Genomic DNA, 50193 nt, shown 5'->3' on the forward strand with positions numbered 1-50193 from the left:
CGGGGGCCGGACGGGCCGCCGCCAGGATCAGCGGCGGCCCGAAAGCTCAGCCCTGTCGCTTGGCGGGCCGGCTGCCCTTCTTCGGGTTGACCGGCTTGGCGCCGGGCTTCGGGCCGGCCACCTTCGGAGCGGCCGCCGGGGCCTTCGCGGCCGGCTGGGCGGTCTTGCGGCCGAGCAGGCCGCCGCTCTTGGCCGGCTGGCCGGTGGTCCGCGCCGGGGCACCGGTCTTGGCGGGCACCAACGGGGGGAACTTGCGCAGTACCCACTGCTGCTGGCCGAGAGTGAACAGGTTGTTGGTCACCCAGTAGATGATCACACCGATCGGGAAGATCGAGCCGGAGACCAGCAGGGAGACCGGGATGCCGTAGAGCATCAGGCGCTGGACCATGCGCTGCTGCGGGTCCTCCGCCCAGCCGGTCTTCAGAATCATCTGGCGGCTGGTCAGGTACGTCGTGGCGATCATGATGAGCACCAGCACGCCGGCGACGAGCTTGACCGTCCCGCTGTTCGCCCCCAGCGCCGCCAGTTCCTGGGCCGTCGAGCCGAATCGGCCGGAGAGCGGGGCGGTGAAGAGCTTGGCGTGTGAGGCGCTGTTGAACTGGTCGACCGTCCAGCCGTAAAGGGTCTTCTGGGTGTTGTTCGGGTTGAGCCGCTTCAGGGTGTGGAACAGGCCGAGGAAGACGGGGATCTGGAGGAACATCGGAAGGCAGCCCATCAGCGGGTTGGCCTTTTCCTTCCGGTAGAGCTCCATCATCTCCTTCTGGAGCGTCTCCCGGTCACCCTTGTGCTTCTCCTGGAGCTCCTTGACCTTGGGCTGGAGCGCCTGCATCGCCCGCTGCGACTTGATCTGCTTGACGAAGACCGGGAAGAGGATCACCCGGACCGTCACCACCAGGAAGACGATGGCGAGGATCCACGACCAGCTCGTCCCGATCACCGCTTCGGCCGACACGATGGCGTCCCAAGCCGAGTGCCAGGTCAGCAGGATCCACGAGATCGCGTAGTAGATCCAGTCAAGACTCAATTTCTCAGGCTCCAGTCACGTCGGCGCGGCGGCGCTCGCCCGGCTCCGGCACCGGGTCGTGTCCACCTGGGTGAAAGGGGTGGCAGCGCGACAGCCGCCGGACCGTCAGCCACGCTCCCCGAAGCGCGCCGTGCCGGGAGACCGCCTCCACGGCGTAGGCACTGCACGACGGGTAGAAGCGGCAGCGGGCCGGCAGTGCCGGGCTTATCCACCGACGGTACGCGACGATGGGTACCAGCAGCATGCGGGCACCGGTAGTCGTCGGCCGCGGCGCGGCGGTCGCCCTGTTCACCGGGGCCGCCGCCCACGGGGAGCCCGTGCGGCGGCTACTGCGGCGTCCAGGTCGGCCCCCAGTCGAGCGTACGACGCCTCGGCGGCCTGCGGCAGCGCCCGGACGACCAGGGTGCTGCCGGCCGGCAGCTCGCCCAGACGCTCGCGGACCAGGTGCCGGAGCCGGCGGCGGACCTTGTTCCGGACCACGGCGTTGCCGACCGCCTTGGACACGACGAAGCCGGCGCGGCTCGGTGCGGAGGTCTCCGCACCACTGGCCCGCGCCGGCTCCGACGAGATTGTCGCGGTGGGTCCGATCTGCTCGGGAAGGGTCAGGTGCACGACGACGGCACCACGGCCGACGCGCCGGCCACCCCGGACCGCTGCGGCGAAGTCGCTACTGCGCCGCAGTCGCTGCGCGGCCGCCAGCACGACTGCCCAAGTCCCCGGACCGGACCGGTCGGCCTCAGGCCGACAGGCGGGCGCGGCCCTTGGTGCGACGGGTCGAGATGATGGCGCGGCCGGCACGGGTGCGCATGCGCAGCCGGAAGCCGTGGGTCTTCGCGCGCCGGCGGTTGTTCGGCTGGTAGGTGCGCTTGCTCACGTCAGGCTCTCCGTTGTCGTACGCCCCGCGCGGGGGATCGCCCGGGGTCGTGTGGTGGTCCAGGCCACCTCGCCGGTGACCTCCGATCGGTGCTGCCCGACGACGCGGCACCTCGGCGATGCGGGGCAGCGACGGGGACAGCAAGCACCCATCACCCTAGCAGAGGGCGACAGAGCAGCCGCTCAAGCCTACGCAGGGGGGCAATGGCCGTCAAACATCACACCCGGAGGCCCGACCGTGCCGGAAACCAGACTGAAGGGGCGGTTTTCACTGATGTTGAGAAGGCTGCCACGGTGTCGACGGTTGATGGCCCGGGGTCCGCACTGTTAGCGTGCGCGATTGCGGTCAGCGTCGGGGGTCCGGATTGTCGTGGCCGACAAGACCGGACAAGGTAGTGGATCTTTTCGGCACGGTGAACCCGCTTCAACGCCTCCGGAAACCAGGGGGGCAGGTCCGACCCGCGTCCGGTGAGCGGCCACAATCGGTCGGTACACACAGGCTGTGGATAACTTGTGGATGACGACCGATCAGCCGTCCGGGCGGGCGTGAGTAGGGGCGAGGGGGTGGCACGACGGTGACCGGGACGACCGACCTGGCCGCGGTGTGGACGGCGACCACTGAAGAGCTCGCCGACGAGATCATCTCGGCCCAGCAGCGGGCGTACCTCCGGCTCACCCGGCTACGGGCGATCGTCGAGGACACCGCCCTGCTCTCGGTGCCGGACGCCTTCACCCGGGACGTGATCGAGTCGCGGCTCCGTCCGGCCATCACCGAGGCCCTGAGCCGCCGGCTCGGCCGGCCCATCCAGGTCGCCGTCACCGTACGCGTCGCCGAGGACGCCGGCCGTCCCGCCGGCACCGTCTACCGGGTCAGCCCGGAACCGACGGACCGGGATTCGCCGGACCTGCTCGCCGGCCTCGGCCAGCCCGGCCCGGCCGAGGCACCCGGCTTCCATGAGTTCGGCTACCCGGCCCGGTCCGAGACCCCGGCGTACGCCGACGACCGCCCGCCACCGGAGGAGGAGCCGGCCCCCCGGCAGCGCACCCCCGAGAGCAGCCGGCCACCACTCATCCCCGGCAGCCGGGACGGCCAGGAGACGCTGTTCAGCGCCGCGTTCGGCGAGCCGATGCCGGCCCGGGACGAGCGCCGCCCCTTCGACGACCGGATCGACCCGCGGCCGGACACCGGCGGGTACGAGGCCCGTTACCGCGACGTGGCCGGTCCGCCCGACGGCCCGCCGCTGCGCGGCCTGCCCCGGGACGGCGTAACGGACAGCGGCCCGGGCCGGAGCGGTCCCGACCTCCGCCCCGGTGGCCCGGCCGACCGGCGGCTGCCCGGGGCGGACACCGGCGGCAACCGACTCAACCCGAAGTACATGTTCGAGACGTTCGTCATCGGCTCCTCGAACCGCTTCGCGCACGCGGCGAGCGTCGCGGTGGCCGAGTCGCCGGCGAAGGCGTACAACCCGCTGTTCATCTACGGCAGCTCGGGGCTGGGCAAGACCCACCTGCTGCACGCCATCGGGCACTACGCCACCACGCTGGGCAACGCCCGCTCGGTCCGGTACGTCTCGACCGAGGAGTTCACCAACGACTTCATCAACTCGCTGCGCGACGACAAGACCAGCGCGTTCCAGCGCCGCTACCGGGACGTGGACATCCTCCTGATCGACGACATCCAGTTCCTGGAGAACCGGGAGCGGACCCAGGAGGAGTTCTTCCACACGTTCAACACCCTGCACAACGCCAACAAGCAGATCGTCATCACCTCCGACCGGTCGCCGAAGCAGTTGGCGACGCTGGAGGACCGGCTGCGTACCCGCTTCGAGTGGGGGCTGCTCGCCGACATCCAGCCGCCGGACCTGGAGACCCGGATCGCGATCCTGCAGAAGAAGGCGGCGCAGGAGCGGCTGTTCGCCCCGCCGGACGTGCTGGAGTTCATCGCCTCCCGGGTGTCGAACTCGATCCGGGAACTGGAGGGCGCGCTGATCCGGGTCACCGCGTTCGCCAGCCTCACCCGGTCGTCGGTGGAGCTGTCGCTGGCCGAGGAGGTGCTGCGGGACTTCATCCCCGACGGCGCCGGCCCGGAGATCACCGCCGACCAGATCATGGTCTCCACCGCCGACTACTTCGGGGTGAGCCTGGAGGACCTGCGCGGCCACTCCCGGTCCCGGGTCCTGGTCAACGCCCGCCAGGTCGCCATGTACCTGTGCCGGGAGCTGACCGACCTGTCGCTGCCCCGGATCGGGCAGGCCTTCGGCGGGCGCGACCACACCACCGTCATGCACGCCGACCGGAAGATCCGCCAGCAGATGGCGGAACGCCGCTCGCTCTACAACCAGATCGCCGAGCTGACCAACCGGATCAAGCAGACCACCTGAGCGACGACCTCAGGTCGCGGCGTCAGGCCGGCCTTCATTCGGTCCGGAGCGCCGTGCGGCGGCGCGGAGGCCGAACTATGGCCGCCAGCCGAGCTGAAGTCGTCGCTCGCACGCCGCCGCGGGACGGCGGCGCGACGCCCGGCCGGGGCCTTCCGGCCGGGCTTTTTCGTGCCTGCGGACGCCCGCGCTTGACCCTCGACCCCGTCGAGGGCGCACGATCGACGTCGTGCCCGTCCACAGCTCGCCCCGGTTGTCCACAGCCCCTGTGCCACAGGCGGTGGACAACCACGCTGAGTCCAGACCCGGTTACCCACAGACTGTGGACAAACCCTGGGGAAGAGGCTGTGGACGCCTGGGGACAACCGGGCGGTTGTCCACCGAAGCCGGTCGGCCTGTGGGTGGCCTGTTGAAGGTTCTGGGGATGGCGTCGATCGACGCTGCCCGACTCGTCCACAGCGCTGGGGAGAAACCCGGTGGATTACCGGTGGACAACCGGTGGACAACGGTGGACAACCTGGGAGTCGGCGGGGGCTGTGGACCAGAACACGGGTTGTACCCCGGGTTCTCCACAGCCAAACCACCGGTGGATAACCTGTCTGGCCTGCGCAGACGCCGGTTCTCCACAGTTTGCACAGGTGCGATGAAGACGATGAGTTATCTCTTCTAAACAACAAAAACCAATCATCACCGTTGGACTTCCTGTGGATCGGGCCGGAACACCGCCGTCGGCGGGCACCGGGCACCTGGATCCACGGGGCCGGGCGCACAGCCGATGCCCGCGCGCCCTAAGGTGCGATGGGTACCCGCACGGTTGGGCGGGACGGGTGGCAGCGGTCGGCATGAGAGAGTTGTCGCTGACGTCGACGCGGAGGCATTGATGAAGTTCCGAGTGGAGCGCGACGCGCTCGCCGAGGCGGTCGCCTGGACCGCCAAGAGCCTGCCCAACCGACCCTCCGTACCGGTGCTGGCCGGAGTGATGCTGCGGATGACCGACAGCAACCTCCAGGTCTCCGGTTTCGACTACGAGGTCTCCAGCCAGGTGACCGTCGAGGTGCAGGGCGACGCGGACGGCGCCGCGCTCGTCTCCGGCCGCCTGCTTGCCGAGATCACCAAGGCGCTCCCGGCCAAGCCGGTGGACATCGCCGCCGTCGGCGCCCACCTGGAACTGGTCTGCGGCAGCGCCCGCTTCACGCTGCCGACCATGCCGGTCGAGGACTACCCGTCCCTGCCGGAGATGCCGGAGAGCGCCGGCACCGTCGACGCAGCCGCCTTCGCCGCCGCCGTGGCCCAGGTGGCGGTCGCCGCCGGCCGGGACGAGACGCTGCCGATGATGACCGGCGTACGCATCGAGTTGTCCGGCAGCACCCTGGCGATGCTCGCCACCGACCGCTACCGGCTCGCGCTGCGCGAGATGGAGTGGAACCCGGACGACCCCGAGGTCAGCCTCAACGCGTTGGTGCCGGCCCGGACCCTGCATGACACCGCCAAGGCACTCGGCCCGCTCGGCGGCCAGGTGACCATGGCGCTCTCCCAGGGCGGCGCCGGCGAGGGCATGATCGGCTTCTCCGGCGGCACCCGGCGGACCACCAGCCGGCTGCTCGACGGCGCCAACTACCCGCCGGTCCGCTCGCTCTTCCCGGCCACCCACAACGCGGAGGCCCGGGTTCCGGTCAGCACGCTGATCGAGGTGGTCAAGCGCGTCGCCCTGGTTGCCGAACGGACCACGCCGGTGCTGCTGAGCTTCAGCTCGGACGGTCTGGTCGTCGAGGCCGGCGGCACCGAGGAGGCCCGGGCCAGCGAGGCCATGGAGGCCGACTTCACCGGCGAGCCGCTGACCATCGGCTTCAACCCGCAGTACCTCATCGACGGCCTGGCCAACCTGGGCGCCCAGCATGCGGTGCTGAGGTTCGTCGACGCCTTCAAGCCCGCGGTGATTTCGCCCTCCGGCGAGGATGGCGAGGTCATCCCGGGGTACCGGTACCTCATCATGCCGATCCGCGTGTCCCGCTGATCGCGCCAAGCAAGACCCGGACGTACGGAGGTAGGAGCAGATGCAGCTCGGCCTGGTAGGGCTCGGCCGGATGGGCGGCAACATGCGCGAGCGGTTGCGCGCCGCCGGCCACGAGGTGGTCGGCTACGACCGCAACGCGGAGCTGAGCGACGTCGCGAGCCTTGCGGAGCTGGCCGAGAAGCTGGAATCCCCGCGCGCGGTCTGGGTGATGGTCCCGGCCGGCGTCACCGACGCCACCATTGACGAGCTTGCCGGCGTGCTCGGCGAGGGCGACATCATCATCGACGGCGGCAACTCGCGGTTCAGCGACGACGCCCCGCGGGCCGAGCGCCTGAACGAGCAGGGCATCGGCTACATCGACGTCGGGGTCTCCGGCGGCGTCTGGGGCAAGCAGAACGGGTACGCCCTGATGGTCGGCGGCGCGCAGGAGCACGTCGAACGGCTCATGCCGATCTTCGAGGCGCTCAAGCCGGCGGGTGAGTTCGGCTTCGTGCACGCCGGCCCGGTCGGCGCCGGCCACTACGCCAAGATGGTGCACAACGGCATCGAGTACGGCCTGATGCACGCGTACGCCGAGGGCTACGAGCTGCTGGCCAAGTCGGAACTGGTGACCAACGTGCCGGGCGTGTTCAAGTCCTGGCGCGGGGGCACGGTGGTCCGGTCCTGGCTGCTCGACCTGCTCGACCGCGCGCTCGACGAGGACCCGGAGCTGGCGGAGCTGAGCGGCTACACCGAGGACACCGGCGAGGGGCGGTGGACCGTCGACGAGGCGGTCCGGCTCGCCGTGCCGCTGAACGTCATCACCGCCTCGCTCTTCGCCCGGTTCGCGTCCCGGCAGGACGACTCGCCCGCGATGAAGGCCGTCGCCGCGCTGCGCCAGCAGTTCGGCGGCCACGCCGTCCGCAAGCGCTGACCGGTATCCACAGCCTGTGTACGTCCGCCGGCTCGACCTGGTCGACTTCCGCTCGTACGAGCGGGTCGGCGTCGACCTGGAGCCGGGCCCGAACGTGCTGATCGGCGCCAACGGCGTCGGCAAGACCAACCTGGTCGAGGCGCTGGGCTACGTGGCGACCCTGGGCTCGCACCGGGTCGCCACGGACGCCCCGCTGGTCCGGATGGGCGCCTCCGCCGCGGTGATCCGCTGCGTCGTGGTGCACGAGGGCCGGGAACTCCTCGTCGAGCTGGAGATCGTTCCCGGCAAGGCCAACCGGGCCCGGCTGGGCCGTTCCCCGGCCCGCCGCGCCCGGGACGTGCTCGGCGCGCTGCGGCTGGTGCTGTTCGCTCCGGAGGACCTGGAACTGGTCCGCGGGGACCCGGCCGAGCGCCGCCGCTACCTCGACGACCTGCTGGTCACCCGCCAGCCCCGGTACGCCGGGGTGCGCGCCGACTACGAGCGGGTGGTCAAGCAGCGCAACGCCCTGCTCCGGACGGCGTACCTGGCCCGCAAGACGGGCGGGTCGCGGGGCGGGGACCTGTCCACCCTCGCGGTCTGGGACACCCACCTCGCGCACCACGGAGCCGAGCTGCTCGCCGGCCGGCTGGAACTGGTCGCCGCGCTCGCCCCGCACGTCGCCAAGGCGTACGACGCGGTGGCGGCGGGCCGGGGAGCGGCGGGGATCGCGTACCGGCCGTCGGTGGAGCTGGCCGAGCCGACCACCGACCGGGCGGTGCTGGCCGAGACGCTGCTCGCCGCGCTGACCGAGCACCGGTCGGCCGAGATCGATCGGGGTACCACCCTGGTCGGTCCGCACCGCGACGACCTCGCTCTCACCCTCGGCCCGCTCCCCGCCAAGGGGTACGCCAGCCACGGCGAGTCCTGGTCGTACGCGTTGGCCCTGCGGCTGGCCGCGTACGACCTGCTGCGCGCCGACGGCATCGAGCCGGTGCTGGTCCTCGACGACGTCTTCGCCGAGCTGGACGCCGGCCGCCGGGAGCGGCTGGCCGAGCTGGTCGGCGGTGCCAGCCAGCTCCTGGTGACCTGCGCGGTCGACGACGACGTGCCGTCGACTCTGCGCGGCGCCCGGTACGAGGTGGGCGAGGGGACGGTGCGCCGTGTCGGATGAGGTCCAGTTGCCGCCGGCCCGGCTCGGGCCGGCACGCGGCGCGCGTACCCCTGAGGACGGCCGCGCTGTCGCGGCGCCGGCGGACGGCCGGGCCCGCGGGGACGGTACGGACGCTCGGGTTCGGCAGCCCGGCTCCGACGCCGCGGGCGGGCCCGAGGCGAGCGCCACGGCCCAACTGCCCCCCGGGGCGTCCGGGCCGGAGCTGGCCCGGGCGGTGCTGGACGCGGCGAAGGCCCGCCGGCAGGCGGCCGGCACCCGTCGCAGCGCGGTGCGCGGGGACGGCGAGCGGCGGCTGCGCGGCTACTCCGGTCCCGGGCCGGATCCGCGCGACCCGCAGCCGCTCGGTGCGGTGCTGGAAAAGCTGATCAAGGCACGCGGCTGGCAGCAGCCGGCGGCCGAGGCGACGGTCTTCGGCGCCTGGGAACGGGTGGTCGGGCCGGAGGTGGCGGAGCACAGCCGCCCGGTCAAGCTGGAGGACGGCGAGCTGACCGTGGAGGCCCGCTCGACGGCGTGGGCGACCCAGCTCCGGCTGCTCGCCGGCTCACTGCTTCAGCAGATTGCCCGCGAGGTGGGCCACAACGTGGTCCGTAAACTTCACATCCACGGTCCGGCCGCGCCGTCCTGGTCGCGTGGCCCGCGCCGGGTTCGCGGTCGCGGCCCCCGCGACACCTACGGCTGACCAGCTCGCCCGCCCGAGCGCTGTGCCCGTACCGAAGCCGGTCAAGGCTCAGGCGTCCGCGTAGACGGCGAAGCCCCGATCTGCGCAGCGCCGATAGAAGGCGGCCAGCACGCCCAGCTCGGCGCAGGTGAAGGTCCACTGCGGCGGATCGCCGTTCTCGTCGCGCAGCTTGTCCAGCCGGCCGTCCAGCCAGCGCAGTTGCTGCTCGGCCAGCCGGCCGTCGCCGAGCAGCGACCGCAGCACCTCGCTGACCGACTCGAAGGTCACCGCCTCGCCGATCGGCCGGTGCCGGGCGACGAACTTCTCCAGCCCGTCGGCGATCCACGAGCAGCCGTCGGGGTCGATCACCGGATCCTCGTCCTCGGCCGCGTTCTCCGTGGCGTAGAGCACATTTTCCAGGCCGAGGATCAGATCGACCAGCTCGGTGTACGCGGTCGCGCGGACCGTGCCGGTCTTGGCGATCAGCTCGGCGAGCGCCGCGGTGGGTGCGGAGATCCGTGGCAGGTCCACGATCTCCCCGAAGTCGACGAACTCGGCCGGCGCGACCGGGTCGTAGAAGCGGCCGGTCCGCGGCCAGTGCACCGCGACGTTGTCCAGCCCCATCTGGCGTCACCTCTTACCAAGCGCGTTGTCAGACCGATCGGGTCGATCGTCCCGGTTCCGTCCGTCAAGATCAAGACCGCTGAGGCGGCGCCGCAAAGGTACGGCACGGCCGGCCCCGCCGCGACCCCCGGTCGGTTACGCGCCGGTACCGTTCTGGTGGCCGGGGACTGCTCCGGGTCGCGGCGTGGCGTCAGAGCGCCGAGCCGGAGCGGCCGGAAGCGCTCTCGATCAGGACTCCGAGCGCTTCACTCCTGGCGCGCCTGACGTCGCGCCGCGCCCTGGAGCCGTCCATGGTGTGTAGGGGGAGTCGCGGACGGCACGATTCGGCCGGCTACGGAGTTCTCAGCCGCCGCGCAGCGGTGCCGAGTGGCGGTTTGGTCGGCTGCGCAGAGTAAGATTGACGGCGAGACGAAAGACCCGACACGGAGCGACGGACAGGGGCCCCAGGGCCCTTGATCATTGTCCCGGATCGGGTCGAGCCGATCGCGATCCGCGGGCGACCGCGGCGACCGGCGTACGCGATCCGCGACCTGGCGATCCGGGGACCGGCCCGTGCGCGCCGACGTCGCGTGATGTCCGCCGAACCCGCGCCCCGCGCCTTGGCGCGGCCGGTGCGAGAAAGTGGCCGAGGGTGGCAGCGGAGGACAACAAGAAGTACGGCGCCGAGTCGATCACCGTTCTCGAGGGGCTGGAGGCGGTCCGGAAGCGGCCCGGTATGTACATCGGGTCCACCGGTGAACGCGGTCTGCACCACCTCGTGTGGGAGGTCGTCGACAACGCGGTGGACGAGGCGCTCGCCGGGTTCTGCGACACCATCGACGTGGTGCTGCTGGCCGACGGCGGCGTACGGGTCACCGACAACGGGCGTGGCTTCCCGGTCGACCTGCACCCCAAGCTCAAGAAGCCGGGTGTCGAGGTCGCGCTGACCGTGCTGCACGCGGGCGGCAAGTTCGACGGCAAGGCGTACGCCGTCTCCGGCGGTCTGCACGGTGTCGGGGTCTCCGTCGTGAACGCCCTCTCCACGAAGATGGCGGTGGAGATCCACAAGGACGGCTTCGTCTGGCGGCAGCAGTACCACCACTCCAAGCCGACCTCGCTGGAGAAGGGCGAACCGACCGACCGGACGGGCTCGGCGGTCTCCTTCTGGCCCGACCCGGACGTCTTCGAGACGGTCGACTTCGACTTCCAGACCATCTACCGGCGCCTGCAGGAGATGGCCTTCCTCACCCGGGGCCTCACCATCCACTTGCTCGACGAGCGGGTCGAGGAGAGCGAGGAGGGCAAGCCGCGCGAGGTGACCTTCCGATACGAGGGCGGCATCGCCGACTTCGTCCGGCACCTCAACGCCTCGAAGAACCCGATCCACAAGACGGTGGTCGAGTTCGGTGCCGAGGAGGAGGGCATGTCGGTCGAGATCGCCATGCAGTGGAACGAGTCGTACGGCGAGTCGGTCTACACCTTTGCCAACAACATCAACACCCACGAGGGTGGTACCCACGAAGAGGGCTTCCGGTCCGCGCTGACCAGCGTCATCAACCGCTACGGCGCGGAGAAGAAGCTGCTCAAGGGCGACGAGAAGCTCTCCGGCGAGGACATCCGCGAGGGCCTGGCCGCGATCATCTCGGTCAAGCTGACCAACCCGCAGTTCGAGGGCCAGACCAAGACCAAGCTCGGCAACACGCCGGTGAAGAGCTTCGTGCAGCGGGTCTGCAACGAGTGGCTGGTCGACTGGCTCGACCGGAACCCGGCCGAGGCGAAGACCATCATCACCAAGGCGTCGCAGGCCGCCCGGGCCCGGATCGCCGCGCAGCAGGCGCGGAAGCTGGCCCGGCGCAAGTCGCTGCTGGAGTCCGGCTCGATGCCGGGCAAGCTGGCCGACTGCCAGTCCACCGACCCGCGCGAGTCCGAGGTGTTCATCGTCGAGGGTGACTCGGCGGGCGGCTCGGCCAAGCAGGGCCGGGACCCGCGTACCCAGGCGATCCTCCCGATCCGCGGCAAGATCCTCAACGTGGAGAAGGCCCGGATCGACCGGGTGCTGAAGAACAACGAGGTCCAGGCGTTGATCACCGCGCTGGGCACCGGCATCCACGACGACTTCGACATCGAGAAGCTGCGGTACCACAAGATCGTGCTGATGGCCGACGCGGACGTGGACGGTCAGCACATCCAGACGCTGCTGCTCACGCTGCTGTTCCGGTTCATGCGTCCGCTGGTCGAGTTGGGGCACGTCTACCTGGCCGCCCCGCCGCTCTACAAGATCAAGTGGAACAAGAAGGGCGACGACGCCCAGTACGCGTACTCGGACCGGGAGCGGGACGGGCTGATCGCGCTGCGCCAGCAGAAGAAGCCCAACGCCAGGCCGGACGACATCCAGCGGTTCAAGGGTCTCGGCGAGATGAACTACCCCGAGCTGTGGGAGACCACGATGAACCCGGCCACCCGTACGCTGCGCCAGGTGACGCTCGACGACGCCGCGACCGCCGACGAGCTGTTCAGCGTGCTGATGGGTGAGGACGTGGAGGCGCGCCGCTCGTTCATCCAGCGCAACGCCAAGGACGTGCGGTTCCTGGACATTTGACGGGCCGTGTCGGGCCGGCCGGAGATCCACCGGCCGGCCCGGCGATCCACAGAGTTATCCACAGTCTGGCCGGTATCCACAGCGGTTATCCACAGCACGAATACGACTCTGAGTCTGATAAGGGTTAACAGTGACCGATACTCCCGAGTCCACCCCCAACGAGCCGGAGACCCCGGAGACACTGGCCGCGGTCGTGCAGCACGACCGGATCGAGCCGGTGGGCCTCGAGGTCGAGATGCAGCGCTCGTACCTCGACTACGCGATGAGCGTCATCGTCGGGCGGGCCCTGCCGGACGTCCGGGACGGGCTCAAGCCGGTCCACCGCAAGATCCTCTACGCGATGTTCGACTCCGGCTACCGGCCGGACCGCGGCTACGTGAAGTGCTCCCGCGTCGTCGGCGACGTCATGGGTCAGTTCCACCCGCACGGCGACTCGGCCATCTACGACGCGCTGGTCCGGATGGCGCAGCCCTGGTCGCTGCGCTACCCACTGGTCGACGGCAACGGCAACTTCGGCTCGCCCGGAAATGATCCGGCTGCGGCGATGAGGTACTGCCTTACGGCAGATGTCCGTATTCGTGCCGTTGAGGGCAGCGTCCGGATCGGCGACGTGGTGCCGGGTGCCGCGCCGAGCAGCGAGACCGACATCGAGCTGAAGGTCCGCGACCGCAATGGCGACCTGGTCCGCGCCAGCAAGTTCTTCCACTCCGGCGAGCACCCGACGCTGCGGCTGCGCACCCGCGAGGGGTACGAGCTGACCGGCACCCACAACCACCCGGTGCTCTGCCTGGTGGACGTCGCCGGCGTGCCCACCCTGCTGTGGAAGCTGCTCGCCGAGATCAGCCCGGGCGACCGGGTGGTCATCCAACGCACCGTGCCGGACGAGATCGGCTACCCGATGCTCGAGCACGTCGAGGCGGCGGTCCTCGCGGGTGCCTTCGTGAGCGAGGGCTGGGTATCCGAAGGACGGGCCGGCTTCAACAATGTGGACCGGGAGTTCTTCGTCCGCGTTCTTGCCGCCTACGACCTTGCCGTCGGTGGCCCGCGCTTCGTCAGCCAGCGCACCATCGCCTCCGGCAGCCTGCTGCACGAACTCGATGTGCAGGACCTCTCGGCGCTGCGAAAGAGCCTGCTCGGCGAGTTGGTCGGGGCGCGGAGCGCTGACAAGTTCGTGCCGGAGTTCGTCTGGCAGGGGTCGGCCGCGATCAAGCGAGCCTTCCTCCAGGCGCTCTTCGAGGGCGACGGCTCGTCCTCGCTGCTGCCCCGCAACACCATCCAGATCTCGTACTCGACCCGCAGTGAGCGGCTGGCCCGCGAGGTCCAACAGCTGCTGCTCGAGTTCGGCGTGATCAGCCGGCAGTGCCGGTACGACAACGGCGAGATCGAGGTCGTGGTGACGAACCGCCGCGACGCCCGTGTCTTCGCCGCGCAGGTCGGTTTCCTCGGCCGCAAGCAGGCGAAGCTGGAGTCGGAGCTGGCGGCGGTCCCGGCGAGCAGCACGGCGCTCTCCAGCGATCACGTGCCGCTGGTCGGGGACTTCATCCGTGAGCACGGCGCGACGCGGTGGACCGAGCGGGACTGGCTGCGCCGGCACAACGTCGACCGGATCGAGCGGTGGGAGCGCGACGGCGACGAGATCGCCGCGCGGATCACCAACCGTGAGGTGCTCGACGTGGTCGAGCCGCTGGTCGACGGCCGGTTCTACTACGCCGAGGTGGCCAGCGTCAACGACGCGGGCGTTCAGCCGGTCTACAGCATCCGGGTGGATACCGACGACCACTCGTTCATCTCCGACGGCTTCGTCAGCCACAACACCGAGTGCAAGCTCGACCCGCTGGCCATGGAGATGCTGCGGGACATCGACGAGGACACCGTCGACCTGCAGGACAACTACGACGGCCGGGCCAAGGAGCCCACGATCCTGCCGTCCCGCATCCCCAACCTGCTGATCAACGGCTCCGAGGGCATCGCGGTCGGCATGGCCACCAAGATCCCGCCGCACAACCTGCGCGAGATCGGCGCGGCCGTGCAGTGGTGCCTGGAGAACCCGGACGCCGACGAGGCCACCACCCTCGAGGCGCTGCTGGAGATCGTGAAGGGCCCGGACTTCCCGACCCACGGCCTGATCGTCGGCCAGGCCGGCATTCAGGACGCGTACCGGACCGGGCGCGGCTCGATCCGGATGCGGGCCGTGGTCGAGGTGGAGGAGGACAAGCGGGGCCGCCCGGCGTTGGTGGTCAGCGAACTCCCGTACCAGGTCAACCCGGACAATCTCGCCGAGCGGATCGCCGAGCTGATCAAGGAGGGCAAGCTCGCCGGCATCGCCGACATTCGCGACGAGTCCTCCGGGCGTACCGGCATGCGGATCGTCCTGGTGCTGAAGCGCGACGCGGTCGCCAAGGTGGTGCTGAACAACCTCTACAAGCACACCCAGCTCCAGGAGACCTTCGGCGCCAACATGCTGGCGCTGGTCGACGGCGTGCCCCGCACGCTCAACCTGGCCCAGTTCATCCGCTACTACGTCGAGCACCAGATCGAGGTCATCCGCCGGCGGACCGCGTTCCGGCTGCGCAAGGCGGAGGAGCGGGCGCACATCCTGCGCGGTCTGGCCAAGGCCCTCGACGCGCTGGACGAGGTGATCGCCCTGATCCGGCGCTCGCCCACGGTCGAGGACGCCCGCCAGGGCCTGATCCGGCTGCTGGAGATCGATGAGGTCCAGGCCACCGCGATCCTGGACATGCAGCTGCGCCGCCTGGCCGCCCTGGAGCGGCAGCGGATCCTCGACGACCTGACCAAGCTCGAGGTGGAGATCGCCGACCTCAAGGACATCCTGGCCAAGCCGGAGCGGCAGCGGAAGATCGTCTCCGAGGAGCTGGGCGAGATCGTCGCGAAGTGGGGCGACGACCGGCGTACGAAGATCGTGCCGTTCGACGGCGAGGTCTCGATGGAGGACCTCATCGCCCGCGAGGACGTGGTCGTCACCATCACCCGCACCGGGTACGCCAAGCGCACCAAGGTCGACCTTTACCGCTCCCAGCGACGCGGCGGCAAGGGCGTCAGCGGTGCCACCCTCCGGCAGGACGACATCGTCAGCAATTTCTTCGTATGCTCAACCCACGACTGGATCCTGTTCTTCACCAACAAGGGTCGGGTCTACCGGGCCAAGGCGTACGAGCTTCCGGAAGCCAGTAGGGTGGCCAAGGGCCAGCACGTGGCCAATCTGCTCGCCTTCCAAGCGGACGAGCAGATCGCGCAGATCATCGAAATCCCGAACTACCAGGTGGCGCCCTACCTGGTACTCGCCACGAAGAACGGCCTGGTGAAGAAGACTCGGCTTGAGGAGTTCGACTCCAACCGATCCGGCGGCATCATCGCGATCAACCTGCGCGATGAGGACGAGCTGGTCGGTGCCGCGCTCTGCGGTCCGGAGGACGATCTCCTCCTGGTGTCCAAGAACGCCCAGGCCATCCGCTTCAACGCCACGGACGAGACGCTGCGCCCGATGGGCCGGGCCACCTCCGGTGTTATCGGCATGCGCTTCAGCGAGGACGACGTCCTGCTCGCGATGGAGGTCATCCGTAGCGAGGGCATGGAAGAGATGGACGTGCTGGTCGCGACGAACGGGGGATACGCGAAACGTACCCCGATCGAGGAATACCCGGTCCAGGGCCGGGGAGGTAAGGGCGTGCTGACTGCGAAGATCACTGAGCGACGCGGTGGTCTGGTCGGCGCGGTGGTGATCAGCCCGGAGGACGAACTGTTCGCTATCACCAGCAACGGCGGCGTCATCCGGACTCCGGTGAAGCCTGTACGCCGTACGCGTGACCGGAACACAATGGGGGTCAAGCTGATGGACCTCCCGGACGGCGTGACTATCGTGGCGATTGCTCGCAATGCCGACGAGCCTGACGAACAGGACTAGTTGATGACGGAGACACAGGCGAAGTCGGGGAACAAGGGGACCTCGGCCAACCCGGTCGACGAGGAGGGCGCAAAGGGCGCTGCACCAGCGACCGGCCGGGCGGCCGTGGGCCGGGCCACAGTCCCCGCCGACGCGCCTGCCCCGAAGTTCACCCGGGCCCCCGGCATGACCCCGCCGCCGGACCAGCCCGCGGAGGACTCGGGGGCGAGCGACAAGGCCGACCAGACCAAGGTCGACGCCCCGACGTCCGCCGACGGCCTGGCCGCGCCGGCGGCCACCGCGGCGAAGCCCGCCGCGACCCAGCCGATCAAGACGACGGGCGCGGCCCGGCCGTCGACCGGCACGACCGGTACCCAGCCCCGTGTCGGGGCCGGCGTCGGCGCCGCCGGCAAGCCCTCGACCGACGGCGCCCATGCGGGCATGACCGGCCGACCCGCCAACGGTGGGGGCCTGCCGCCGGGCATCAGCGGGCCGGCCGCCGTCGGCGCCGCCCGGGTGGGTGAGGCGGTACGCGCTGCGCGCACCTCGGTCAGCTCGGCCGCGTCGCGCGGGCCCCGTCGGGCCCGCCTGAACCTCAAGCGGATCGACCCGTGGTCCGTGATGAAGTTCGCGTTCGCGGTCTCGGTGGTGCTCTTCATCGTGGTGGTCGTCGCCACCTCGGTGCTCTACCTGGCGCTGGACGCGATGGGTGTCTTCAAGAGCGTCAACGACAGCCTGCGCGACCTGGTCAACGCGAGCGGCGGCCAGAACGGCGGCTTCCAGGTCACCGCCAAGGGCGTGATCATGAGTTCCGCGCTGGTCGGCCTGGTCAACGTCGTGCTCTTCACCGCGCTCGCCACCCTCGGCGCCTTCGTCTACAACGTCTGTGCTGACCTGGTCGGCGGCATCGAGCTGACGCTCGCCGAGCGGGACTGACCCGACGATGACGCCGGGGCACCGCGTAAAAGCGGTCGCCCCGGCGTCGCGTATCCGGATAGGTTCATCCCCAGGCGAGGGTTGAGAAGTGGCCGCCCACCCCGATTTGGGTACGGCGGCGGCGATGGGTTAACCTTGGCCGTCGCCATGCGGGGCTATAGCTCAGTCGGTTAGAGCGCAGAGCTGATAACTCTGAGGTCGCTGGTTCGATTCCAGCTAGCCCCACCGCACGTCGTCCGACGTAGTCGAGCGTGAGGGGTCGCCCCATGTTCAAGAAGCTCCTGATCCTGGCCGGCATCGTCGGCGTGGCCGCCGTGGTGGCCAGGAAGGTGAAGGCCTCGAACGACGAGCGTGCCCTGTGGCACGAGGCGACGACGGCGCCCGACCTGCGCTGAGCCGTCTCTCCGACTGCCAGCACCGGGCGGGTCCGCCCGACTCGGGGCCCTAGCTCAACTGGCAGAGCACTGCCTTTGCAAGGCAGGGGTTAGGGGTTCAAGTCCCCTGGGCTCCACTCTTACCGCCTCTGAGTAGGCGTTTTGCCAACACAGGATCAAGCGGTGTAGATCCGTATTGATCTTGCCGGCTCTCTGCATCGCGGCACGCTCGCGACAGCTTGCAGGATCGATCCCACCAGCCCGCGTTGGCGCTCCCGCTTCGGCCACCAGTGCGCCACAACCTGGCCAGAGGCGGGCCCGTGGAGACGACGAAGATCCTGCCTCTATGGTGGACCGATGGCGTCGGTCAAGCAGATCCAGGTCACCTTCGACTGTGCAGAACCGGAGCGGGTCGCTCGGTTCTGGTGCGAGGTGTTGGGGTACGTCGTACCGCCGCCACCGGAGGGGTTCGCCACCTGGGACGATTTCGATCGCGCGCTGCCGGCTGAACATCAGGGTTCAGCCTTCGCCTGCGTTGATCCCTCAGGTGTGGGCCCGCGACTGTTCTTCCAGCGCGTTCCCGAAGGCAAGGTCGTCAAGAATCGGCTGCATCTTGACGTGCGGGTCGGCACCGGGCTCGTGGGTGAAGAGCGCCTGGCCGCACTTGAGGCCGAATGCGCACGACTGGTCGCGCTCGGCGCGGTACGCGTGCGACTGCTGCGTGCCGATGGCGTCAACGAGTCGTGCCTCGTGATGCAGGACATCGAGGGCAACGAGTTCTGTCTCGACTGAGGTGAACGGGACGGTGGTCGCGACTGCGCGAGATCACCGAGGCCGACAAGACGGGTTACCGGCCCTGATTTCAGCCTGGGCGGTCCACGACCGCCGACCAAAGATCCGCTGGTCTTCCCGACGAGTGTCGTCGATACTCGCGGCGTGATCAGCAGAATCCCTCACCCGCCGGGGTTGAGTCGTGTGCCGCACCCAGCGGACAGTCCGGCTCTGCCCATCTACATGGTCATCTTCTTCGTCCTGGGCCTCGCCGGGTTCGCCGCGCACGGTCTGGCGGACGGCGCGGAAGCACTCGTCATCGCGAGCCTCGTCTCGAAGGTGTTCTTCGCGTGTTTCCTGATCCTGTTCGCGATCTACTGGATCGGATACCTCCTGAGGGGGCATGCCGTCTGGCTGGCCGAGCGGCAGGCTGAGTCCGATGGGCCGTCCACGGATCAGTAGTCGGCGGTGGCGGGCGCGATCCGCGGGGGCGGGTCGAGCGCGACTACCAGCGAGGTTGCGGCCCAGTCGGAGAGCGGCCCGCCCTCCCGCCAGCCCTGGTACTTCGCGGCCAGCAGGCGCCGGGCCAGCGCGTCCTTGGCCGGGTCGGTCACGAAGCGGGCCGACACGGCGACCGTCCCGGGCAGGTCCGCGCGCAGTTCGCACCGGACGCCGTGGTGCTCCGCGTACCAGATCTCGACGGTGTGGGGTGACCGCTGCGCCGGCCGACGGTGGTCAGGTAGGCGTAGTCGTTGGGCGACACCGGGTGAGCCTATCGGCGGGACGAGGACGCGCCGAAGCCTCACTGCGCCGACCCGGCGGAGCCGGCGTACGGCGGCAGGCTAGCGTCGGGGCGTGAGCTCCGGATCCCCGCGCGTCCTGCCGGCGGCCGGCGGCATCGCCGAGGCGGCCGCCGTCCTGCGTACCGGTGGGCTGGTCGCCTTCCCCACCGAGACGGTCTACGGGCTGGGCGCGAACGCGCTCGACGCCCGGGCGGCGGCCCGGATCTTCGAGGCCAAGGCCCGGCCCAGCTTCGACCCGCTGATCACCCACCTGGCCGACGCCGCCGACCTGCCACCCCTGGTCGGTGCGGTGCCGCCGGCGGTCGCCGCGCTGGTTGAGCGCTTCTGGCCGGGCCCGCTCACGCTGATCGTGGACCGGCCGGCGGCGATCCCACCGATCGTCACCTCGGGCCTGGACACCATGGCCGTCCGGGTGCCGGACGAGCCGTCCGCCCGGGCGCTGATCGCCGCGGCCGGGGTGCCGGTGGCCGCGCCGAGCGCCAACCGGTTCGGGCAGCTCAGCCCGACCCGGGCCGAGCACGTGGTGGCCGGGCTGGGTGACGCGGTGGACGTGGTGCTCGACGGTGGCCCGACCCGGTGCGGCATCGAGTCGACCATCGTGGACGCCCGTGGCGTGCGGCCGGTGGTGCTCCGGCTGGGCGCGCTGCCGGTGGAGGCGCTGGTCGAGGCGGTCGGGCCGGTCGACGTACGGCCGGGCAGCTCGGGCCAGCCGGTGGCGCCCGGCACGCTGGCCGCGCACTACGCCCCGCGTACCCCGTTGCGAGTGGGGGCGGCGGAGCCGGTGCCGGGCGACGGTGGCCGGCGCGGGTTCCTGGCCTTCCGCGAGCGCCCCGCGGCGGGCACCTGGGCGGCCGTGGAGGTGCTCTCGCCCGAGGGCGACCTGACCGCGGCGGCCGCCCGGCTCTTCGACGCGCTGCACCGGCTGGACGCGGCCGGGGTGGCCGAGATCGTCGCCGAGCCGGTCCCGGACGTCGGGGTGGGGCGGGCGATCAACGACCGGCTGCGGCGGGCCGCCGCCACCTGGCACTGACCGTCACAGCTCCAGCTCGGGAGGCTGGCCGCCGCCCGGTGCTCGCATCGAGTCCTTTACCGCCGGTGGACCGTGCTCACAGGTTGCGCTGGAGCACATTCAGGTTGACGTAGCGAGGCTCGCCCCTGGTCAGGCTGCGCATCCGTTCGGCGTACCGGCCGGTCTCGGGTTGGGCGCTGTGCGCCATGGCCTGCTCGTAGTTGTCGAACTCGGCGACCATCACGAAGTGTCCGGGCCGCTCCCGGTCCTCGGAGAGGGTCATCCGGGCGGGGCGGTTCGGCAGCTGCTGCTGGCCCCACTCCTCGCTCAGCGCGCGCACGTCGGCGGGACGGTCCGACTCGTACTCGATGACCTGGACGAAGGGCATGTCCATCACCTCCGGGAGCCGGGTTCCCGCCAGGTCGCCGTCCATGTGTCGGAATGCCCTCCGGACGGCTGGGTAGGAAACCAGCAACAACCCCCCGAGAGTGAGGTGTGATTCCGATGCCGACCGCACGCGACATCATGACCAGGGACGTGAGCTGTGTCCGGGAACAGGACGACGTCCGGACCGCCGCCCGGCGGATGGCCGAGCTGGGTGTGGGCTCGCTGCCGATCTGCGGCGACGACAACCGTCTCAAGGGCGTGCTGACCGACCGCGACATCGTGGTGAAGGTGCTCGCGCAGGGCCGTGACCCGGGCAGCGTGACCGCCGGTGAGCTGGCCCAGGGCGAGGCGGTGACGATCGGCGCGGACGACGACGCGGCCGAGATCCTGCGCACCATGGGCGAGCACAAGGTACGCCGGCTGCCGGTGATCGACGGGCACGACCTCGTCGGCGTGGTGGCCGTCGCCGATGTGGCCCGGTCCCTGCCGGACCGTCCGGTGGGCGACCTCATCGAGGCTATCTCCGAACGCGGCTGAACCCGGATCGTCGCCCCTCCGGTCCCCGGCCGGGGTGGGCGGCGACCGCGTGTCAGGGGGTCAGCGGCACGGTCTCGCCGCAGTGGATGGTGCGTACCTGGCCCCCTGCCATGCCCACCGCCGGCCGCCGAGGCCGGCGGCTGTCGATGGGTGTCAACCGGGCGCCCTTCCTGTCAGCGTTGGGGGAGGCGGTTGACGAGGCGGGTGAGCGCACCGTTGGCGAAGGTCGCGCCGAGCGCGGAGCCGGCGGCGATCGTCCAACCGACCGGGCCGAGGGGGGTGCAGCCGAAGAACTGGCTGAGCCCCGGCGTCTGCACCACCCCGACCAGTACGCCGATCGAGGCGGCGGTGGAGGCGAGGACGGTGGGGCTGGTGCCCCCGGCCAGCACGGTCTGGCCGAGTTGGGTGCCGACCAGGGAGGCGAGCGCGACGGTGCCCGCCCGGCGTTCCCCACCGGTCCACCGGGCCGCCGTCCAGCCGGCGGTCGCGCCCAGCGTGGTGGCACCCGCCCGCAGCGCGATCTCCCGGGTCATCGTCTCGCCGAGCGAGCGGTCCGGCCCCTCCCGCAGCAGGTGGTCGGCCCGGTCGGAGGCGGGCGGACGGACCGCGATGGCCAGCGCCGGCGCCAGGTCGGTGAGCAGGTTGACCAGGAGCAGTTGCCGGCCGTTGAGCGCGGACCGGCCGGTGGCGGAGGCGGTCAGCACGCTGAACGCGATCTCGCCGAGGTTGCCGCCGACCAGGATGCTCAGCGCGTGGCGGACCGACGACCACATCGCCCGTCCCTCCACCAGGGTGGCGATGATCGTCTCCAGCCGGTCGTCGGTGACCACCAGGTCGGCGGCGGCGCGGGCCGCCGGGGTACCCCGCTGGCCCAGCGCGATGCCCACGTCGGCCAGCCGGATCGCCGGGGCGTCGTTGGCGCCGTCGCCGGTCATCGCCACCGTGCGGCCCCGCCGTTGCAGCGCCTGGATGATGCGGACCTTGTGGGCCGGGGTGCAGCGGGCCACCACGTCGGTCGCCATGAGCCGCTCGGCCAGCGCCTCGTCGTCGAGCCGGTCCAGGTCGGTCGCGGTGACCACCCGCTGCTCGCCGTGGTCGGGGCTGATCGTCGCGGCGATCGCCTCGGCGGTGGCCGGGTGGTCCCCGGTGATCATGATGGTGTGCACGCCGGCCTGCCGGATCCGGCGTACGGCGGGCTTGGCGCTCTCCCGTATCCCGTCGGCGAGCGCCAGGAAGCCGACGAAGACCAGCTCGACGACCTGGTCGTCGGTCACCGATTCGTCGTGCACGCGGCGCTCTGCGACGGCGAGGATCCGGTGCCCGGCCCGGGCCCGCTCGGCCAGCATCGCGTGCACCGCCGCGCGGCCCGCCTCGTCGAGCGGCCGATCGTCCCCGCACCGCAGGGTCGTGCAGCGGGGCAGCACCGACTCGGGCGCGCCCTTCACGCTGAGCAGCAGCCCATCGGCGGTGCGCCCGACCGTGGCGTGGTAACCGCGGGAGGGCTCGAACGGCAGCCCGCCCACCGCCACCCAGTCCGCCGCGCCGATCTGCTCGGTCACCTCCGCGGTGTTCGCGCCCCGGCGGACCGCCCGGTCGGTCTGTTGGGGCAGCTCGTCCGGGTCGGCCGCGGCCGGGGTCGCGCGCAGCGCGCTGGCCAGAGCCAGCCGTAGCGGCTCGTCCAGCTGGTCCGGCGTGGCGTACCGGTAGCCCCCGTCGCCCACCCCGGCCAGCAGCAGCTTCCCCTCCGTGAGGGTGCCGGTCTTGTCGAAGCAGAGCACGTCCACGCGGCCCAGCGCCTCGATGGTCCGCGGGTTGCGGACCAGCGCGCCGTGCTCGGCCAGCCGCCGCGCCGCCGCCAGCTGCGCCGCGCTGACCAGGAACGGCAGTCCCTCCGGCACCGAGGCGACGGCCAGGTTCGCGGCGGTCGCCGCCGTCTCCGCCAGGGGTACGCCCCGGAGCAGGCCCACCCCGGCCACCGCGATCGCCGAGCTGGCCGCCAGTGGTACGGCGGAGCTGGTCAGCTTCCCGAGCCGGGCCTCCACGCCGCTGGGCGGCGGAGCCTGCCGGGCCATGGCGAGGCTCCGCCCCGCCTCGGTCTCCTCACCGGTCGCCACCACGACGGCGGTGCCGTGGCCGGCGGCGACCGTGGTGCCCTCGTACAGCATGGAATGCCGTTCGGCGACGGCCGCCGCCACCACCGGTTCGGGGCTCTTGCTCACCGGCAGCGACTCGCCGGTCAGCGACGACTCGTCGGCCTCCAGACCGTCGGAGGTGAGCACCCGACAGTCGGCCGGGATCGCGTCGCCGGGGCCGACCGCGACCACGTCCCCGCTCACCAGATCCTCGGCGGGTACCACCTGCTCGGCACCGTCCCGAAGCACCCGGGCGGTCACCGCCGACCGGGACAGCAGCTCCGCCAGGGACCGCTCGGTGTTGCGCTGGTGCACCGCGCCGACCAGGGCCGAACCGCCCACCACCCCGCCGACCAGGGCCGCGTCGACCAGTGAGCCGAACGCGGCGGAGAGCACGGCCCCGGCGGCGAGCACCGGGGTGAGCGGATTCGCCAGCTCGTCCACGAACACGCGCAGCAGACTCGCCGGTCCGTCGCCGGCACCGGTCGCGGCCCGCCGGCGCCGGCCCGCCTCCGCACTGCTCAACCCGGCCGGGTCGGTGCCGAGCTGGTCCAGCACGGTCTCCACCGGCATCAGGTGCCAGGCGGTCAGCGCGGGCACCGGCGAGCGGGTCGGGTCGGGCAGCCGGCGGGCCCGCCACACACCGTGCGCGAAGGCGAGCGCGCCGGCGCCGTTGATCGCGGCGAGGGTCCGGCCGGGGAGGTGCGCGGGGTCGGCGGTGAACGCGTTCAGCGCCCCCAGGCCGCTGCCGGCCATCGCGATCCGGATGTTCTGCCGGGTCATCCGGCGGGCCACCCCGGCGGCGTCGATGAGCAGGGCGGGAATCCGCAGGTCGTCGCCGACCAGCAGGTGCGCGCCCCAGGGCGGAAGATCGTCCGGACCGGCCACGCCGAGCCCGCAGTCCGCGGCGCCCAGCGCGGCGCGGTCACCGGAGACCACCATGACGACAGCGCCGTCGCGTTGCAGGGCGTGTACCGACTCGGCGAGGCCGGGGCCGCCGGGCACGACGAGGTCGGCGAAGCCGTACCGCTCGTCGTCGTCACCAGCGATCACGAGCCGCAGGCCGGCCTGGCGGGCGGCGGCGGGCAGGAGGTCGACGCCGGGCGCCGGCTCCGGCTCGACCCGGAGCACGGCGGCCAGGGTGGCACCGGAGGCGAGGCCGAGCAGCTGACCGGCGCCCTCTCGGAGGCGGCGGCTGTCCGGCGTGTCCCCGGGGTCGTCGGCCTCGATCCGGTCCAGCGGCCCGAGCCGCCAGCCGTCGGCTTCCCGCACCGTGTCGGGGGCGGCCGGGTCGAAGAGCGCGAAGGCCCGGGCGGCGACCTGCGCGGTGTCCGCCCCGGGCAGGGGCGCCAGGTCGGCCAGCACTCCCCGGTCCGAACCGAGGATCGCGCTGTCCAGCACCACCGTGTCGATCCGGTCCAGCTGCCGCAGCACACCACGGTCCATCGCGATGACGCCGCGCCGGGCCAGCATCCGGCCGAGCTGTGCGGCGTATCCCTCGCGCCCGCTCCCCGGCGCCTTAGGCAGCGAGGAGAGGGCCAGCGCGGCGGCCCGCTTGGGGCCGGCCACCGGCAGCGCCGCCGCCCCGGCCGCCGCCCCGGTGGCGAGCATCCGGGTGACGTACCGCTCCACTGGGCCGGGCGGCACCGGGCACGGGCGCTGCCCCTTCGGCACCCGGGCCACCGCGCGGTCCGGGTCTCCGGTCAGCCGCGGCTCCGCCCTGGTCCAGGCGGAGAGCTGGGCCCGCGCTTCGCCCCACTGCACCACTCGCTGCGCGCCGTCCAGGACGATTCCGGCCCAGCCGCCGGTGAGGCCCTGCACGACCGCCTCGGCGAGCGGGAAGAGTACGTCGGCGCGGGGGTCCGCACGCAGGCCCTTGCCGGCCAGCGCGTGCAGCTTCGGGTGCAGGTCGATCGCGGCGAGGAAGCCGGACACCTCACCGGGGACCGGGGTGAACGGCAGGATCCGGGTGGCTGCCGAGATGGTCAGGCCGAGCGCATCCGAGGCCAGCGCGCCCAGGGTCCGGGGGGTACGCGGGCCCTCCTCGGGCGGGTGCGGCGGGGGGATCTCCGAATCCGGCTCGTACGGGCACACCCGCTCGACGCGGGCGATGGTGGCGATGAGGTCCTGCAGCTTCGGCTTCGGCTCCTCGACCGCCACGACCACCCGGCCGGAGGGCGCGTTGACCCGGGCCCAGGCGACCCCGGGCATCCGTTCCAGCGCCTCCTCTACCTGCCGGGCCAGCAGGTTCCCGCCGTCCTGACAGACGCCGTGCACCTCGATGTGGTGCCGGCCGTCGAGGGTCGAGACCCGGCGTCGGGTCAGCCCGACGAGTCGGGCCAGCCGGGTCGCCGCCGTACCCACGCTCTCCGCGGCGTCCGTGACCCGCTGTGGCACGGCGGCCTGGGCCGCGTTTCCCACGACGGCACCGCCGGCCCGGGCCGCGTCGGGCACGGCGGTGACGACGGTACGGGCGACCCGGGCGACGGCGTCCGGTACGGCCACCGGCGACAGCAGGAGGCCGGCGTACCGGCCCAGCGAGGTCATCGAGGGGTAAGGCCGAGTCGTCGGCCCCGCTCCCCGGTGCTCCGGTCGCCGCCCCCGCCGTACGCCATCTCGCCTCCCGCGCTCGTTCCGGGGGTCGGACTTCCCGGCGTGGCGTCCGTTATGCCCCCAGGGTGGGGGAAGTTTCCCTGCTGACCGGGGCATGGACGGGGTCGCCGGTGGAATGCCGCTCGGACGTCGATGTGCCATCCGGAACCGGGGAGGCGACATGAGCACGCTGACGCGACGACTCAGCGGGGCGCACGAGATGATCAGGACGTACGGCCGGCGGGTGGAGGTCCCGGTGCTGGGCGAGGTGGCGGTGCCGCCGCCGGACAAGCTGGCCTACTACGCGGGCCTGGGTGTGCTCGCCGCCCTCCAGGTGATCGAGTGGCCGCTGGCCCTGGTGATCACCGCCGGGCACCTGCTGGCCGACCAGCACCTGTCCGGGGTGGTCAGGGGCATGGGCGAGGCGCTGGAGTCGGCCTGACGAGACCAGGCTCACGGTTGACTTCAATCCGGGTTGAGGTCCCAAGCTTGAGCCCATGTCGACCGCACGTACGCCGGGTCGCCGGTGACCGCCACCGCCGCGCCGGCCCCACCCGCCAATTTGTACTCGCCGCGCCTGCGTGCGATGACCGTGGGCAGCGTCGCCCTGGTCTCGCTGCTGGCGTTCGAGGCCCTCGCCGTGGGCACCGCGATGCCCACGGTCGCCCGCAGCCTGGACGGGCTGGCCCTGTACGCGCTCGCCTTCGGCGGCCCGTTCGCCGCCGGCGTGGTGGCGATGGTCGTCTCCGGGATCTGGTGCGACGCCCGGGGGCCGCGGTCGCCGATGTGGCACGGGGTCGTCTGGTTCGTGGTGGGGCTGGCCGTCGCGGGGGGCGCCCCGACGATGGGCATGCTGGTCGCCGGCCGGGTGGTGCAGGGCTTCGGTTCGGGGCTGCTCTCCGTCGCGCTGTACGTGATCGTCGCGCAGGCGTACCCGGAGGAGCTGCGGCGGCGGGTCTTCGCCGCGTTCGCGGCGGCCTGGGTCGTACCGTCGCTGGTCGGTCCGGCGCTGGCCGGCCTGATCGTCGAGCACCTGGGCTGGCGGTGGGTCTTCCTGGCGGTGCCGGTGGTCGCGGTGCCGGCGGTGCTGTTGATCCAGCCCGGGCTGCGGGCGTTGGGTGCCGCGGTCCGGACCCGGCCGCCGGCCGGCGCGGTGGCCCGGATCGGCTGGGCCTGCGGGGCGGGGGCGAGCGCCGCACTGCTGCATCACGGGGGGCAGCAGCGCGGCGTGCCGGCCGCCGTGCTGGTGGCGGTGGCGCTGGCCGGTCTGCTGGTCTGCGCCCCGCGCCTGCTACCGGCCGGCTTCCTGCGGGCTGCGCGCGGGCTGCCCACGGTGGTCGGCCTGCGCGGCCTCGCCTCGGCGGCGTTCGCCGGGGCGGAGGTGGTGCTACCGCTGATGCTCTCCCGGGAGCGCGGCTTCTCGCCGACCTCCGCCGGCCTGGTGCTCACGGTCGGCGCGCTCTCCTGGTCGGTGGGCTCCTGGCTGCAGGGCCGGCTGGCCACGCCGCGCTCCGCCGCCACCCTGCCCCGGGCCGGGTTGACGTGCATCGCCGCCGGTACGGCCGGCGCGGCGCTGGCGGTGCTGCCGGGCGTACCGGTGGCGCTGGTGGTGGTTGCCTGGGCCGTGGCCGGCCTGGGCATGGGGTTGCTCTACCCGTCGCTGTCGGTGCTCACCCTGGCCCTCTCCGCACCGGACGAGCAGGGCCGCAACAGCTCGGCGCTGCAACTGGGCGATTCGCTGGCCGCCGCCACCGTGCTGGCGCTGACGGGTGCCGTGCTGGCGGCGGGGCCGGCGCCCGGCCCGGCGAGCTACGCCGTCACCCTGGCCGTGGCGGCCGGCTGCGGCCTGCTCGGCGTGCTGCTCGCCGGCCGGGTGGTGGTACGCCCGGCAGCCGCCTGACCGATCGTGCCGGGACGACGTCCGCACCGGCGAGGGCGGCCGACGCTGTCCCGGCGGGCGACACCCTGCCGTGACGGGCGATGCTGTCACGACGGGCGACGCCCTGTCGTCCTCCTGGTACGACGACACGGGAAGGGGCGGTCGATGAGGGTTCTGGTCACCGGCGCGAGCGGGCGGCTCGGGCGGGAGGTGCTGCCACGACTGCGCGACGGCGGGTTCACCGTGCGGGCGGTGAGCCGGCACCCCCGCGACGATTCCACCGTGGAATGGCTGGCGGCCGACCTCGCCACCGGTGACGGGCTCGCCGCGGCGCTCGACGGGGTCGAGGCGGTGCTGCACCTGGCCTCCTCGCCGGCCCGTCGTACCCACGAGGTCGACGTGCTGGGCACCCGACGGCTGGTGGTCGCGGCCGACCAGGCCGGTGTGGCACACCTGGTGTACGTCTCGATCGTCGGCGTCGACCGGGTGCCGCTCGGCTACTACCGGCACAAGCTCGCCGCCGAGCAGGTGGTGGCGGCCGGCCCGGTGCCATGGAGCGTGTTGCGGGCGACGCAGTTCCCGGAGTTCCTGGAGGAGTTGCTGCGCGGCGCCAGCCGGTTCGGGCCGGTGATCGGGGATCCGGCCGTGCTCGCCCAGCCGGTCGACGCCGGGGAGGTGGCGGACCGCCTGGTCGCGATGCTGGCCGCCGGCCCGTCGTACGCCATCGCGGAGTTCGCCGGTCCGCAGGTGCTCCGCTTCGACGCGGCGGTATGGGCGTGGCGGAACGCCCGCCGGTCCCGCCGCCCGCTGCTGCCGGTACGCATCCCGGGAGGACTCGGCCGGGCGCTGCGGTCCGGCGGACTCACCACCACCGTCACCCCGACCGGCACCCGGACCTGGGCGGATCATCTCGCGGACACGTACGGGGGAATCGGTCGAAGATGAAAGCCGCAGCGGTTCACATTCGCCTTACCGTGACCGCATGCTGGTTTTCGTCACCACGGTGATCCTCTACGTGTTCGGCTTCGTCTTCCTCTACGGCGTGGTCCGGCTCGGCATCCGGCACGGCATCGAGGACGTGGAAGCGCACCGCGCCAAGCTGCTCCGGGCCGAGGAACTCGCGGCCTACCAGGAGCGCACCTTCGTCCGCGAGAACGCCTTCCTCACCGGCAGTTGAGGTTCGGCCGGGCGGTCGGTGGGCGGATCCGGCTGCCGGGTGCGAGGATCGCACCCGTGATGGGGACGCTGAAGACCGAACCTGCCCGTACCCGGCTGGACCTGCTGGCACCGCCGGTCGCCACCGCGATCGAGCAGTGGCCGGACGGGGCACCGGTGAACGTCGAGGACGTGCTGGTCGCGCCGATCGACGCCGAACTGGCCGACACGGCCGCGTTCTGCGACGCGTACGAGGTGGGGCTCGACGAGTCGGCGAACTGCGTGGTCGTGGCCGGCAAGCGGGGTGGCGAGATCCGGTACGCCGCCTGCATCGTGCTCGCCACCACCCGGGCCGACGTGAACGGTGTGGTCCGCCGGATGCTGGACGTACGCAAGGCGAGCTTCGCGCCGATGGCCGACGCGGTCGAGCTGACCGGGATGGAGTACGGCGGGATCACCCCGATCGGCCTGCCGGAGGAGTGGCCCATCCTGGTCGACTCCCGGGTGGTCGCCACCCCGCACGTGATCATCGGCTCTGGTGTGCGGCACAGCAAGATCGCACTGCCCGGGCCGGCGCTCGGTGTGCTGCCCGGGGCGACGGTGGTGGAGGACCTGGCCAGGCCGGCCTAGGTGATCAAGCAGATCGATGCCGTTTCACGTGGAACATGTGGAGCATCGATTCGTGTTCACTCGGCCGACTCCGGCTGTGCCGACTCCCGCGGCGTGGCCTCCCGCGGCGCCGACTCCCGCTGTTCGGCCTCCCGCTGTTCGACCTCACGCAGGGCGGCGAGCAGGGTCTCCGGCTCCTGGGCGCCGGTCACCGCGTACTTCCCGGCCAGCACGAAGGTCGGCACGCTGGAGACGCCGAGCTGGTGCGCCGCGCTCAGGTCGGCGGCCACCTCCCGCCGGCCGAGGTTCGACTCCAGGTACGCCCGGGTCTCGGTCTCGTCCAGCCCGACCTCGGCGGCGACCTTGACCAGCGCGTCCGTCGACCCGACGTCGACGCCGTCGTGGAAGTGCGCCCGGTAGAGCGCCTCGACCACCTCGGTGGCGCGGCCCTGATCGGCGGCGTACCGGACCAGCCGGTGCGCCTCGAACGTGTTGGCCTGCACGGCGCGGTCGAAGCGCAGGTCGAGCCCCACGCCGGCGGCGACCTGGGTCACGTGGGCGAACATGCCCTCGGCCCGCTCCCGGCCGCCGAACTTGGCGGCCATCGCCTCGACCAGCGGCTTCGGCTCGGTCACCGGCGTCGGATCGAGCTGGAACGGGCGGAACCGGACGGTCACCTCGCCGTCGTACGACTCCAACGCCTGCTCCAGCCGGCGCTTGCCGATCCAGCACCAGGGGCAGACGACGTCGGCGTAGATCTCGATCTCCATGATCGAAGACAACCCGTCGATCAGGAAATCTGTTCCCGGACCTGGCGCTTGAGTCGGGCCAGGATCGCGTTGCCGCCGCGTACCCGCAGCGGGCTGATCGCCTGGGCCAACCCCATCCGCTGGTAGAGGTCGTCCGGGACGGCCAGCACCTCCTCGGCGCTCGCCCCCGCCAACCCCTCGGCGAGGATGCCGGCGAAGGCGCGGGTGGTCGGCGCCTCCGGCGGGCAGTCGAAGATCGTGGTCACCGTCCGGTCCGGGTTGACCTCGGCGCGGAGGAAGAAGGCGGTCTGGCACTCGGGGACCTGCTCCAGCTCCGCCCGATCCACCCCGGCCGGCAGGGGCGGCACGACGTCGGCGTACTCGAGGAGCATCTCCAGCACCACGTCGCGGGGCGCGGCGGCGAACTCGTCGACGATCTCGGCCAGCTTGCTCGGCATTTCGGGCATCCCTCGAGGCTATCCCCGCCGCGTCGCGTCCCGCCCGGCCGAGGTGTTGGCAAGGGGCACCTCCCCTGCCGGAGGCGTCAGGAAGGGGTCCCTCCTCTCGTCGAGCTGCATGGCCAGGTCGCCGAGGGAGATGATGCCGACCAGCTTGCGCTCGTTGTCGCAGACCAGCACCCGCCGGATGTTGCGTTCCCGCATCAGGGCGACCGCCTCGCCGGCGGTGCAGTGCTGCTCGATCATCACCACCTCACGGGTGATGACCGAGCCGATCGTGGTGGTGGCCGGATCGGCCCGCTCGGCCACCGCCCGGACGACGATGTCGCGGTCGGTCAGCATGCCGGCGAGAGCCGCCCCGTCGGTGACCACCACGTCGCCGATGTCGGACTCCCTCATCACCCTGGCCGCCTCGTCCAAGGTGGTCTCCACCGGCAGGTAGACCACCTGCTTTGTCATCACGTCGCTGACCCGGTACATGAAAGCCTCCGAAACCCCTCGATCGATCCGACAGCGGTACCCCCTGGCGCGTCCGCTACACCCGTTCGTGGCGCGCCCCGCGTACCTCGGCGAGCAGCCGCTCGACCAGGCCGTCCACCGGCAGTTCGACCCGCTCGCCGGAGGCCCGGTCGCGTAGCTCGACGTACCCCTCGGCGAGCCGGCGGCCGACCACGACGGCGCGCGGGATGCCGACCAGTTCGGCGTCGGTGAACTTCACCCCGGCCGAGACGTGGGTACGGTCGTCGACCAGCACCCGCAGGCCGGCGGCCGACAGGTGCCCGCCGAGCTCCAGCGCCGCGTCGAGCTGCGGCCCCTTCCCGGCCGCAACCAGGTGTACGTCGCACGGCGCGACCGCTGCCGGCCAGACCAGCCCCCGGTCGTCGTGGTGCTGCTCGGCGACCGCCGCGACCGCGCGGGAGATGCCGATGCCGTAGCAGCCCATGGTGGGCCGGACCGGCTTGCCCTCGGGGCCGAGCACGTCGACGGTGAAGGCGTTGGTGTAGCGGCGACCGAGCTGGAAGATGTGCCCCACCTCGATGCCCCGCCGCATGGTCAGCTCGCCGTTCGCGCAGGCCGGGCAGGGGTCGCCGGGGCGCACCTCGGCGGCCTCGATGGTGCCGTCCGGGGTGAAGTCGCGCCCGCAGACCACGTCGACCGCGTGCCGCCCCGGCTCGTTCGCGCCGGTCAACCAGGCGGAGCCGGGCACCACCCGCGGGTCGACCAGGTAGCGGATGCCGTGCTTGGCGAGGATCTGCGGGCCGATGTAGCCGCGGACCAGCTCGCGATGGTCCGCCCAGTCCTCGAACACCGCCACCGTGGCCGGGGCCAGCACCGCCGCCGCCCGCTTGAGGTCCACCTCGCGGTCCCCGGGCAGCCCGATCACCAGCAGTTCCGCCTGCTCCGCGCCCGGCCGGCGTACGGTCAGCACCACGTTCTTCAGGGTGTCGGCGGCGGTCCAGTCCGTCCGGCCGCCCAGGGCACGGGCGTTGGCCAGTTCGACCAGCGAGGCGATGGTGGGCGTCTCCGGGGTGTCGTGCACCGCCATGGCGGGGTGCGCGTCCGGGTCACCGGCGGCCGGCGCGCGGGTCACCACCGCCTCCGTGTTGGCCGCTTAGGCGCAGGCCGTGCAGCCGACGAAGCTGTCCTCCCCGACCGGGGTCGCGGCCAGGAACTCCTCCGACGCCGAGCCACCCATCGCCCCGGACATAGCGCGCACCACGGTGAAGTCCAGCCCGAGCCGCTCGAAGACCTTCGTGTACGCGGCGCGGTGCCGGTCGTAGGCCGCCTGCAGCCCCGCCTCGTCCAGGTCGAACGAGTACGCGTCCTTCATCAGGAACTCGCGCCCGCGTAGCAGGCCGGCCCGGGGCCGGGCCTCGTCGCGGAACTTCGTCTGGATCTGGAACAGCGTCACCGGGAAGTCCCGGTACGAGGTGAAGAGGTCCTTCACCAGCAGCGCGGCCATCTCCTCGTGGGTCGGGGCGAGCAGGTGCTCGGCGCCCTTCCGGTCGGCGAGGGTGAAGATGTCGTCGCCGTACTCCGTCCACCGCCCGCTGGTCCGGTACGGCTCGGCCGGCAGCAGCGCCGGGAAGTGCACCTCCTGGTCGCCGATCGCCGCCATCTCCGACCGGACGATCTCGGTGATCCGGTCCAGCACCAGCTTGCCCAGCGGCAGCCAGGCGTACCCACCCGGGGCGGCGCGGCGGATGTAGCCGGCGCGGAGCAGGAGCCGGTGGCTCGGCACCTCGGCGTCGGCCGGGTCCTCGCGCAGGGTCCGGAGCAGCAGGGTCGACATGCGCAGCAGCATTGTCGCAGCGTACGGCGGTCGAGTCGGCCGGGCGATCCAATTCAGGCCAGGCGATGGTGTGCCCGTCGCCGCCTTTGGAACTGATGGCGCAGACGATTCAAGCGCGACGGGCCATGCTCAGGTTTGGGTGCGTTCCTTGTCCCTCCGACGACAAGAAACGCACCCAATGGCAGCCGTACGCTCACAAAAAAGCTAGGAAAGCTCCAGGCTCAGGTCAGGCGCTGCGACGACGATCTCGCCCCGGTAACCGTCGCCGGCGGCGGCGCGAGCCGCAGCCGGATCGGTGCCGGGCCACAGGTGGGTCAGGATCAGCTTCCCGACGCCGGCCTCCGTGGCCTGCCGGCCCACCTGGCGGGCGCTCGACAGGTAGCGTCGCGAGTCCTCCGGCACCTCGTCCACGTGAGTGGCCTCGGCCAGCAGGAGGTCGGCGTCGCGCGCCAGCGCCACCACGTCGGGGCTCGGCCCGGTGTCACCGGTGTACGCGAGCACCCGGCCGCCGGCCGTCAGCCGCACGCCGGCGTTGGGCACCCAGTGCGGCAGCAGGCGGGTCTCGGCACGGAACGGGCCGATGTCGAATGCGCTGCCGGCGGTGAACTCGTGCAGCACGTAGGCGTCGTCCAGCATCCCGGGGCGGTCCAGCGCCAGCACTGCGTCGAGCGCGCCGGGCAACGCGTACACCGGCAGCGGTGGTGGTGGATCATCGCGCAGTGCGCGCGCCCGGAGCAGCGGGTTCAGGTCGGCACAGTGGTCGGGGTGGCCGTGGCTGATGAACACCGCGTCGACCTGATCCGCGCCGATCTGTTGCAGCAGCCGGGGAAAGGCCGCGTAACCGAGGTCGACGAGCAACCGGAAGCCGTCATGCTCGACCAGGTAGCCGCTGCATGCCTGCCCCGCCTCCGGCCACGCACCGCATCCGCCGAGGACTGTGAGTCGCATTGACGGACCGTATCGGCCGATTCGTCACCCGTGCCACCTTGATTCGCACCGCCCACCACATGGACGGGAGTCGAGGTCGGCGGCCTCGACTACCAGGCCGGTCTCCTCTCGTACCTCATCGATCGCGGCGCTGACGAAGCTTCCTCCCGGCTCGGCTGCCCCTGCCGGTATCTCCCAGAGACCAGAGTCACGACGTTGCTGGAACAAGATTCGCTCGGCCGAGTCGAGGAGGACGACCTGCGCTCCGGGCATGAGCAGCAGTCGAGAGCCGACCAACTGCCGAAGCTGCCAGGTGTAGGAGCCGACATAACCATCCGGTGATCAAACCAGAGAGGCGTGTGGCGCGGCCCAGCCTCAGGCCGCCGCGATCAGGCGAATCTCGCAGCGAACCCCGCTCGCTTTGGCGAGCCGCCCGTCCCCGGTCACGAGCGGGCAGGCGAGCGCTTCCGCCGCAGCGGCGTATGCCGCGTCGTACGCGCTGACGTTGCCTCGCAGTTGCCACATCCTGTTCAGCAACGCGGCCGTGGCGACCTCGTCGATGACCAGCGCCGGCAGCGACTGGATCGCCTCCTGAGCACGTGCGAGAGCGAGTTTGTTGCCGAGAACCTTGCCCCGGATCACCGACATCACCTCGACCAGGAGATGCCCCGGAGCAGCCCAGTGCGGATCCGCGGTCAGTTCCGATCGCGCCGCGTCTCCGACGGGACCGTCATCGACCAGAGCGTCGGCGAGGACGGAGGCGTCCACGATGATCACGCCGCGTCTCCCCACGGTCCGCGCCGCTCCCGCTGGTCGGTCAACTCCGCCGTGCTCTCTCCCGGCAGCGAGCGGGTGCCATCCGACCGGCCGGAGAAGCGATCGAGGATTGCGGTGTTACGCAGCCGGCGGGCCTGCGTCTCGACCAACTCCAGCAGGTACGTTTGGAGCGACTGGCCGCGCGCCTTGGCCTCGGCAGCAAGCGCGTCCCGTACTTCTTCCGGCACGTCGCGGATCTGGAGAGCAACCATGCATTCATTATGCATGCATGCGCCGCTACAAAGGCCCTCACGGTTCACCGCTGCCGGTCGCGATACCGAACGGGTTGTCGATGACGTACCGCCAGTAGCCGTCCGCGCCGCGTCGGGCGACGTCGGTCGCCGTGGCCGAGATGTGTACGTGCTCGCCATCCGGCAGCCGGCCGTCGATAACCCAGTCGACGATCAGCAGCGCAAGGTCGCCCTGGACGTAGATGCGTCGGGGCGTGACCGTGATCGGCAGACCGAGGCGGAGAAACTCATCGTTCGCCGCCCTGCGCGCCTCGCCGCTGACCGGTTCCCCCGAGGGCAGGACGAACAGCGCGTCCGGTTCGTATATCTGGTCGAGGATGGTGCCGTCGCCGGTGTTGAACGCCCGGGCGAACACCGCCGGATGCTCGGTGGGGTCAGTTGTGAGGGCACCATTGACTGCGTGATCGACATCCATGGCGAAAGCCAAGCAAGGCTCGAAGTGGGTCACCAAATGGAAACTCACGGCTGGGACCCAGAGCTGGTGCTGGATTCCTCGGGGCGTACGACGCGACCCGAGCCAGACTGCCCGGTGGAGATGGCTCTCGCCGCTATTGCTGGCCGCTGGACAACGCTGATCCTCCGCGACCTCATGTCCGGCCCATGCTCGTTCGGACAGCTACGCCAACGCCTGCCGTCGCTGAGCGCCAAGGTGCTGGCCGACCGGCTGCGCGAGCTGGAATCCCGCCAGTTGGTGACCCGGGAGCGACTGAGCGGCTTCCCGACTCGCACCCGATACGCCCTGACCACGCGCGGACGAGCGCTACGGCCGCTACTGGTCAGCCTGTACGAGACCGGCACCGCCCTCCGCGACCTTGCGGACCTCCCACGGTGACGTCGGAGCCCGTCCGAGTCAGTGGCGCTTGGCGTACGCGACGAAGGTGCGCCAGGCCGCCGGGTCGAAGGTGAGGACCGGGCCGGTGGCGTCCTTGCTGTCGCGGACGCCGACGACGCCGGGCAGATTGTCGGCCACCTCGACGCAGTCGCCCTGGGTGCCGCTGCGGGTGGACTTGCGCCAGGTGGCGCCGGTCAGCTCCATGACGTCATCACATCCTTCATCAGCTCGATCGACTGCTGGCGAGACAGTGCCTCGCTGCGGACGCTCTCCCACCTCGCCAGCAGGATAGCCAGATCCTCATCTTTGTCGACCACGTCGCCGCCGAGCTGTGTCTCCAGGTGACCGACCCAGCCGCCGTCGGAGCCGCGGGCCAGCGAGAAGGGACCGACCAGCCCGACGTGCAGGGCGACGGTGGCCGGAATGATGTGGACGTGGATGTGCGGACGCTGGGCGCACTCGATCAGATGCGCGATCTGCTCCACCATGAGCCCGCGGAAGCTCTCGTCGGCCCGGCGGAGCACGGCCTCCTCGATCACCGCGACGTACATGGGCGGATCGGGGCTGAAGAGGCTTGACTGCCGGTCCATTCGGCCCGACACCCGCTTCTCCACCTCGCTGCCGATCCCGCGCCTCGGGCCGTACCCCGACCGGCCCCGGCCCTACCCGCCCGGCCACCCACCACACCTGCCGATCCGGCCGCTGTGGGTGTGCCGGGCCTGCGGGCAACCGTGGCCGTGCGCCGAAGCCCGCCTGCTGCTCAAGGTCGAATATGACGACAACCCCGCCGACCTGGCCATCTACCTGTCCGGCCTCTACCACGAGGCCACCCACGACCTGTTCCGCCTCAACCCGCACGACGGCCCCACTCCACGGGACCTGTTCGAGCGGTTCGTCGCCTGGGGTCGGTACCGGAGGGGCCTGGTCGAGCCACCGCGGTCGCCGGACCGGTAGCGGGTCGGTGTGACCGATCCGGTGCCCCAACCAGTCATCACAGGTAGCAGTCCAGCGGACCACGGAGGTGAACCTTGGACCAGAACCTGCGGCTTCTCTTCGACCGTGCTCTGGCTGACGAGCCCGAGCCGCCGCCGGGTGACCTGGCCGGCCGGGCCATGGCCACCGATGCCAGCCGGCGCCGCCGCCGACACCGGCTGGTGGCCGCGGCCGCGGCGGGCGTGGCCACCATCGCGGCCTTGGGGGTGGTGAACGTGGCGACGCCGCCGGGCGGCCCGACGCCACCGGAGACGGTGCCGGCGGCCTTCGCGACGCTGGTGAACCCGGCGTGCGAGTCCCCGGCCCGGAACACCGCGACCGACGTTTCGGTCTTCCTGACCATGGACGTCACGGATCAGCAGCGCAGCGCGGTGAACCGCGAACTGGCGGCGGATCCGGTCGTCCGGACGGTGCGGTTCGTGAGCCGCGAGGAGGCCCTCGCCAGGTTCCGGAAGACCTTCGAGGACAAGCCGGAACTCGTCGCCGCCGTCAAGGCCGAGCAGCTGCCCGAGTCGTTCCGGATCAAGCTGGTCGGGCGGTCGCGGTACGCCGGCCTGGCGGCTCGCGTCGGGCGTATGCCTGGAGTCGACGAAATGGTCGGCAGCGTGTGTCCCGCAGGCGCGAGCGTTTGGGCGGACCGGTGATGGCGGATGCCGGGACCGCCCCCGCCCCAGGATCGCCCGGGGAGGCCGGACGTGGCCTGGTGGCCCGGTGGGGCGCGGCCCGGCGGCGTGCGCAGACCGCCCGGCAGGCGGAGTTCACCGCGTTCGTGGAGGCCACCGCGCCGAAGCTACGGCGCACGGCCTACCTGATGTGCCGGGACTGGCACCTCGCCCAGGACCTGACCCAGATCACCTTCGCGAAGATGTACGCGGCGTGGGGCAGGATCCGGCGTACCACCAACCTCGAGGCGTACAGCCGCCGCGTGCTGATGAACGCCGTCTTCGACCAGAAGAAGCGGCGCAGCGACTCCGAACTCGTGCTCGCCGAGCCACCCGAGGTGCCCCATCACCGGCCCGACGGCGCCGTGGAGTTGCACGTCGCCCTGCTGCGGGCGCTGGCCACCCTGCCCCTCCGTGACCAGGCCATCGTGGTGCTCCGCCACTGGGAGGATCAGAGCGTCGAAACGGTCGCCGGCGTCCTCAACGTGTCCGTGTCGGTGGTCAAGACGCGGAACGCCCGCGCACTGAGCCGGCTGCGGGCGGTGCTGGGCGAGGACTTCGTACGGGCCTGACCGGGCCCTGGCGCGCGCCCGTCAGCCGATGCGGACGCTCCGGCCGCTGCGGTAGGTGAGGTCGAGGGTGACGGGCAGGTCCGGTTTGCCGAGGGCGTACCGGATGCGGGGCAGGGCGAGGGCTTCGAGCCGCTCGCGCAAGGCGGCGATGTCGGCGTCGGGAGCGGCCGTGACGCTCAGTGCCAGGCGAGGAGCGTTCGGGCTGCCCCAGAGCCGGGTGTCGACGTCGTCCACGCCGGGGCAGTCCGCCACTTCCGCCCTGACGGCGGTGGTGAGGGCACCGGCGTCGAGGACGGTCCGCTCCGTGCTGCCGTCGGGACTGACGTTGATGCGCCGCTGGCCGGGCTCGATGCTGACGACGGTGGAGAGCCAGCGCAGGCCGAGCAGCGCGAGGATCGCGGCTGCCAGGGCGGCCACCGGCCAGAACCAGCCGCCGTGGGCACCGATGAAGTGCGCGGGCGGGTTGTCGACCAGGTGCCGCCGGCTGAAGCCCCGGCCGAACGCGTCCGCACCGGCGAGGAGGATCGCGATGCCGGCGGCGAGCAGGATCAGCGCGAGAACGGTGATGAGGATCCGGTGGGTGCGGTCGCCGCGCATCAGTGCTGCTCCCCGTTGCTGATCCGCACCGACAGGGTCGGTGCCGAGGCCAGGCGCAGCGCGTCGAGGCGGTGCTGGGCGGCCGAGGCCACCGCCTGGTGCAGCGAGTCCATCGCCGGTGCGGTGCCGTCGCGGAGTTCGGCACGGACGCGTACGTGGTGCTGGCCGACCACGACGTGGGCATCGTCGATGCCGTCGACCTCGAGGGCCGCGTTCCGCAGCGTACGGGCCAGGCCGCGCCGGGTGACGGCGGCGTCGGTGGCGGGATCGACGGGCTGCAGCCGCAGCCGCTGGGGCCTACGGGGTTTGAGCTGCGCGACGAGCAGGAGCAGCCCGACGACGGCGAGGGCGACACCGATCAGCCGCACGAACCCGCTGCCCCAGGTGGCGCCGGACGCCCAGCGGTAGAGGCCGGGCCAGTCCAGCACGATCGGCCTGGCCCCGACCGCACGGGCGACGATCTCGATCAACACGAGTACGGCGCCGAGGGTCAGCCCCAGGCTCAGCAGGAACGCGAGCAGACGGTTGGTGATTCGCACTGGGGCCTCGATTCAATGCACCCGGCGGCCGGCCGCCGGGTCGGTGACCAGGTCGGTGACGGTGATCCCCACCTCCTGGACCCGTAGCCCGGTCAGGTCCGACACGCGGGCCCGGACGCGCTCGCGGACCTGCGCGGTGACCTCCGGGATGCTGGCCGGCCAGCGGACGCTGATGGACAACTCGATGCGGGTCGCCGACCCCTCGATGTAGGCGGACGCCTTCCCGGCGGCCTCCAGGTCGGCACGGCGGATGCCGAAGCGACCCGCACCGGGCAGGGACCGCCCGAGAACCCGCGGCGTCGCGCTGCCCGCCTCGGCGATCTCCCGCGCCGCCCGTGCGGCGATCTTCTCCACCACCCGGTCGTGGATGTGGAGCCGGCCCAGCTCCTCCTGCGGTGGCTGGCCCGGCCCGCCTGAGACGGCGTCGGTCATCGCGGTCACTGGCTGCTCCGCCGGCCCTGGACGTACGGGGCGAGGTTGACCTCACCGGCGAAGAACTTCGCCACCCCCCAGCCGATCAGCGCGAACAGCCCGACGATCACCATCTGACCGAAGCTGCCGAACGCCACGGCGAAACCCAGCGCCAGGCCGGTGCCGACACCTATCAACTTGATCATGTTGTCGCTCTTCCCATCATGCTGTACGGACAGCCGCTCCGGCCGGAGGTGGCTCCTCCAGATCGGCGATGACCACGTCGACCCGGCGGCCGGCAGCCAGCGGGGCCACCGCCGCCCGGACCTCGCCGGCGAGCTTCTCGGCCGTGACTCCCCACCGGCCCCGGACCTGCACCACCACCGCGTCGGCGTCGACTGCCACGCCCTCGATCTGTCGACCGGGCAGGTAGGTGGTGCGGCCGCCGGCCCAGCCCGCGGTCAGGCCCACCACGTCAGGGCAGGCGCGGACGGCGGCCGCGACGGCGTCCACGTCGACGCCGTCGACCACCGCGTCGGGCCGCCCGATGATGGCAGTCATGACACCCGCGACTCCTGCCGCTGGCCGTCGGCCTCGGGCAGGTGCACGTCATCCACGCTGATGTTGACCTCGACGACGTTCAGGCCGGTCATCCGTTCGACGGCCGTCTTCACGTTGCGCTGGATGTTCCGCCCCAGATCAGCGATGCTGACCCCGTACTCGACGATGACGTCCAGGTCGACGGCGGCCTCGTTCTCGCCGACCTCGACGCCGACCCCCTGGGAGACGTTCGGCCCGCTGCTGCCCGGGATCCGTTCCCGGATGGCAGTGAACGCGCGGGTGCCCGCGGTACCCATGGCGTGGACGCCCGCCACCTCGCGGCACGCCATGCCGGCGACCTTCTGCACCACGTTTTCGGCGATCATGATCTTGCCGTCTTCGTTGGTGAGCCTGTTCTGGCGGGCTGGCGGGGTGCCACCCGCTCGTCCAGCCTGTTCGGTTCGGGTCTGCTGACTCATGGGCGTGCGCTCCTTCGGCTGCTCATCTGTCCGGCGCGTGGACGCTTCCTCAGAGTGCGGGCCGCGGGACCACTGGCACGCCTTTCGACTGGTACTTCCTCCTTTCGGGGCAACGGCGACGCAAACCGTGGCCCCGGGCGCTCCGGTCTGCCGCGCGAACATTCCGGCCGGGGCGGCAACCCTGCTCGGTCAAGGTGGCGTCTGGGGAGGCGTCACGATGGCGCAGCACCTCACCCCAAGGATCGGCTCGTGTGAACCCTCTCCTGAGTGAGTTCGACTCGTTTGTGCGAACTCGTACCCCCGCACTACTGCGCTCGGCGTACCTGCTGACGGGTGACCAGCACCTGGCCGAGGATCTCGTCCAGTCCGCGCTGGCCCGGACCCACCGCTCGTGGAACCGGCTGCACGACAGCGGCAACGCCGAGGCGTACACCCGCAAGACCATGTACCACCTGCAGGTCTCCTGGTGGCGGCGACGCCGGGTGGCCGAGTCGATGCCGGGCGACCTGCCCGAGCCGCGCGGAGGCGACTCGACCCGCGACCACGCCCAGCAGACCACGATTCGGCTCACCCTGCGGGCCGCGCTGGCGAAGCTCTCGGCCAAACAGCGGGCCGTGCTGGTCCTGCGCTTCTTCGAGGACCGCACCGAGGTCGAGGCCGCCGAGATGCTCGGCGTCACCGCCGGCACCGTCAAGAGCCAGACCTCGAAGGCCCTGGCCAGGTTGCGCCGGGTCGCCCCGGAACTCGCCGAGCTGTACGTCATGGAAGGGACCACCCGATGAACCAGGATCGCCTACGACTCGACCTTGCCAGCCTGGCCGACGAGGTCGCCCCGGTCGATCTGCGGGACCGCGCCCTGCGTACCTCGCGTCGGCTCGGCATCCAGCGGGTCGTGGCCACCTCGGCCGCCGCCCTCGTGCTGCTCGGTGCCGCCACGGGCACCGCCCTCGCGATCCGGCCGAACGGTCAGGGACCGGCCCCCAGCCCGGCGACCACCAGCAGTGGGCCGCCGGTCGAGGTCACCCCCACCCCGACACCCTCGAAGTCGCCGTCCAAGGGCACCACGCCGTCCAAGGGCACCACGCCGTCCAAGGGCACGACGCCGTCCAACACCGGGCGGCCGTCCGGCAAGCAAACCCTGGTACTGGGCCCCGACGGCCTCGGTGCCCTCAAGCTGGGCATGTCGAAGAAGGAGGCGGCGGCCACGGGCCTCATCAGCGACTTCCAGCGCTTCGACGCGAGCGTCTGGCCGGGCTGCCCCAACCGAGCCGAGATGAAGGGCGGCGGGGGCGCGGTTTGGTTGTCGACCCGCCTCGGCGTCGCCTCGATCGAGCCGCGGGCGGAAGTAAGGACGGCCGAGGGTATCCGCGTCGGCTCCCCCCGTGCGGACGTGCTCCGGGCGTACCCGACGTGGCGGCCGGTGGACGGGAACGGCACCCCCGGCGAGGACGGCCGCGGGCTCGTCCCGGTGCCCGGTAACCCGGACGCGAAGTTCCGGATCGTGATCCAGAACGGCAAGGTGTCGTCCGTCGGCCTGCAGTTTGCCCAGCAGGACTGCTACGAGTAGCAGCCGCCAGCGCGCGAGAGGGGCGGACCATCGACGGTCCGCCCCTTCTCGCGGGTGCGCTGTCACCTTCGTCACGGTCACCGTCGATGACCTCGGCCACGTCGTACGTGGGGTCGAGCGGCGAGAGCGCGGGCGGTGACAAACTGTCCAACGTAGCTCGGCGGGACGTCAGAGGGAGGCGCGGTGCGCTGGCGCAGCTTCGTGGCGGTGGGTGACAGCTTCACCGAGGGGATGAACGACGCCTATCCGGACGGCACGTACCGCGGCTGGGCGGATCTGGTGGCGACCCGGCTCGCCGCCGAGGCCGGTCCCGACTTCGGGTACGCCAACCTGGCGATCCGGGGCCGCCTGTTCTCGAACATCGTCGCCGAGCAGGTGCCGGCCGCCCTGGCCATGAAACCCGACCTGATCAGCTTCGCGGCCGGCGGCAACGACGTGCTGCGGCGTACCTTCGACGCCGACTCGTTCGTCCCCCGCTTCGACGCGGTCATCGGCGAGCTGCGCGGCAGCGGCGCCGACGTGATCCTCTTCCGGTTCGCCGACGTGATGGCCCGGCTTCCCGGGCAGCGGCTCGTCGCCCCCCGGGTGAACCTGCTGAACCGGGTGGTGGGGGAGGTCGCCGAGCGCCACGGCGCCATCCTGGTCGACCTGTACGCCGACGACACCTACCTGAACCCCCTGCTGTGGAGCACCGACCGGCTGCACATGTCGGCGGCCGGGCACCGGCGGGTCGCCGGGCAGGTGCTCACCGCGCTCGGGGTGGGCTGCGACGAAGAGTGGCTGCTGGTGCCGCCGCACCCCGCGCCGACCCCGTGGCTGGCCGCCCGCGCCGCCGACCTGCGCTGGGCCGGGCAGCACCTGGCCCCGTGGATCAGGCGGCGGCTGACCGGTCGCTCCTCCGGTGACTTCGTCACCGCGAAGCGGCCGGCGCTCGGGCCGATCACCGACTGACAGTGCTCACCCTGCACGCCGCCCCGCTGCTGCGGGCGACCCTCGACGCCGAGCCGGCCACCGGGCTGGCCGTCCTGGTCGACGGCGACCGGATCGGCGCGGTCGGCCCGCTCGACGAGCTGACGGAGGCGTACCCCGGGGTGCGGGTGCGGCGGTGGGCCGGCACCCTCGGGCCGGCGCTGGTGCACGACGGGCCGCTGCCGCCCGCCCCCACCCCCCGGGAGCGGGTGCACGCGCTGTTCCGGCGCGGCGTCGCCGCGGTTCCCGCGGCACACCTGGCCGATCCGGCGCTGCGGGCCGCCGCCGTCCGCAACGACGTGGCGGTCGTGGACGACGCCCGCCCGCCGACGCTGGTGGTGGGCGGGCGGGCCGATCTGGCGGTGTTCGGCGCGGACGGCGATTGCCTGGCCACGGTGGTGGCCGGCCGGCTGGTGCACCGCCGCGCCTGACCGCCGGTGCCGCTGATTTTCGGCAGACCGGCTGTCGGCCCGGGAACGGGCGTACCTTGGGGCTCATGCCTGTGCCGACTGATCCGAATCCCCGCTTCCAGTCGTACGCCGATCCGCAGCGCCTGGTCAGCACGGAGTGGCTGGCCGAGCACCTGGGCGACGAGGGTCTCGTGGTGGTCGAGTCCGACGAGGACGTGCTCCTCTACGACACCGGCCACATCCCGGGAGCCGTGAAGGTCGACTGGCACACCGAGCTGAACGACCAGGTGACCCGGGACTACCTCGACGCGAAGAGCTTCGCCGAACTGTGCGCGGCCAAGGGCATCGGCCGGACCGACACCGTCGTCTTCTACGGCGACAACTTCAACTGGTGGGCCGCGTACGCCCTCTGGGTCTTCTCCCTCTTCGGTCACCCGGACGTGCGGCTGCTCGACGGCGGCCGGCAGAAGTGGATCGCCGAGGGGCGGGAGCTGACCCGGGAGAAGACGACCCGGCCGCGCGCCGAGTACCCGGTGCCGGAGCGGAACGACGCGCCGATCCGGGCGTACCGGGAGCAGGTGATGGCGCACGTCGCCGCCGGACGGCCGCTGGTCGACGTCCGCTCGCCCGGCGAGTACACCGGCGAGATGCTGCACATGCCGGACTATCCGCAGGAGGGCGCGCTGCGCGGTGGGCACATCCCCGGCGCGGTCAACAAGCCGTGGAAGTCCGCCGCGAACGACGACGGCACCTTCAAGTCGACCGACGAACTGCGCGCCATCTACGCCGACCAGCTCGGCCTGAGCCCGTCCGACGACGTGGTGGCGTACTGCCGGATCGGCGAGCGGTCCAGCCACACCTGGTTCGTGCTGCACCACCTGCTCGGCTACCCGCAGGTTCGCAACTACGACGGCTCGTGGACGGAGTGGGGCAACCTGGTCCGCGCCCCCGTCGTGAAGGGCGACCAGCCGGGCGGCCTCGCCCGCTGAGCCCGACCGGGGGGCGATCCGGCGTTGTCTCCTGCACCCGGCCTCCAACAGGGCAGGCTGGCTGGGTAAGCGGTCGCCGGAGCAGCCGAGGGAGGGGGCGTGCGTCGTCTGGACAACCGGTTCGTGGCGCTGCTCGCGGTGGCCGCCGTCCCGCCGGCCGTCGAGGGGATCGTCCTCGACGCGTTCCGGTTCCGCGCCGCCGAGGGGCTGGCTGCGCAGGTCACCGCGGTCTGGCCGTACGACACGTACCACGACCTGCGGTGGCTGCTGGTCTACCACGACTCGTGGTCGACCTTTGCGATCGGACTGGTCGGGCTCATCCTGCTCCGGGCGTCGCTCACCACCGCGCTGGTCGTCCTGGCCTGGCCGCGGCAGGTGCCCCGGCCGAGCCTGCGCTGGCTGGCCCGGCGGAACCTCGCGCTGACCGTGCTGGTCGTCGTGGTGGTGTCGCCCTGGGCGGCCCTGTCGATCGCCGCCTCGGTGGTCGCCCTCTCCTGGCTGCTGCTCGCCTCGCTGCTGCCGCTGTTCCTGCTCGCGCCGTTCCTGCAACGCTCCGCCGTGGTCGGCGACTGGTGGCGCGGGCTGCCCTCGATCGAGCTGGTCGGCTGGGCCCTGCTCAACTTCGTGGTGCTCACCGTGGGCGGGGCGGTGATCTGGGCAGTGCCGATCGGGTGGACGGCGCCGGTGGCGGCAGTCGCCGGGGCGGTCAACGGGCTGCTCTGGCAGCGCACCGTGGCCGCCGCCCTGCTGCCGCGCCGGCCGGCCCGCTGGGCGCGGGTGCCCGCCGCCCCGCTGGCGATCCTGCTCGCCTTCATCGTGCCGGTCGTCGTGCAGCCGGCGATTGCGGCCCTGCCCGGCCGGTCGGGCAAGCCGCCGTCGGTCGTGCTGTTCGACCGGCCGTTGCCGTCCGCCGTCCGGCACGCGGTGATCTTCGTTGCCGGGCACGGCAGCGTCTACGACGGGGAACCTCCCGTCGACCCGAACGTGCAGTGGTTCTCCTATCGAGGGCTGGATTCGCAGGGCCGGCCCCTGCCGTTCGGGTTCCGGGACACCTACCGGTCGATCGAGTCCAGCGTGGCGATGCTCAACACGCAGGTGGAACTGCTGCACCGACGTACCGGCCGGCCGGTGGCCCTGGTCGGGCAGAGCGAGGGGGCCATCGTCTCCCGGACCTACCTGGCCCAGCGGGCGCATTCGCCGGTGAACATCCTGGCCATGTTCAGCCCGCTGATCAACGCCGGCCGGTCCTACTACCCGCCGCCCGGGGTTTCGCAGGGCTGGGGCGTTGCCGCCGGCTGGGAGCTGCGAGTCCTCTTCCGCCTGGCCGACGTCCTCGCGATGAGCGGCAGCGGGCCGGACGAGCCGTTCGTCCGGTCGATCCTCGACAACGCCCCCTTCTATCGGAACGACCTCATGTGCCCGGTCCCCGGCGTGCGGATCGTGGCGTTCCTGCCGACCACCACCGCCACCGAGGCTCCGCCGGGCGAGTACGCCGCCGTTCCGGTCTTCCAGATGCCGTCCGTGCACGGTGGTCTGCTCACTCGGCCGGTGGTCCAGGCAAGTCTGCTGAACTTCCTCGAAGGGGCATCGGTCAGCGCGCCCGAGCGCGGTTACAAGCTGATCCAGGATCTTTCCGCCGCCTGGCAGGCTCCGCCGCTGCCGGTGCGCCTCAACCCGGTCTGGCGGGGCGAACGGCTGCCCGACCCGGCCTTCAGCGACAAGGTCTGCCGCTGACGTCGTCGGCCCGAGCGCTTGGCCGCCGGACCAGCCAGAGCAGCCGCAGCGCCGCCACCGCGAGCCCGATCGAGATCACGGCCCAGCCCGGCTCGAACGGGAGCATGACCAGGTGGAGAAGGATGGTGGCCACCGCGGCCACCGCGGCGAGCCGGACCGACCAGGGGCGGGTGGTGAAGAGGAGCACCCCGCCCAGCACCACCAGTACCGTGATCCCCAGGTGCGCCCACGACCAACCGGTCAGGTCGAGGTGGAGCAGTCCTTCGGGGCCATCCACCACGTACCTGTCGTCGTCCAGGTCGCTCGCCCCGGCGAGACCGTCGAAAAGCCCGGACCCGGCGAGCAGGGCTCCCGCCAGCCTCCGCCGTCGGCACCTGAGGCGCGTCTCGTCGTGCTGCGTCACCCCGCCCTCCTCCCGCCGTTCCTCTCAGCCTAGATACGGGCGGCCGGCTCCACCCGGCGCTCGGCACGTCCGCCGGTGCCGCTCAGCGTTCGCCAGGCAGCCACGGTGACCAGGGCGAAGATCCCAGCCGCCGCCCAGCCCACCGGGGCCAACCCGTACGCCTCCCCGGCGAACCCGGCCAGCGCCGCCCCGACCGGCGCGCTGGCCAACCCGATCACCCGCTGCGCGGCGCCGACCCGACCGAGCAGCTCCGCAGGCACGTGCCGCTGGCCGTACGCCGACCAGAGGCTGTTCCAGGTTGTTGTGCCGGCGGCGAAGCAGGCCAGCGCGACGCCGCCGACCAGCGGGTGCCGCGTCAGCGCGAACGCGGTCAGCGCGACGGTCTGCCCGAGGAGCACCCCGCGTAGTGCGGGCAGGGTGCCGAAACGCTTCGCCACCCGTCCGGCGGCGAGCGCCCCGACCAGCCCGCCGACCACCGCTCCCGCCGCGAACAGCCCGTACGCCGCCGCCGGCACCCGCAGCACCTCCTGCGCGTAGAGCACCAGCACCGCCAGGAGTCCACTGATGGCCAGGTTCGACCCCATGGACGCAAGGGAAACCCGAAACAACACCCGCTCCCCCCGCACCCACCGCACCCCCGCCCAGATCTCCCCCCAAACCGCCCCCCACCCCCCACCCCCGCCCCCGCCCTCGTCGATCTTGCAGTTGCCGACGCCGATATATCCCTTTTCGGCGCTTTTTGCGGGACCGTAAGTGCAAGATCGCGCAGTGGGGGTGGGGGGTAGGGCGAGGAGCAGGAGGGCGGCGAGGGTGAAGGTCACGGCGTCTAGGGCGAACGGGAGGGGGGCGGCCAGGGCGAAGAGCAGGCCGGCGAGGGGGGCGCCGAGGAAGCCACCGGCGACGGCGCTGCCGGCCTGGAGGCGGCCGTTGGCGGTGGGCAGGGCGGCCGGCGGCACCAGCGAGGGCAGTACGGCGAACGAGGCCGCGTCGAAGAGCGTGCCGAGGGCGGCGAGCAGGAACGCGACCGCCACCAGGGCGGCGATGCCGGCCCGTCCGGTCGCCACCAGCACGGCCAGGGCGGCCACCACGACGGCCCGCGCCCCGTCCACCGCCGCCATCGTCCGGCGGCGGTCCCACCGGTCGGCGTACGCGCCGCCGAGCAGGCCGAGGAGCAGCGGCGGGAGCTGCCCGGCGACGGTCACCGCCGCGATCGCCCGCGGATCGCGGGTCAGCGTGGCAGCCAGCAGGGCCAGGGCGGGCGTACGCAGGGCGTCGCCGAACCGGGAGGAGACGGCGGCGGACCAGAGCAGCCGGTAGTTGCGGCCGAGGGCGGGAGCGGTCATGCCGATGGACCCTGCGGCCTGCACCGGGTCGAGGGTCAAGCGGACGGGACGGACGACCCGCGGCGGACGGGGTGAGGCAACCGACGGGTAACCGAACCTCCACCGCTTCGCGTCCGAGGTCTAGGCTGGCCCGGTGACGGTGGGACAGCGGACGCGGGGTGCGGTGAACGGAGCGACGGGTCGACGCCGGTCCCGGCGGGACGAGATCCTGGAGATCGCGGTGGGGCTCTTCGCCGCCCGCGGCTACCACGGCGTGTCGATGGACGACATCGGCGCGGCCGCCGGGGTGACCGGCCCGGCCCTCTACCACCACTTCGCGGGCAAGGAGGCCATGCTGGTCGCCGCGCTGATCCCGGTCAGCGAGGGCCTGCTCGCCGGTGGGCAGGAGCGCGCGGCCAACCACCCGGACGACCCGCGCGCCGTGCTGGAGTCACTGATCGACTTCCACGTCGACTTCGCGCTGGCCAATCCGGCGGTGATCGCCCTGCACCTGCACGAGCTGGACCGCCTCCCCGACGAGCCGCGCCGCCGGATCCGCCGGCTGCAGCGGATGTACGTCGAGGAGTGGGTGACGGTGCTGACCGCCCTGCACCCGGGGCTGCCGGACGGCGAGGCGCGGGTGCTCGCCCACGCCGCGTTCGGCCTGATGAACTCCACCCCGTTCCTCGGCGGCGAGGTGGACCGCCGCCGCCGGGCCGAGCTGCTGCGCGGCGCCACCCTGGCCGCCCTCCTCGCCCCCACCAACCCCGCCTGACGGCCCGCTCCTGTTATGACGGGGCCCCTGCTACACGCCGAGGCGTTAAGAGGGGGCCCCTCCTTACACAACGGGCGGGCCGTGGTTGGCTGACAGCGTCCCCACCCCTGGACGCTGGAGGAGAGCATGATCGAGTCGCTGCTGATCGCCAACCGGGGCGAGATTGCGCGCCGGATCATCCGTACCGCGAAGAAGCTCGGGATCCGGGCGATCGCGGTGCACTCGGAGGCCGACGCCGGCCTGCCGTTCGTCACCGAGGCGGACGAGGCGGTCTGTGTCGGCCCGGCCAACCCGGCCCAGAGCTACCGGAACGTCGAGGCCATCCTCGCCGCCGCCAAGTCCACCGGTGCGCAGGCGATCCACCCCGGCTACGGCTTCCTGTCGGAGAACGCCGACTTCGCGCGTACGGTCGAGGCCAGCGGCCTGATCTGGGTCGGGCCCGGCGCGGACGCGATCACCGCGATGGGTGACAAGATCAACGCCCGGAACCTGATGGCGGCGGCCGGGGTGCCGGTCGCGCCCGGCACCACCGACCCGGCGGCCGACCTGGACGCGGCGGTCGCCGCCGCCGCGGAGATCGGTTACCCGGTCATGGTCAAGGCGGCGGCCGGGGGTGGCGGCATGGGCATGGGCGTGGCCACCGACGAGGCCGCGCTGCGCACCGAGTACGACAAGGTCCGCTCGTTCGCCGAGCGGATGTTCGGCGACGGCTCGGTGCTGATCGAGCGCTACTTCCCCCGGGTACGCCACGTCGAGGTGCAGATCCTCGGCCTGGCCGACGGCCGGGTGGTCGCTCTCGGCGAGCGGGAGTGCTCGGTGCAGCGGCGCAACCAGAAGCTGGTGGAGGAGTCGCCGTCCCCGGCGGTCTCGCCGGAGCTGCGCGAGCGCTTCCTCGCGGCGGCGGTCCGGGCCGGTGAGGCGGTCGGCTACCGCAACGCCGGCACGGTGGAGTGCCTGTTGGTCCCGCGCCAGCGGGACTTCAAGGGTGACGGCTCCGGCGTCGAAGAATTTTTCTTCCTGGAGATGAACACCCGGCTCCAGGTCGAGCACCCGGTCACCGAGTACGTCTACGGCGTCGACCTGGTGGAGGAGCAGCTGCGGGTGGCGGCCGGCCTGCCCCCGACCTTCGACCCGGACGCGCTCACCCCGCGCGGGCACGCCATCGAGCTGCGCATCAACGCCGAGGACCCGAAGCGCTTCCTGCCCGGCCCGGGTGCGATCACCACCTGGAACGAACCGGCCGGCGAAGGCGTCCGCGTCGACTCCGGCTACGTGGCCGGCAACACGGTCACCCCGTTCTACGACAGCCTGATGGCCAAGCTGATCGTCAGCGGCAAGGACCGCACCGAGGCCGTCGAGCGGGCGAAGGCGGCGGTGGCCCAGTTCGAGATCGTCGGCCCGAAGAACAACCTGCCCTTCTTCGCCGAGCTGCTGGAGAACGCCGAGTTCCGCTCCGGCGACTACGACACCGGCATCGTCTCCCGCATGCGCTGACCCACCTGTCCCGGCCTGGGGTTTGGGGGGGAGCCCCCCCCCCCCCCCCCCGGCCGCACCCCGGCCCCCGCCCGCCCCCAAATTACGTTACCCCGCCCCAACCCCCACACCGGC

General features: G+C 71.9%; 55 protein-coding genes, 2 tRNA genes and 2 pseudogenes. 32 read left to right on the forward strand and 27 right to left on the reverse strand.

The window, feature by feature from the left end; translation table 11 throughout:
• Positions 1 to 46: 46 nt before the first annotated feature.
• Genes yidC through rpmH form a run of 4 tightly spaced genes read right to left on the reverse strand, consistent with a single transcriptional unit; the run spans position 47 to position 1898 of the window.
• The gene (yidC, locus tag ABZ570_RS20015; RefSeq protein ID WP_358065432.1) at positions 47 to 1024 is read right to left on the reverse strand and encodes a membrane protein insertase YidC; all 978 of its coding nucleotides are present in this window, start codon (positions 1022 to 1024) and stop codon (positions 47 to 49) included.
• A gap of 4 nt (positions 1025 to 1028) precedes the next feature.
• Complete coding sequence (gene yidD / locus ABZ570_RS20020; protein ID WP_358065435.1) at positions 1029 to 1268, reverse strand: membrane protein insertion efficiency factor YidD; 240 nt, start codon at positions 1266 to 1268, stop codon at positions 1029 to 1031.
• Between the two features lie 44 nt (positions 1269 to 1312).
• Entirely contained in the window at positions 1313 to 1726 is a 414-nt protein-coding gene (gene rnpA / locus ABZ570_RS20025; RefSeq protein WP_358065438.1) for a ribonuclease P protein component, read from the reverse strand.
• A 34-nt stretch (positions 1727 to 1760) separates the two neighbouring features.
• The gene (gene rpmH / locus ABZ570_RS20030) at positions 1761 to 1898 is read right to left on the reverse strand and encodes a 50S ribosomal protein L34 (protein WP_132264196.1); all 138 of its coding nucleotides are present in this window, start codon (positions 1896 to 1898) and stop codon (positions 1761 to 1763) included.
• Between the two features lie 574 nt (positions 1899 to 2472).
• On the opposite strand from rpmH, the gene dnaA reads away from it, so the two are divergent.
• The 5 genes from dnaA to ABZ570_RS20055 all read left to right on the forward strand — a co-directional run bounded on the left by dnaA (position 2473) and on the right by ABZ570_RS20055 (position 9031).
• Positions 2473 to 4278, forward strand: a complete 1806-nt coding sequence (gene dnaA / locus ABZ570_RS20035) for a chromosomal replication initiator protein DnaA (protein ID WP_358065442.1) — start codon at positions 2473 to 2475, stop codon at positions 4276 to 4278.
• Between the two features lie 877 nt (positions 4279 to 5155).
• Positions 5156 to 6289, forward strand: a complete 1134-nt coding sequence (dnaN, locus tag ABZ570_RS20040; protein ID WP_358065445.1) for a DNA polymerase III subunit beta — start codon at positions 5156 to 5158, stop codon at positions 6287 to 6289.
• Between the two features lie 40 nt (positions 6290 to 6329).
• Positions 6330 to 7202 carry a phosphogluconate dehydrogenase (NAD(+)-dependent, decarboxylating) gene (gene gnd, locus ABZ570_RS20045; RefSeq protein WP_358065448.1) on the forward strand — a complete coding sequence of 291 codons (873 nt, stop codon included), beginning with the start codon at positions 6330 to 6332 and terminating at the stop codon, positions 7200 to 7202.
• Between the two features lie 16 nt (positions 7203 to 7218).
• Positions 7219 to 8352, forward strand: coding sequence for a DNA replication/repair protein RecF (gene recF / locus ABZ570_RS20050; protein ID WP_358065451.1), 1134 nt, complete (start codon positions 7219 to 7221; stop codon positions 8350 to 8352).
• Positions 8353 to 8527: 175 nt separating this feature from the next.
• The gene (locus ABZ570_RS20055) at positions 8528 to 9031 is read left to right on the forward strand and encodes a DciA family protein (RefSeq protein WP_358065575.1); all 504 of its coding nucleotides are present in this window, start codon (positions 8528 to 8530) and stop codon (positions 9029 to 9031) included.
• A 48-nt stretch (positions 9032 to 9079) separates the two neighbouring features.
• Here the strand turns inward: ABZ570_RS20055 and ABZ570_RS20060 are convergent, their stop codons facing one another.
• Positions 9080 to 9634 (reverse strand): hypothetical protein, encoded by a 555-nt coding sequence (locus tag ABZ570_RS20060; RefSeq protein WP_358065454.1) that lies wholly within the window; start codon positions 9632 to 9634, stop codon positions 9080 to 9082.
• Positions 9635 to 10265: 631 nt separating this feature from the next.
• Between ABZ570_RS20060 and gyrB the strand changes: the two genes are divergently transcribed.
• From gyrB to ABZ570_RS20100, 8 genes are all read left to right on the forward strand, one after another.
• Positions 10266 to 12212 carry a DNA topoisomerase (ATP-hydrolyzing) subunit B gene (gyrB, locus tag ABZ570_RS20065; RefSeq protein WP_358065457.1) on the forward strand — a complete coding sequence of 649 codons (1947 nt, stop codon included), beginning with the start codon at positions 10266 to 10268 and terminating at the stop codon, positions 12210 to 12212.
• Between the two features lie 217 nt (positions 12213 to 12429).
• Entirely contained in the window at positions 12430 to 16134 is a 3705-nt protein-coding gene (gene gyrA, locus ABZ570_RS20070) for an intein-containing DNA gyrase subunit A (protein ID WP_358065578.1), read from the forward strand.
• A 3-nt stretch (positions 16135 to 16137) separates the two neighbouring features.
• A complete protein-coding gene (locus ABZ570_RS20075; RefSeq protein ID WP_358065460.1) occupies positions 16138 to 17049 on the forward strand; it encodes a DUF3566 domain-containing protein in 912 nt (303 codons plus the stop codon).
• Positions 17050 to 17200: 151 nt separating this feature from the next.
• Positions 17201 to 17274, forward strand: a tRNA-Ile gene (locus ABZ570_RS20080).
• Positions 17275 to 17315: 41 nt separating this feature from the next.
• Positions 17316 to 17444: a DLW-39 family protein gene (locus ABZ570_RS20085; protein ID WP_231920970.1), complete on the forward strand. Its 129-nt coding sequence runs from the start codon at positions 17316 to 17318 to the stop codon at positions 17442 to 17444.
• Positions 17445 to 17487: 43 nt separating this feature from the next.
• Positions 17488 to 17560: transfer RNA gene (locus ABZ570_RS20090), tRNA-Ala, on the forward strand.
• Between the two features lie 220 nt (positions 17561 to 17780).
• The gene (locus ABZ570_RS20095) at positions 17781 to 18215 is read left to right on the forward strand and encodes a VOC family protein (protein WP_358065463.1); all 435 of its coding nucleotides are present in this window, start codon (positions 17781 to 17783) and stop codon (positions 18213 to 18215) included.
• 144 nt (positions 18216 to 18359) lie between these two features.
• Positions 18360 to 18656 carry a hypothetical protein gene (locus tag ABZ570_RS20100; RefSeq protein WP_358065466.1) on the forward strand — a complete coding sequence of 99 codons (297 nt, stop codon included), beginning with the start codon at positions 18360 to 18362 and terminating at the stop codon, positions 18654 to 18656.
• On the opposite strand, the gene ABZ570_RS20105 is transcribed toward ABZ570_RS20100, so the two are convergent.
• The gene (locus ABZ570_RS20105) at positions 18650 to 19000 is read right to left on the reverse strand and encodes a hypothetical protein (RefSeq protein ID WP_358065469.1); all 351 of its coding nucleotides are present in this window, start codon (positions 18998 to 19000) and stop codon (positions 18650 to 18652) included. The genes ABZ570_RS20100 and ABZ570_RS20105 overlap by 7 nt on opposite strands.
• Before the next feature lie 73 nt (positions 19001 to 19073).
• On the opposite strand from ABZ570_RS20105, the gene ABZ570_RS20110 reads away from it, so the two are divergent.
• Positions 19074 to 20027 (forward strand): L-threonylcarbamoyladenylate synthase, encoded by a 954-nt coding sequence (locus ABZ570_RS20110; protein ID WP_358065581.1) that lies wholly within the window; start codon positions 19074 to 19076, stop codon positions 20025 to 20027.
• Between the two features lie 76 nt (positions 20028 to 20103).
• Here ABZ570_RS20110 and ABZ570_RS20115 read toward each other — a convergent pair whose 3' ends face one another.
• Positions 20104 to 20394, reverse strand: a complete 291-nt coding sequence (locus ABZ570_RS20115) for a hypothetical protein (RefSeq protein WP_358065472.1) — start codon at positions 20392 to 20394, stop codon at positions 20104 to 20106.
• Positions 20395 to 20510: 116 nt separating this feature from the next.
• On the opposite strand from ABZ570_RS20115, the gene ABZ570_RS20120 reads away from it, so the two are divergent.
• The gene (locus tag ABZ570_RS20120) at positions 20511 to 20930 is read left to right on the forward strand and encodes a CBS domain-containing protein (protein WP_358065475.1); all 420 of its coding nucleotides are present in this window, start codon (positions 20511 to 20513) and stop codon (positions 20928 to 20930) included.
• A 173-nt stretch (positions 20931 to 21103) separates the two neighbouring features.
• Here the strand turns inward: ABZ570_RS20120 and ABZ570_RS20125 are convergent, their stop codons facing one another.
• Positions 21104 to 25609, reverse strand: coding sequence for an HAD-IC family P-type ATPase (locus ABZ570_RS20125; protein WP_358065478.1), 4506 nt, complete (start codon positions 25607 to 25609; stop codon positions 21104 to 21106).
• A gap of 181 nt (positions 25610 to 25790) precedes the next feature.
• Here ABZ570_RS20125 and ABZ570_RS20130 point away from each other — a divergent pair, with 181 nt between their 5' ends.
• From ABZ570_RS20130 to ABZ570_RS20150, 5 genes are all read left to right on the forward strand, one after another.
• Complete coding sequence (locus tag ABZ570_RS20130; RefSeq protein ID WP_358065481.1) at positions 25791 to 26096, forward strand: hypothetical protein; 306 nt, start codon at positions 25791 to 25793, stop codon at positions 26094 to 26096.
• Between the two features lie 144 nt (positions 26097 to 26240).
• Complete coding sequence (locus tag ABZ570_RS20135) at positions 26241 to 27554, forward strand: MFS transporter (protein WP_358065484.1); 1314 nt, start codon at positions 26241 to 26243, stop codon at positions 27552 to 27554.
• 144 nt (positions 27555 to 27698) lie between these two features.
• On the forward strand, positions 27699 to 28478 hold the full coding sequence (locus ABZ570_RS20140) for an NAD(P)H-binding protein (RefSeq protein WP_358065487.1): 780 nt from the start codon (positions 27699 to 27701) through the stop codon (positions 28476 to 28478).
• A gap of 37 nt (positions 28479 to 28515) precedes the next feature.
• The gene (locus tag ABZ570_RS20145) at positions 28516 to 28710 is read left to right on the forward strand and encodes a hypothetical protein (protein ID WP_358065490.1); all 195 of its coding nucleotides are present in this window, start codon (positions 28516 to 28518) and stop codon (positions 28708 to 28710) included.
• A gap of 59 nt (positions 28711 to 28769) precedes the next feature.
• Positions 28770 to 29318, forward strand: a complete 549-nt coding sequence (locus ABZ570_RS20150; RefSeq protein WP_358065493.1) for a YbaK/EbsC family protein — start codon at positions 28770 to 28772, stop codon at positions 29316 to 29318.
• Between the two features lie 131 nt (positions 29319 to 29449).
• On the opposite strand, the pseudogene ABZ570_RS20155 reads toward ABZ570_RS20150, so the two are convergent.
• The 9 genes and pseudogenes from ABZ570_RS20155 to ABZ570_RS20195 all read right to left on the reverse strand — a co-directional run.
• A pseudogene (locus ABZ570_RS20155) lies at positions 29450 to 30067 on the reverse strand (DsbA family oxidoreductase); the annotation flags it as partial.
• 20 nt (positions 30068 to 30087) lie between these two features.
• Positions 30088 to 30513 (reverse strand): SufE family protein, encoded by a 426-nt coding sequence (locus ABZ570_RS20160; RefSeq protein WP_358065496.1) that lies wholly within the window; start codon positions 30511 to 30513, stop codon positions 30088 to 30090.
• A gap of 9 nt (positions 30514 to 30522) precedes the next feature.
• The gene (locus ABZ570_RS20165; protein ID WP_358065499.1) at positions 30523 to 30984 is read right to left on the reverse strand and encodes a CBS domain-containing protein; all 462 of its coding nucleotides are present in this window, start codon (positions 30982 to 30984) and stop codon (positions 30523 to 30525) included.
• Between the two features lie 55 nt (positions 30985 to 31039).
• Positions 31040 to 32809, reverse strand: a pseudogene (locus ABZ570_RS20170) (proline--tRNA ligase).
• 192 nt (positions 32810 to 33001) lie between these two features.
• Positions 33002 to 33745 carry an MBL fold metallo-hydrolase gene (locus tag ABZ570_RS20175; protein ID WP_358065502.1) on the reverse strand — a complete coding sequence of 248 codons (744 nt, stop codon included), beginning with the start codon at positions 33743 to 33745 and terminating at the stop codon, positions 33002 to 33004.
• A 24-nt stretch (positions 33746 to 33769) separates the two neighbouring features.
• Entirely contained in the window at positions 33770 to 33997 is a 228-nt protein-coding gene (locus ABZ570_RS20180; RefSeq protein WP_358065505.1) for an NUDIX domain-containing protein, read from the reverse strand.
• 102 nt (positions 33998 to 34099) lie between these two features.
• Positions 34100 to 34516, reverse strand: a complete 417-nt coding sequence (locus ABZ570_RS20185; RefSeq protein WP_358065508.1) for a type II toxin-antitoxin system VapC family toxin — start codon at positions 34514 to 34516, stop codon at positions 34100 to 34102.
• The gene (locus ABZ570_RS20190; protein WP_358065511.1) at positions 34498 to 34752 is read right to left on the reverse strand and encodes a hypothetical protein; all 255 of its coding nucleotides are present in this window, start codon (positions 34750 to 34752) and stop codon (positions 34498 to 34500) included. The genes ABZ570_RS20185 and ABZ570_RS20190 overlap by 19 nt, the downstream gene beginning before the upstream one ends.
• A 37-nt stretch (positions 34753 to 34789) precedes the next feature.
• Positions 34790 to 35206: a DUF4440 domain-containing protein gene (locus ABZ570_RS20195; RefSeq protein ID WP_358065584.1), complete on the reverse strand. Its 417-nt coding sequence runs from the start codon at positions 35204 to 35206 to the stop codon at positions 34790 to 34792.
• A 114-nt stretch (positions 35207 to 35320) separates the two neighbouring features.
• On the opposite strand from ABZ570_RS20195, the gene ABZ570_RS20200 reads away from it, so the two are divergent.
• Positions 35321 to 35623: a helix-turn-helix domain-containing protein gene (locus tag ABZ570_RS20200; protein ID WP_358065514.1), complete on the forward strand. Its 303-nt coding sequence runs from the start codon at positions 35321 to 35323 to the stop codon at positions 35621 to 35623.
• Between the two features lie 18 nt (positions 35624 to 35641).
• Here the strand turns inward: ABZ570_RS20200 and ABZ570_RS20205 are convergent, their stop codons facing one another.
• Together ABZ570_RS20205 and ABZ570_RS20210 are read right to left on the reverse strand one after the other, a co-directional pair.
• Entirely contained in the window at positions 35642 to 35827 is a 186-nt protein-coding gene (locus tag ABZ570_RS20205) for a DUF397 domain-containing protein (protein WP_358065517.1), read from the reverse strand.
• Positions 35818 to 36213, reverse strand: coding sequence for a DUF5753 domain-containing protein (locus ABZ570_RS20210; RefSeq protein ID WP_358065520.1), 396 nt, complete (start codon positions 36211 to 36213; stop codon positions 35818 to 35820). Before ABZ570_RS20210 ends, ABZ570_RS20205 begins: the two co-directional genes overlap by 10 nt.
• On the opposite strand from ABZ570_RS20210, the gene ABZ570_RS20215 reads away from it, so the two are divergent.
• The 3 genes from ABZ570_RS20215 to ABZ570_RS20225 all read left to right on the forward strand — a co-directional run bounded on the left by ABZ570_RS20215 (position 36173) and on the right by ABZ570_RS20225 (position 37850).
• A complete protein-coding gene (locus tag ABZ570_RS20215; RefSeq protein ID WP_358065523.1) occupies positions 36173 to 36577 on the forward strand; it encodes a hypothetical protein in 405 nt (134 codons plus the stop codon). The two genes, ABZ570_RS20210 and ABZ570_RS20215, sit on opposite strands and share 41 nt — an antisense overlap.
• Before the next feature lie 74 nt (positions 36578 to 36651).
• Positions 36652 to 37260: a permease-like cell division protein FtsX gene (locus ABZ570_RS20220; protein WP_358065526.1), complete on the forward strand. Its 609-nt coding sequence runs from the start codon at positions 36652 to 36654 to the stop codon at positions 37258 to 37260.
• Between the two features lie 59 nt (positions 37261 to 37319).
• Positions 37320 to 37850 (forward strand): SigE family RNA polymerase sigma factor, encoded by a 531-nt coding sequence (locus ABZ570_RS20225; RefSeq protein WP_358065529.1) that lies wholly within the window; start codon positions 37320 to 37322, stop codon positions 37848 to 37850.
• Between the two features lie 21 nt (positions 37851 to 37871).
• On the opposite strand, the gene ABZ570_RS20230 is transcribed toward ABZ570_RS20225, so the two are convergent.
• The 6 genes from ABZ570_RS20230 to ABZ570_RS20255 are packed head-to-tail and all read right to left on the reverse strand — an operon-like array spanning position 37872 to position 40416.
• A complete protein-coding gene (locus ABZ570_RS20230; RefSeq protein ID WP_358065532.1) occupies positions 37872 to 38447 on the reverse strand; it encodes a hypothetical protein in 576 nt (191 codons plus the stop codon).
• The gene (locus tag ABZ570_RS20235; protein ID WP_358065535.1) at positions 38447 to 38986 is read right to left on the reverse strand and encodes a DUF6286 domain-containing protein; all 540 of its coding nucleotides are present in this window, start codon (positions 38984 to 38986) and stop codon (positions 38447 to 38449) included. Before ABZ570_RS20235 ends, ABZ570_RS20230 begins: the two co-directional genes overlap by 1 nt.
• Positions 38987 to 38998: 12 nt before the next feature.
• Positions 38999 to 39418, reverse strand: a complete 420-nt coding sequence (locus ABZ570_RS20240; protein WP_358065587.1) for an Asp23/Gls24 family envelope stress response protein — start codon at positions 39416 to 39418, stop codon at positions 38999 to 39001.
• 5 nt (positions 39419 to 39423) lie between these two features.
• A complete protein-coding gene (locus ABZ570_RS20245; RefSeq protein WP_358065538.1) occupies positions 39424 to 39603 on the reverse strand; it encodes a hypothetical protein in 180 nt (59 codons plus the stop codon).
• A gap of 16 nt (positions 39604 to 39619) precedes the next feature.
• A complete protein-coding gene (locus tag ABZ570_RS20250) occupies positions 39620 to 39958 on the reverse strand; it encodes a hypothetical protein (RefSeq protein WP_358065541.1) in 339 nt (112 codons plus the stop codon).
• Positions 39955 to 40416 (reverse strand): Asp23/Gls24 family envelope stress response protein, encoded by a 462-nt coding sequence (locus tag ABZ570_RS20255; protein WP_358065544.1) that lies wholly within the window; start codon positions 40414 to 40416, stop codon positions 39955 to 39957. The genes ABZ570_RS20250 and ABZ570_RS20255 overlap by 4 nt, the downstream gene beginning before the upstream one ends.
• A gap of 251 nt (positions 40417 to 40667) precedes the next feature.
• Between ABZ570_RS20255 and ABZ570_RS20260 the strand changes: the two genes are divergently transcribed.
• From ABZ570_RS20260 to ABZ570_RS20285, 6 genes are all read left to right on the forward strand, one after another.
• Positions 40668 to 41198, forward strand: coding sequence for a SigE family RNA polymerase sigma factor (locus tag ABZ570_RS20260; protein WP_358065547.1), 531 nt, complete (start codon positions 40668 to 40670; stop codon positions 41196 to 41198).
• Positions 41195 to 41983 carry a hypothetical protein gene (locus ABZ570_RS20265; RefSeq protein WP_358065550.1) on the forward strand — a complete coding sequence of 263 codons (789 nt, stop codon included), beginning with the start codon at positions 41195 to 41197 and terminating at the stop codon, positions 41981 to 41983. Before ABZ570_RS20260 ends, ABZ570_RS20265 begins: the two co-directional genes overlap by 4 nt.
• Positions 41984 to 42166: 183 nt before the next feature.
• Positions 42167 to 42934 carry an SGNH/GDSL hydrolase family protein gene (locus tag ABZ570_RS20270; RefSeq protein ID WP_358065553.1) on the forward strand — a complete coding sequence of 256 codons (768 nt, stop codon included), beginning with the start codon at positions 42167 to 42169 and terminating at the stop codon, positions 42932 to 42934.
• Between the two features lie 2 nt (positions 42935 to 42936).
• Positions 42937 to 43383 carry a hypothetical protein gene (locus ABZ570_RS20275; RefSeq protein ID WP_358065556.1) on the forward strand — a complete coding sequence of 149 codons (447 nt, stop codon included), beginning with the start codon at positions 42937 to 42939 and terminating at the stop codon, positions 43381 to 43383.
• A 65-nt stretch (positions 43384 to 43448) separates the two neighbouring features.
• A complete protein-coding gene (locus ABZ570_RS20280; protein WP_358065559.1) occupies positions 43449 to 44351 on the forward strand; it encodes a sulfurtransferase in 903 nt (300 codons plus the stop codon).
• Between the two features lie 99 nt (positions 44352 to 44450).
• Positions 44451 to 46085, forward strand: a complete 1635-nt coding sequence (locus ABZ570_RS20285) for a hypothetical protein (protein ID WP_358065561.1) — start codon at positions 44451 to 44453, stop codon at positions 46083 to 46085.
• Here ABZ570_RS20285 and ABZ570_RS20290 read toward each other — a convergent pair.
• Positions 46063 to 46488 (reverse strand): hypothetical protein, encoded by a 426-nt coding sequence (locus tag ABZ570_RS20290; RefSeq protein WP_358065564.1) that lies wholly within the window; start codon positions 46486 to 46488, stop codon positions 46063 to 46065. The genes ABZ570_RS20285 and ABZ570_RS20290 overlap by 23 nt on opposite strands.
• 29 nt (positions 46489 to 46517) lie before the next feature.
• On the reverse strand, positions 46518 to 47831 hold the full coding sequence (locus tag ABZ570_RS20295) for an MFS transporter (protein ID WP_358065567.1): 1314 nt from the start codon (positions 47829 to 47831) through the stop codon (positions 46518 to 46520).
• Between the two features lie 133 nt (positions 47832 to 47964).
• On the opposite strand from ABZ570_RS20295, the gene ABZ570_RS20300 reads away from it, so the two are divergent.
• Positions 47965 to 48585, forward strand: coding sequence for a TetR/AcrR family transcriptional regulator (locus tag ABZ570_RS20300; RefSeq protein ID WP_358065570.1), 621 nt, complete (start codon positions 47965 to 47967; stop codon positions 48583 to 48585).
• Positions 48586 to 48711: 126 nt separating this feature from the next.
• Positions 48712 to 50079: a biotin carboxylase N-terminal domain-containing protein gene (locus tag ABZ570_RS20305; protein WP_358065572.1), complete on the forward strand. Its 1368-nt coding sequence runs from the start codon at positions 48712 to 48714 to the stop codon at positions 50077 to 50079.
• Positions 50080 to 50193 lie beyond the last annotated feature (114 nt).

Origin of the sequence: Micromonospora sp. NPDC007271 (assembly GCF_040634005.1) — a bacterium.
Taxonomy (GTDB): Bacteria; Actinomycetota; Actinomycetes; order Mycobacteriales; family Micromonosporaceae; genus Micromonospora.

Coding starts and splice junctions, on each gene's coding strand:
- yidD (WP_358065435.1), bottom strand. CDS start 1,268: ATGCTGCTGGTACCCATCGTCGCGTACCGTCGGTGGATAAGCCCGGCA.
- dnaN (WP_358065445.1), top strand. CDS start 5,156: ATGAAGTTCCGAGTGGAGCGCGACGCGCTCGCCGAGGCGGTCGCCTGG.
- gnd (WP_358065448.1), top strand. CDS start 6,330: ATGCAGCTCGGCCTGGTAGGGCTCGGCCGGATGGGCGGCAACATGCGC.
- ABZ570_RS20060 (WP_358065454.1), bottom strand. CDS start 9,634: ATGGGGCTGGACAACGTCGCGGTGCACTGGCCGCGGACCGGCCGCTTC.
- ABZ570_RS20075 (WP_358065460.1), top strand. CDS start 16,138: ATGACGGAGACACAGGCGAAGTCGGGGAACAAGGGGACCTCGGCCAAC.
- ABZ570_RS20085 (WP_231920970.1), top strand. CDS start 17,316: ATGTTCAAGAAGCTCCTGATCCTGGCCGGCATCGTCGGCGTGGCCGCC.
- ABZ570_RS20095 (WP_358065463.1), top strand. CDS start 17,781: ATGGCGTCGGTCAAGCAGATCCAGGTCACCTTCGACTGTGCAGAACCG.
- ABZ570_RS20115 (WP_358065472.1), bottom strand. CDS start 20,394: ATGCCCTTCGTCCAGGTCATCGAGTACGAGTCGGACCGTCCCGCCGAC.
- ABZ570_RS20120 (WP_358065475.1), top strand. CDS start 20,511: ATGCCGACCGCACGCGACATCATGACCAGGGACGTGAGCTGTGTCCGG.
- ABZ570_RS20125 (WP_358065478.1), bottom strand. CDS start 25,609: ATGACCTCGCTGGGCCGGTACGCCGGCCTCCTGCTGTCGCCGGTGGCC.
- ABZ570_RS20130 (WP_358065481.1), top strand. CDS start 25,791: ATGCCGCTCGGACGTCGATGTGCCATCCGGAACCGGGGAGGCGACATG.
- ABZ570_RS20135 (WP_358065484.1), top strand. CDS start 26,241: ATGACCGTGGGCAGCGTCGCCCTGGTCTCGCTGCTGGCGTTCGAGGCC.
- ABZ570_RS20140 (WP_358065487.1), top strand. CDS start 27,699: ATGAGGGTTCTGGTCACCGGCGCGAGCGGGCGGCTCGGGCGGGAGGTG.
- ABZ570_RS20145 (WP_358065490.1), top strand. CDS start 28,516: ATGCTGGTTTTCGTCACCACGGTGATCCTCTACGTGTTCGGCTTCGTC.
- ABZ570_RS20150 (WP_358065493.1), top strand. CDS start 28,770: ATGGGGACGCTGAAGACCGAACCTGCCCGTACCCGGCTGGACCTGCTG.
- ABZ570_RS20160 (WP_358065496.1), bottom strand. CDS start 30,513: ATGCCCGAAATGCCGAGCAAGCTGGCCGAGATCGTCGACGAGTTCGCC.
- ABZ570_RS20165 (WP_358065499.1), bottom strand. CDS start 30,984: ATGTACCGGGTCAGCGACGTGATGACAAAGCAGGTGGTCTACCTGCCG.
- ABZ570_RS20175 (WP_358065502.1), bottom strand. CDS start 33,745: ATGCGACTCACAGTCCTCGGCGGATGCGGTGCGTGGCCGGAGGCGGGG.
- ABZ570_RS20180 (WP_358065505.1), bottom strand. CDS start 33,997: ATGCCCGGAGCGCAGGTCGTCCTCCTCGACTCGGCCGAGCGAATCTTG.
- ABZ570_RS20190 (WP_358065511.1), bottom strand. CDS start 34,752: ATGGTTGCTCTCCAGATCCGCGACGTGCCGGAAGAAGTACGGGACGCG.
- ABZ570_RS20195 (WP_358065584.1), bottom strand. CDS start 35,206: ATGGATGTCGATCACGCAGTCAATGGTGCCCTCACAACTGACCCCACC.
- ABZ570_RS20205 (WP_358065517.1), bottom strand. CDS start 35,827: ATGGAGCTGACCGGCGCCACCTGGCGCAAGTCCACCCGCAGCGGCACC.
- ABZ570_RS20215 (WP_358065523.1), top strand. CDS start 36,173: ATGGGCGGATCGGGGCTGAAGAGGCTTGACTGCCGGTCCATTCGGCCC.
- ABZ570_RS20210 (WP_358065520.1), bottom strand. CDS start 36,213: ATGGACCGGCAGTCAAGCCTCTTCAGCCCCGATCCGCCCATGTACGTC.
- ABZ570_RS20230 (WP_358065532.1), bottom strand. CDS start 38,447: ATGCGCGGCGACCGCACCCACCGGATCCTCATCACCGTTCTCGCGCTG.
- ABZ570_RS20240 (WP_358065587.1), bottom strand. CDS start 39,418: ATGACCGACGCCGTCTCAGGCGGGCCGGGCCAGCCACCGCAGGAGGAG.
- ABZ570_RS20245 (WP_358065538.1), bottom strand. CDS start 39,603: ATGATCAAGTTGATAGGTGTCGGCACCGGCCTGGCGCTGGGTTTCGCC.
- ABZ570_RS20250 (WP_358065541.1), bottom strand. CDS start 39,958: ATGACTGCCATCATCGGGCGGCCCGACGCGGTGGTCGACGGCGTCGAC.
- ABZ570_RS20255 (WP_358065544.1), bottom strand. CDS start 40,416: ATGAGTCAGCAGACCCGAACCGAACAGGCTGGACGAGCGGGTGGCACC.
- ABZ570_RS20265 (WP_358065550.1), top strand. CDS start 41,195: ATGAACCAGGATCGCCTACGACTCGACCTTGCCAGCCTGGCCGACGAG.
- ABZ570_RS20280 (WP_358065559.1), top strand. CDS start 43,449: ATGCCTGTGCCGACTGATCCGAATCCCCGCTTCCAGTCGTACGCCGAT.
- ABZ570_RS20295 (WP_358065567.1), bottom strand. CDS start 47,831: ATGACCGCTCCCGCCCTCGGCCGCAACTACCGGCTGCTCTGGTCCGCC.
- ABZ570_RS20305 (WP_358065572.1), top strand. CDS start 48,712: ATGATCGAGTCGCTGCTGATCGCCAACCGGGGCGAGATTGCGCGCCGG.